Annotated in this window: 50 protein-coding genes and 2 riboswitches (2 of these 52 only partly in view); of the genes, 21 read left to right on the top strand and 29 right to left on the bottom strand. The window is 69.9% G+C overall.

Going from position 1 to position 56,646, the window contains the following annotated elements; genetic code table 11:
* Window positions 1-348, bottom strand: the 5' portion of a protein-coding gene (locus AC3RXY_RS10275) for a twin-arginine translocase TatA/TatE family subunit (RefSeq protein ID WP_491510822.1). The gene continues 54 nt to the left of window position 1, outside the view; the window shows 348 of its 402 coding nt (coding positions 1-348); its start codon is at window positions 346-348; its stop codon lies beyond the left edge, outside the window.
* Between the two features lie 93 nt (window positions 349-441).
* On the opposite strand from AC3RXY_RS10275, the gene AC3RXY_RS10270 reads away from it, so the two are divergent.
* Window positions 442-1,080: an O-methyltransferase gene (locus AC3RXY_RS10270; RefSeq protein WP_491510821.1), complete on the top strand. Its 639-nt coding sequence runs from the start codon at window positions 442-444 to the stop codon at window positions 1,078-1,080.
* Between the two features lie 122 nt (window positions 1,081-1,202).
* Here AC3RXY_RS10270 and AC3RXY_RS10265 read toward each other — a convergent pair whose 3' ends face one another.
* The 3 genes from AC3RXY_RS10265 to dapE form a co-directional block, all read right to left on the bottom strand.
* The gene (locus AC3RXY_RS10265) at window positions 1,203-1,376 is read right to left on the bottom strand and encodes a DUF3117 domain-containing protein (RefSeq protein WP_179430231.1); all 174 of its coding nucleotides are present in this window, start codon (window positions 1,374-1,376) and stop codon (window positions 1,203-1,205) included.
* 162 nt (window positions 1,377-1,538) lie between these two features.
* Window positions 1,539-2,714, bottom strand: coding sequence for a putative hexosyltransferase (locus tag AC3RXY_RS10260; RefSeq protein ID WP_491510820.1), 1,176 nt, complete (start codon window positions 2,712-2,714; stop codon window positions 1,539-1,541).
* A gap of 53 nt (window positions 2,715-2,767) precedes the next feature.
* Window positions 2,768-3,841, bottom strand: coding sequence for a succinyl-diaminopimelate desuccinylase (gene dapE / locus AC3RXY_RS10255; RefSeq protein ID WP_491510819.1), 1,074 nt, complete (start codon window positions 3,839-3,841; stop codon window positions 2,768-2,770).
* Window positions 3,842-3,893: 52 nt separating this feature from the next.
* Here dapE and dapD point away from each other — a divergent pair, with 52 nt between their 5' ends.
* Window positions 3,894-4,841 (top strand): 2,3,4,5-tetrahydropyridine-2,6-dicarboxylate N-succinyltransferase, encoded by a 948-nt coding sequence (dapD, locus tag AC3RXY_RS10250; RefSeq protein ID WP_491510818.1) that lies wholly within the window; start codon window positions 3,894-3,896, stop codon window positions 4,839-4,841.
* A gap of 324 nt (window positions 4,842-5,165) precedes the next feature.
* Window positions 5,166-6,596 carry a DEAD/DEAH box helicase gene (locus AC3RXY_RS10245; RefSeq protein WP_491510817.1) on the top strand — a complete coding sequence of 477 codons (1,431 nt, stop codon included), beginning with the start codon at window positions 5,166-5,168 and terminating at the stop codon, window positions 6,594-6,596.
* Between the two features lie 135 nt (window positions 6,597-6,731).
* On the opposite strand, the gene AC3RXY_RS10240 is transcribed toward AC3RXY_RS10245, so the two are convergent.
* The 4 genes from AC3RXY_RS10240 to AC3RXY_RS10225 are packed head-to-tail and all read right to left on the bottom strand — an operon-like array spanning window position 6,732 to window position 9,934.
* The gene (locus AC3RXY_RS10240; protein WP_491510816.1) at window positions 6,732-8,060 is read right to left on the bottom strand and encodes a citrate synthase; all 1,329 of its coding nucleotides are present in this window, start codon (window positions 8,058-8,060) and stop codon (window positions 6,732-6,734) included.
* A 45-nt stretch (window positions 8,061-8,105) separates the two neighbouring features.
* Complete coding sequence (gene dapC, locus AC3RXY_RS10235; protein ID WP_491510815.1) at window positions 8,106-9,209, bottom strand: succinyldiaminopimelate transaminase; 1,104 nt, start codon at window positions 9,207-9,209, stop codon at window positions 8,106-8,108.
* A gap of 2 nt (window positions 9,210-9,211) precedes the next feature.
* Window positions 9,212-9,532: a ferredoxin gene (fdxA, locus tag AC3RXY_RS10230; RefSeq protein WP_491510814.1), complete on the bottom strand. Its 321-nt coding sequence runs from the start codon at window positions 9,530-9,532 to the stop codon at window positions 9,212-9,214.
* A gap of 9 nt (window positions 9,533-9,541) precedes the next feature.
* Entirely contained in the window at window positions 9,542-9,934 is a 393-nt protein-coding gene (locus AC3RXY_RS10225) for a DUF6113 family protein (RefSeq protein ID WP_491510973.1), read from the bottom strand.
* A gap of 173 nt (window positions 9,935-10,107) precedes the next feature.
* Between AC3RXY_RS10225 and AC3RXY_RS10220 the strand changes: the two genes are divergently transcribed.
* From AC3RXY_RS10220 to AC3RXY_RS10195, 6 genes are read left to right on the top strand one after another with little or no spacing between them, the layout of a single operon-like run.
* Window positions 10,108-10,893: an ABC transporter ATP-binding protein gene (locus tag AC3RXY_RS10220; protein WP_491510813.1), complete on the top strand. Its 786-nt coding sequence runs from the start codon at window positions 10,108-10,110 to the stop codon at window positions 10,891-10,893.
* The gene (locus AC3RXY_RS10215) at window positions 10,881-11,768 is read left to right on the top strand and encodes an ABC transporter ATP-binding protein (RefSeq protein ID WP_491510812.1); all 888 of its coding nucleotides are present in this window, start codon (window positions 10,881-10,883) and stop codon (window positions 11,766-11,768) included. The genes AC3RXY_RS10220 and AC3RXY_RS10215 overlap by 13 nt, the downstream gene beginning before the upstream one ends.
* Window positions 11,765-13,633: an AMP-dependent synthetase/ligase gene (locus AC3RXY_RS10210; protein WP_491510811.1), complete on the top strand. Its 1,869-nt coding sequence runs from the start codon at window positions 11,765-11,767 to the stop codon at window positions 13,631-13,633. The genes AC3RXY_RS10215 and AC3RXY_RS10210 overlap by 4 nt, the downstream gene beginning before the upstream one ends.
* Entirely contained in the window at window positions 13,630-14,568 is a 939-nt protein-coding gene (locus tag AC3RXY_RS10205; protein ID WP_491510810.1) for a branched-chain amino acid ABC transporter permease, read from the top strand. Before AC3RXY_RS10210 ends, AC3RXY_RS10205 begins: the two co-directional genes overlap by 4 nt.
* Window positions 14,565-15,773, top strand: coding sequence for a branched-chain amino acid ABC transporter permease (locus AC3RXY_RS10200; RefSeq protein ID WP_491510809.1), 1,209 nt, complete (start codon window positions 14,565-14,567; stop codon window positions 15,771-15,773). The genes AC3RXY_RS10205 and AC3RXY_RS10200 overlap by 4 nt, the downstream gene beginning before the upstream one ends.
* Window positions 15,774-15,814: 41 nt before the next feature.
* On the top strand, window positions 15,815-17,161 hold the full coding sequence (locus AC3RXY_RS10195; RefSeq protein WP_491510808.1) for an ABC transporter substrate-binding protein: 1,347 nt from the start codon (window positions 15,815-15,817) through the stop codon (window positions 17,159-17,161).
* A 65-nt stretch (window positions 17,162-17,226) separates the two neighbouring features.
* On the opposite strand, the gene AC3RXY_RS10190 is transcribed toward AC3RXY_RS10195, so the two are convergent.
* Both AC3RXY_RS10190 and AC3RXY_RS10185 read right to left on the bottom strand, forming a co-directional pair.
* Window positions 17,227-17,541, bottom strand: coding sequence for an AzlD domain-containing protein (locus AC3RXY_RS10190; protein WP_491510807.1), 315 nt, complete (start codon window positions 17,539-17,541; stop codon window positions 17,227-17,229).
* Window positions 17,538-18,284, bottom strand: coding sequence for an AzlC family ABC transporter permease (locus AC3RXY_RS10185; RefSeq protein WP_491510806.1), 747 nt, complete (start codon window positions 18,282-18,284; stop codon window positions 17,538-17,540). The genes AC3RXY_RS10190 and AC3RXY_RS10185 overlap by 4 nt, the downstream gene beginning before the upstream one ends.
* Before the next feature lie 64 nt (window positions 18,285-18,348).
* On the opposite strand from AC3RXY_RS10185, the gene AC3RXY_RS10180 reads away from it, so the two are divergent.
* A complete protein-coding gene (locus AC3RXY_RS10180) occupies window positions 18,349-18,897 on the top strand; it encodes a helix-turn-helix domain-containing protein (protein ID WP_491510805.1) in 549 nt (182 codons plus the stop codon).
* A gap of 140 nt (window positions 18,898-19,037) precedes the next feature.
* On the opposite strand, the gene typA is transcribed toward AC3RXY_RS10180, so the two are convergent.
* The 5 genes from typA to AC3RXY_RS10155 all read right to left on the bottom strand — a co-directional run bounded on the left by typA (window position 19,038) and on the right by AC3RXY_RS10155 (window position 26,893).
* Window positions 19,038-20,951, bottom strand: a complete 1,914-nt coding sequence (gene typA / locus AC3RXY_RS10175; protein ID WP_491510804.1) for a translational GTPase TypA — start codon at window positions 20,949-20,951, stop codon at window positions 19,038-19,040.
* Between the two features lie 164 nt (window positions 20,952-21,115).
* Window positions 21,116-22,819, bottom strand: a complete 1,704-nt coding sequence (locus tag AC3RXY_RS10170; protein WP_491510803.1) for an ABC transporter family substrate-binding protein — start codon at window positions 22,817-22,819, stop codon at window positions 21,116-21,118.
* A gap of 61 nt (window positions 22,820-22,880) precedes the next feature.
* A complete protein-coding gene (locus tag AC3RXY_RS10165) occupies window positions 22,881-24,998 on the bottom strand; it encodes an ABC transporter ATP-binding protein (protein ID WP_491510802.1) in 2,118 nt (705 codons plus the stop codon).
* Window positions 24,991-25,908, bottom strand: coding sequence for an ABC transporter permease (locus AC3RXY_RS10160; protein ID WP_491510801.1), 918 nt, complete (start codon window positions 25,906-25,908; stop codon window positions 24,991-24,993). The genes AC3RXY_RS10165 and AC3RXY_RS10160 overlap by 8 nt, the downstream gene beginning before the upstream one ends.
* Window position 25,909: 1 nt before the next feature.
* Window positions 25,910-26,893: an ABC transporter permease gene (locus tag AC3RXY_RS10155; protein WP_491510800.1), complete on the bottom strand. Its 984-nt coding sequence runs from the start codon at window positions 26,891-26,893 to the stop codon at window positions 25,910-25,912.
* 293 nt (window positions 26,894-27,186) lie between these two features.
* Between AC3RXY_RS10155 and AC3RXY_RS10150 the strand changes: the two genes are divergently transcribed.
* Complete coding sequence (locus AC3RXY_RS10150) at window positions 27,187-27,960, top strand: CPBP family intramembrane glutamic endopeptidase (protein WP_491510799.1); 774 nt, start codon at window positions 27,187-27,189, stop codon at window positions 27,958-27,960.
* Between the two features lie 154 nt (window positions 27,961-28,114).
* On the opposite strand, the gene AC3RXY_RS10145 is transcribed toward AC3RXY_RS10150, so the two are convergent.
* The 10 genes from AC3RXY_RS10145 to AC3RXY_RS10100 all read right to left on the bottom strand — a co-directional run bounded on the left by AC3RXY_RS10145 (window position 28,115) and on the right by AC3RXY_RS10100 (window position 40,909).
* Window positions 28,115-29,842, bottom strand: a complete 1,728-nt coding sequence (locus AC3RXY_RS10145; protein WP_491510798.1) for a dipeptide ABC transporter ATP-binding protein — start codon at window positions 29,840-29,842, stop codon at window positions 28,115-28,117.
* Window positions 29,839-30,789, bottom strand: a complete 951-nt coding sequence (locus tag AC3RXY_RS10140) for an ABC transporter permease (RefSeq protein ID WP_491510797.1) — start codon at window positions 30,787-30,789, stop codon at window positions 29,839-29,841. Before AC3RXY_RS10140 ends, AC3RXY_RS10145 begins: the two co-directional genes overlap by 4 nt.
* Entirely contained in the window at window positions 30,779-31,708 is a 930-nt protein-coding gene (locus tag AC3RXY_RS10135; protein ID WP_491510796.1) for an ABC transporter permease, read from the bottom strand. Before AC3RXY_RS10135 ends, AC3RXY_RS10140 begins: the two co-directional genes overlap by 11 nt.
* A 108-nt stretch (window positions 31,709-31,816) precedes the next feature.
* Entirely contained in the window at window positions 31,817-33,442 is a 1,626-nt protein-coding gene (locus AC3RXY_RS10130; protein WP_491510795.1) for a peptide ABC transporter substrate-binding protein, read from the bottom strand.
* A gap of 224 nt (window positions 33,443-33,666) precedes the next feature.
* The gene (locus tag AC3RXY_RS10125; protein ID WP_491510794.1) at window positions 33,667-34,215 is read right to left on the bottom strand and encodes a PH domain-containing protein; all 549 of its coding nucleotides are present in this window, start codon (window positions 34,213-34,215) and stop codon (window positions 33,667-33,669) included.
* A gap of 126 nt (window positions 34,216-34,341) precedes the next feature.
* Window positions 34,342-37,185 (bottom strand): aminomethyl-transferring glycine dehydrogenase, encoded by a 2,844-nt coding sequence (gene gcvP / locus AC3RXY_RS10120; RefSeq protein ID WP_491510972.1) that lies wholly within the window; start codon window positions 37,183-37,185, stop codon window positions 34,342-34,344.
* 81 nt (window positions 37,186-37,266) lie between these two features.
* The gene (gene gcvH / locus AC3RXY_RS10115) at window positions 37,267-37,644 is read right to left on the bottom strand and encodes a glycine cleavage system protein GcvH (protein WP_491510793.1); all 378 of its coding nucleotides are present in this window, start codon (window positions 37,642-37,644) and stop codon (window positions 37,267-37,269) included.
* On the bottom strand, window positions 37,641-38,741 hold the full coding sequence (gene gcvT / locus AC3RXY_RS10110; protein WP_491510792.1) for a glycine cleavage system aminomethyltransferase GcvT: 1,101 nt from the start codon (window positions 38,739-38,741) through the stop codon (window positions 37,641-37,643). Before gcvT ends, gcvH begins: the two co-directional genes overlap by 4 nt.
* Before the next feature lie 52 nt (window positions 38,742-38,793).
* Window positions 38,794-38,893: riboswitch (glycine riboswitch) on the bottom strand.
* Window positions 38,894-38,988, bottom strand: a riboswitch (glycine riboswitch).
* A 226-nt stretch (window positions 38,989-39,214) separates the two neighbouring features.
* Window positions 39,215-40,003 (bottom strand): PASTA domain-containing protein, encoded by a 789-nt coding sequence (locus AC3RXY_RS10105; RefSeq protein ID WP_491510791.1) that lies wholly within the window; start codon window positions 40,001-40,003, stop codon window positions 39,215-39,217.
* Window positions 40,004-40,210: 207 nt separating this feature from the next.
* Complete coding sequence (locus AC3RXY_RS10100; protein WP_491510789.1) at window positions 40,211-40,909, bottom strand: hypothetical protein; 699 nt, start codon at window positions 40,907-40,909, stop codon at window positions 40,211-40,213.
* Between the two features lie 207 nt (window positions 40,910-41,116).
* Between AC3RXY_RS10100 and AC3RXY_RS10095 the strand changes: the two genes are divergently transcribed.
* Genes AC3RXY_RS10095 through AC3RXY_RS10070 form a run of 6 tightly spaced genes read left to right on the top strand, consistent with a single transcriptional unit; the run spans window position 41,117 to window position 47,761 of the window.
* Window positions 41,117-41,851 (top strand): NUDIX hydrolase, encoded by a 735-nt coding sequence (locus AC3RXY_RS10095; RefSeq protein ID WP_491510788.1) that lies wholly within the window; start codon window positions 41,117-41,119, stop codon window positions 41,849-41,851.
* A complete protein-coding gene (gene nadA, locus AC3RXY_RS10090) occupies window positions 41,848-43,200 on the top strand; it encodes a quinolinate synthase NadA (RefSeq protein WP_491510787.1) in 1,353 nt (450 codons plus the stop codon). Before AC3RXY_RS10095 ends, nadA begins: the two co-directional genes overlap by 4 nt.
* The gene (gene nadB / locus AC3RXY_RS10085) at window positions 43,197-44,771 is read left to right on the top strand and encodes an L-aspartate oxidase (protein ID WP_491510786.1); all 1,575 of its coding nucleotides are present in this window, start codon (window positions 43,197-43,199) and stop codon (window positions 44,769-44,771) included. Before nadA ends, nadB begins: the two co-directional genes overlap by 4 nt.
* Window positions 44,771-45,622, top strand: coding sequence for a carboxylating nicotinate-nucleotide diphosphorylase (gene nadC / locus AC3RXY_RS10080; protein ID WP_491510785.1), 852 nt, complete (start codon window positions 44,771-44,773; stop codon window positions 45,620-45,622). The genes nadB and nadC overlap by 1 nt, the downstream gene beginning before the upstream one ends.
* A 4-nt stretch (window positions 45,623-45,626) precedes the next feature.
* Complete coding sequence (locus tag AC3RXY_RS10075) at window positions 45,627-46,769, top strand: cysteine desulfurase family protein (RefSeq protein WP_491510784.1); 1,143 nt, start codon at window positions 45,627-45,629, stop codon at window positions 46,767-46,769.
* Between the two features lie 41 nt (window positions 46,770-46,810).
* On the top strand, window positions 46,811-47,761 hold the full coding sequence (locus tag AC3RXY_RS10070; protein ID WP_491510783.1) for a glycosyltransferase family 2 protein: 951 nt from the start codon (window positions 46,811-46,813) through the stop codon (window positions 47,759-47,761).
* 53 nt (window positions 47,762-47,814) lie between these two features.
* Here the strand turns inward: AC3RXY_RS10070 and AC3RXY_RS10065 are convergent, their stop codons facing one another.
* Window positions 47,815-48,831 carry a zinc-dependent alcohol dehydrogenase family protein gene (locus AC3RXY_RS10065; protein WP_491510782.1) on the bottom strand — a complete coding sequence of 339 codons (1,017 nt, stop codon included), beginning with the start codon at window positions 48,829-48,831 and terminating at the stop codon, window positions 47,815-47,817.
* Between the two features lie 120 nt (window positions 48,832-48,951).
* Window positions 48,952-50,823: an ABC transporter ATP-binding protein gene (locus AC3RXY_RS10060; protein ID WP_491510781.1), complete on the bottom strand. Its 1,872-nt coding sequence runs from the start codon at window positions 50,821-50,823 to the stop codon at window positions 48,952-48,954.
* 186 nt (window positions 50,824-51,009) lie between these two features.
* On the opposite strand from AC3RXY_RS10060, the gene AC3RXY_RS10055 reads away from it, so the two are divergent.
* Window positions 51,010-52,494: a DHA2 family efflux MFS transporter permease subunit gene (locus tag AC3RXY_RS10055; RefSeq protein ID WP_491510780.1), complete on the top strand. Its 1,485-nt coding sequence runs from the start codon at window positions 51,010-51,012 to the stop codon at window positions 52,492-52,494.
* 33 nt (window positions 52,495-52,527) lie between these two features.
* Here AC3RXY_RS10055 and AC3RXY_RS10050 read toward each other — a convergent pair whose 3' ends face one another.
* On the bottom strand, window positions 52,528-52,653 hold the full coding sequence (locus tag AC3RXY_RS10050; protein ID WP_491510779.1) for a hypothetical protein: 126 nt from the start codon (window positions 52,651-52,653) through the stop codon (window positions 52,528-52,530).
* 122 nt (window positions 52,654-52,775) lie between these two features.
* Window positions 52,776-53,507: a DUF1684 domain-containing protein gene (locus tag AC3RXY_RS10045; protein WP_491510778.1), complete on the bottom strand. Its 732-nt coding sequence runs from the start codon at window positions 53,505-53,507 to the stop codon at window positions 52,776-52,778.
* 289 nt (window positions 53,508-53,796) lie between these two features.
* On the opposite strand from AC3RXY_RS10045, the gene AC3RXY_RS10040 reads away from it, so the two are divergent.
* From AC3RXY_RS10040 to AC3RXY_RS10030, 3 genes are all read left to right on the top strand, one after another.
* Window positions 53,797-54,873, top strand: coding sequence for an alpha/beta fold hydrolase (locus tag AC3RXY_RS10040; RefSeq protein WP_491510777.1), 1,077 nt, complete (start codon window positions 53,797-53,799; stop codon window positions 54,871-54,873).
* A 223-nt stretch (window positions 54,874-55,096) separates the two neighbouring features.
* Window positions 55,097-55,717, top strand: coding sequence for a hypothetical protein (locus tag AC3RXY_RS10035; RefSeq protein ID WP_491510776.1), 621 nt, complete (start codon window positions 55,097-55,099; stop codon window positions 55,715-55,717).
* Window positions 55,718-55,761: 44 nt separating this feature from the next.
* A protein-coding gene (locus AC3RXY_RS10030) for a Pls/PosA family non-ribosomal peptide synthetase (RefSeq protein ID WP_491510775.1) crosses the window boundary here: on the top strand, window positions 55,762-56,646 show its 5' end (the start). It continues 3,045 nt past the right edge of the window; 885 of the gene's 3,930 nt are visible here — the first part of the coding sequence; its start codon is at window positions 55,762-55,764; its stop codon lies off the right edge, out of view.

Here is a 56,646-nt window from a genome sequence, read left to right as displayed (position 1 = left end):
CGGCGCCACGATCGCAGAGCCCGCCGCGGCAGATGCCGCCACCGCGGCGCCCGCTGCGACAGCGGCGGGCGCGGGTGCAGACGGCGCAGGGGTGTCCTCGAGCAGAGCATCGCGGATGATGCGCCGCGGATCGTACTGCCGGGGATCGAGCTTGCGCCAGTCGAGATCGTCCATCTCCGGACCCATCTCTTCCTTGACCCTGGTCTTCGCGTTGCGCACGTACTGGCCCGCGGTGCGCACCCACCGCGCGAAGCCCTCGGCGACAGATGGAAGACGCTCCGGACCGATGATCATGGCCGCGATCACCGCGATCACGATCAGCTTCTCGAAGGTGAGCCCGAAGTTCATGTCACCAGGCTACCGCCGCGCCTCGGCCATCCCGGCATCCGCGCCCCCTACGCTGTTCACGTCCCTGCCCGATCCGACGCTGGAGGAGAGCCCATGAGCGAGCATGATGCCAACGCACGCTACATCCGTGAGGCGATCGTCGAGCCGTCGGCGATCGCACGGGCCCGCACCAACGCCCTCGAACTCGGCGCAGCGCCGCTGAGCCCCGCCGTCGGCGCGCAGTGTGCGGTGATCGCGGCGGCGACCGCCGCCAGGTCGATCGTGGAGATCGGCACCGGCGCTGGCGTCTCCGGACTGTGGCTGCTGCGCGGCGCGCCGCGCGCCGTCCTCACATCGATCGACAACGAGCCGGAGCATCTCGCCGCGGCGCGCCGGGCGTTCCTCGATGCACGTATCCCCGCCACCCGCGCGCGTTTCATCTCCGGCCGCGCCGCGGACGTGCTGCCGCGGATGAATGAAGCGGCGTACGACATCGTGCTCATCGACGCGGATCCCGAGAACGTCATCGCCTATGTCGAACACGGTCTGCGCCTCGTCCGCCCGGGCGGCACCGTGCTGATCCCCCGTATTCTCGCCGGCGGGCGTGTCGCCGACCCCGTGCAGCGCGATGCCGTGACCGCGGCCTATCGATCGCTCATCCAGGAGACGCAGGAGAGCGATGCGGTCCTCGCGGCGATCTCGGCGAGCGGCGAGGGCCTGCTGCAGCTGACCAGCATCGCCGATCCCGCCTGATCTGGCACCGCTGCGGCCGGCCGTTCCGTCACGGCTCCGGTCTGCGGTGACATCGCGCACACCGTCCGCAGACGCCAGAGGGGGCGGGGGATCACTCCCCCGCCCCCTCTTCATCGGAGTGCTCAGGCCGCGTCGACCACGGCTCCCAGGACGTCGTGAAGCTCCTTCGCCTCAGCGTCGTTGACCGACACGACCAGACGACCGCCGCCCTCGAGGGGCACGCGGACGATGATGAGTCGCCCTTCCTTCACAGCCTCCATGGGGCCGTCTCCGGTCCTCGGCTTCATCGCTGCCATCGCGGCGCATCCTTTCCTCGGTGGTCTTCGGAGTCAAGTTTACCGGCACCGGCCGACACCCGGATCCGAGCGACCCGGTATCAGACGGAGACCGGGAGGTGTTCAGCGTCCGCTCCCCCGCCGTTCATGCGAAAGTCAGCCCCGCGGGGCGCTCGGGCAGCGCTATGGAACCCGCCAGAACGCGTCGGCGAACCCGTAGACATTGATGATCCAGATCAGCTGCAGTCCCAGGCAGCCCAGCAGCACCAGTGCCCGGAAGATCCACGAGCGACCGACCGCGACAGCCCCCCACAGCGGCGACAGCGGGAACAGCAGCCGCAGGGTGCTCGACTGCGGGAAGAACACCGCCAGCAGATAGATCAGATAGCTCGCGCTCCACAGCCGGATCTCGGGGCCGAGCGCCCGCACGGAGCGCGGGACGAGCAGCACCCATACCGCCCCTGCCACGAGCAGGACGAGAGTGAGCACACCGACCCACCCCGGCATACCCCACAGCTCGAACCAGAACTGCGCGGCGCGCACCCACCCCTCGACCGGCAGGAAGCCGTGCTCACCTCCCCCGCCCCAGTTGCGGCGCCACGAGAGCTCCGTCGAGAGATAGCCGCCGCGATCCCCGGTGACCACGGCGACCACGATCGGCCAGGAGAAGCCCGCCACGACGGCGAGCGCGCCGAGCGACACGATGTGCACGACCTCGCGCGCGGGCAGACCGTCTGTCTTCCTGCGGAACCAGCGATAGACCCCGATGAGCCCGAGGAACAGTGCGAAGGCGAGCACGCCGGGGCGGGTATATGCCATCAGCGGAATGAGCAGATAGAGCCAGCCGTAGCGGCGCCGGGTGACCGCACCGATACCGAGCAGAAGGAACAGGATGAACAGCGACTCCGCGTACCCGACCTGGAACAGCGCCCCCAGCGGCCCCGCGGCGAAGAAGCCGACCGAGACGAGGGCGGCGGTGTCACCGACCCGCGGCTCGAGCAGGCGGTACAGGACAACACACGCGAGGTACCCGGCGACGATCGACACGACGAAGGCCCCGGCACCCCAGCTGCCCAGCGGGATGCCGACGACTTTCGCCAGCAGAGGGTACAGCGGCATGAACGCCCAGGCATTCTCCGTGACGCGACCGTGGTCGTCCGTCGGCAGCTCGGTCGGATAGCCGTCGACCGCGATCAGCCAGTACCACTGGGCGTCCCACCCCACGACGAGGTCGGGGACGGTCGCGTCGGCGCCGAACCGGGAGGCCGGCCCGGACAGCGATGCCGCGATGGCGAGGAATCCCCAGGTGATCATGCGCGCGACGCCGTAGATCGCGCCGATGATCAGCGCGATACGCATCGGGCGCCGTGCACGATCCGATGCGTGCGACGCGGAGCGGACGGGGCGGCTGCTCACGGGCCCGTCAGCCAGGCGCGCAGCGCACGCTCGACCGATTCGATCTGGGCGACCGGAACGCGCTCCTCATCATGGTGCGCGAGCGATGGGTCTCCTGGACCGTAGTTGACCGCCGGAATCCCCAGCGCAGAGAAGCGGGCGACGTCGGTCCAGCCGTACTTCGGCTTCGGCACCGCACCGACCGCCGCGACGAACGCCTGTGCGACGGCCGCATCGAGGCCTGGCCGCGCCCCGTCGGCGGAGTCGACGATCTCGACGTCGAATCCGGAGAACACGCTGCGCACGTGCGCGGCGGCCTGAACAGCACTCGTGCTCGGCGCGAACCGGTAGTTCACCTCGACCTCGCAGGCGTCCGGGATCACATTGCCGGCGACGCCGCCGCTGATACGCACGGCGTTCAGGCCTTCGCGGTAGACGAGACCCTCGACCTCGACCTCCCGCGGGCGGTACTCGGCGAGCCGGGCCAGCACGGGCGCTGCCGCATGGATCGCGTTCTCGCCGATCCACGCTCGTGCGCTGTGCGCACGGATGCCGCGGGTGCGCACCACCGCGCGCAGCGTGCCGTTGCAGCCGCCCTCGACCTGGCCGTCGCTGGGCTCGCCCAGGATCGCGAAGTCCCCCGCGAACAGGTCGGGCCGCGCCTCGGCCAGCAGCCGCAGACCGTTGAGGTCCGCGGAGACCTCTTCGTTGTCGTACCACATCCAGGTCACGTCGACCGCCGGTTCTGCGATCTCCGCTGCGAGCTTCAGCTGCACAGCGACTCCGGCCTTCATATCGACCGTCCCCCGCCCCCAGAGGTAGCGGACGCCGTCCTCCTCGACGAAGCGGGTGGGCACGTTGCCGTTGATCGGCACGGTGTCCAGGTGCCCCGCGATCACCACGCGCTGCGCCCGGCCCAGCGAGGTCCGGGCGACGACGGTGTTGCCCATCCGGGTCACCTCGAGGTGCGGATGGGCGCGCATGGCGTCCTCCACCGCGTCGGCGAGGGCCCTCTCCTCCCCCGACACACTCCGGATGTCGCAGATCGCTCGTGTGATGTCGACGGACGATTGGCGGAGGTCGATGGCCATGGCCACAGCCTATCCGCCGCATGAGGGGCCCCGATCGCGGTACCTTTGTCGCATGAGCGAAGCGCGCCGCATCCGAGGACTGGGCCTCACCACGATCGCCGACGATGGCACCGTCCTGGACGCGTGGTACTCGTGGCTCACCGCGGGCGATGACGGACCGGATGCGTCGGAGGTCGCGCGCCTGCACCGCCTCGCCGCGCGCGATGCGCGTCGCGCCGTGGAACAGCGCTCGATCGAGCTCACCATCGATCTCGATGAGGCACCGTCCTCGACCGCGGACGCCTACCTGCGCCTGCACGCGCTGTCGCACCTCCTGGTCCGCCCCGGGGAGCTGAACCTGGACGGCATCTTCGCCCTGCTGCCGACGGTCGCCTGGACCGACGCCGGTCCGATGCTGCCCGCGGATGCCCAGCGCCTGCGCCCGGAGCTGCAGCGCGACGGCATCCAGGTGACCGGTATCGACAAGTTCCCTCGGCTGACCGACTACGTCTTCCCGGCCGGGGTGCGGATCGCCGATGCGTCACGTGTGCGCCTCGGTGCCTACCTGTCGCCCGGGACCACCGTGATGCACGAGGGCTTCGTCAACTTCAACGCCGGAACACTCGGCGCGTCGATGGTCGAGGGGCGGATCTCGCAGGGGGTCGTCGTCGGAGACGGCAGCGACATCGGCGGCGGGGCGTCGATCATGGGTACCCTCTCGGGTGGTGGCACCCATCGCATCAGCATCGGGGCGCGCACGCTGCTGGGTGCGAACGCCGGGATCGGAATCTCGCTCGGTGACGACTGCATCGTCGAGGCCGGCCTCTACGTGACGGCGGGCACCAAGGTCGTGCTCGCCGATCAGCCCCGCACCGCCGACGGCGCCTTCCCGACCGTCAAGGGTGCCGAGCTGTCCGGGCAGGACGGCCTGCTGTTCCGTCGCAACTCCCTCACCGGTGCCGTGGAGGCGATCCGCCGCGCCGGCGCCGGGGTCGAGCTCAATCAGGCCCTCCACGCCTGACCGCACCACCCGCCCGGCGGTGGCGGCTCGTCCGTCCACGGTCAGGGCGGCAGAGCAGACACCCCGCTGATGGCCGGCCGCGCGTGAAGACGAGCACCAGCCGGCCCGTGATAGTGTCACGATGACGCTCCGTCACGATGACGAGCTGTCTGCGTCGTCGATACGCATCCGCGCTCCGCTCGCACTCTGTACGGCGGGGTCGGCCCCTTCGAACGGCGAACCGATGCGCGATCCCGCGCCGTCGCCCACCTGCACGCCCCGCGCTGCCCGACTATCCCGTCTTCCGGCAGCACGCCAGCGCGTGCATCAGCAGAGAGAAAACTCATGCCCTCCTTCCTTGACCTCGGTGTTCCGGCACCGCTGGCCGCCGTGCTCACGGCGACCGGCAAGTCCGAGCCCTTCCCCATCCAGCGCGACACCCTTCCCGACTCATTGGCCGGCCGTGACCTCCTCGGTCGCGGTCGCACCGGCAGCGGCAAGACCATCGCCTTCTCGGTCCCCCTGGTCGCGCGGCTGTCCGCCTCGCGCGTCAAGACCGGCCCGGGCCGCCCGCGTGGCCTGGTGCTCGCCCCCACGCGCGAGCTCGCGACACAGATCGCCGCGACCATCGCTCCGCTCGCGGATGCGGCTGGTCTGCGCGTCACGACCATCTTCGGTGGCGTGAGCCAGCGCCCGCAGGAGCAGGCGCTGCGCGCTGGCGTCGACATCGTGGTCGCGTGCCCCGGCCGTCTCGAAGACCTCATGAAGCAGGGGCTCGTGCGTCTCGACGCGGTCGAGATCGCCGTGCTCGACGAGGCCGACCACATGGCGGACCTCGGTTTCCTTCCCGGCGTCACCCGTATCCTCGCCGCCACCCCGGCGGATGGCCAGCGCCTGCTGTTCAGCGCGACCCTCGACCGCGGCGTCGACGTTCTCGCGCGCCGGTTCCTCACGCATCCGGTCAGCCACGAGGTCGACGAGGCGAGCGTCCCCGTGGGCGAGATGACTCACCGTGTGCTCGTGGCCGCAGACCCGGACGCCAAGAAGCGCCTCGTGCAGGATCTCGCGTCCGGCCTCGGCCGCCGGATCCTGTTCACTCGCACCAAGCATCAGGCGAAGAAGCTCGCCAAGCAGCTCACCTCGGCCGGAATCCCGGCGGTCGACCTGCACGGAAACCTCGGGCAGAACGCTCGCGAGCGGAACCTCGCCGCGTTCAGCGCAGACCCCGCAGCCGGCGGTGTGCGCGTCCTCGTGGCGACCGACGTCGCCGCCCGCGGCGTGCACGTCGACGATGTCGAGCTCGTGGTGCACGTCGATCCGCCCGTCGAGCACAAGGCGTACCTGCACCGCTCCGGACGCACGGCGCGCGCCGGTGCCGCGGGCACCGTGGTGACCCTGGTGCTGCCAGACCAGCGTCGTGACGTCAAGGACCTGCTCCGCAAGGCCCAGATCGCGGTGCCGCTGGAGGATGCCACCGCCGACGCCGTCGCGGAGCTCGTGGGAGAGCGGGCACCGCACGTCAAGCCCGCGCCGCCGCAGGCGCCGCAGCAGCGCAAGGCCCCGGCGAAAGCTGGTTCGGCCGGCCGCGGCGCACGCGGAACAGCACGAAACGGTCAGCCGGCCGATGGCGAGCGCGCGCAGCGCACGCACGCTCCGCAGCACGGTGCCGGGGGCCGCGGAGCAGCGCAGGACCGCCCGCAGGGCGGCGAGCAACCCGCCCGCCGCCGGCGCCGTCGCCGGCCCGCATCGGCCCAGGGGCAGCGCCCGACCCGCTGACACGACGACCGGACGGGCGGCCATACCTCTGACCGCCCGTCCTCCGGTCGCGTCCCATTCGACACCCTCGACACCACAGGCCCCTGTCCTCTCGGAGGACAGGGGCCTGTGGTGTGAGACGGGTACGGGCGCGGCTCAACGATCCGGGTAGGAGCGCTCCGCTGAGCCGGTGTAGAGCTGCTGCGGACGCCCGATCTTCGTCTGGGGGTCGTCCTGCATCTCGCGCCACTGGGCGAGCCAGCCGGGCAGGCGTCCCATCGCGAACAGCACGGTGAACATGCGGGTCGGGAAGCCCATGGCCTTGTAGATGACGCCGGTGTAGAAGTCGACGTTCGGATACAGACGACGGTCCTGGAAGTAGGGGTCGCCCAGCGCGATCTCTTCCAGCTGCTTGGCGAGATCGAGCAGCGGATCGTGCACGCCCAGCTCGTCCAGAACCTCATCGGCGACCTGCTTGACGAGGCGCGCGCGCGGGTCGTAGTTCTTGTAGACACGGTGCCCGAAGCCCATCAGCTTCACACCGTCTTCCTTGTTCTTCACGCGCTCGACGAAGCGCTGCATGCTCTCGCCGGAGTCGCGGATGTCGGCGAGCATGCGCAGCACGGCCTCGTTGGCGCCACCGTGCAGCGGGCCGGAAAGGGCCTGGATCCCGGCCGAGATCGACGCGAACATGTCGGCACCGGTGGATCCCACCAGCCGGACCGTGGAGGTCGAGGCGTTCTGCTCATGATCGGCGTGGAGGACGAGCAGGAGCTCGAGCGCGCGCGACATCACCGGGTTGGCCTCGTACGGCTCGCTCATGACGCCGAAGTTCAGGCGCAGGAAGTTGTCGACGAAGCTCAGCGAGTTGTCGGGGTAGAGGAAGGCCTGGCCGATGCTCTTCTTGTGCGCGTACGCGGCGATCACCGGAAGCTTCGCGAGCAGGCGGATGGTGTTGATCTCGACATGCTCGGGGTTGTGCGGGTCGGACTCGTCCTCGTAGTAGGTCGAGAGCGCCGCGGTGGCCGCGGACAGCACAGACATGGGATGCGCGGTGTGCGGAAGCGCGGAGAAGAAGCGCTTCAGGTCCTCGTGCAGCAGGGTGTGGCGGCGGATGCGCTCGTCAAAGCCTGCGAGCTCGTCCGCGGTGGGCAGGTCGCCGTAGATCAGCAGCCAGGCCACCTCGAGGAAGGTGCTGCCGCTGGCGAGCTGTTCGATCGGATAGCCGCGATAGCGGAGGATCCCCTGATCGCCATCGATGAAGGTGATGTCAGACTTCGTGGCCGCCGTGTTCACGAAGCCGTAGTCGAGGCCCGTCAGTCCCGTCTGCTTCGTCAGCGTCGACAGATCGATGCTGTCGTTGCCGGCCGTGCCGTACAGCAGGGGGAACTCTGCGGTGGTCTCGCCCACCGACAGGGTGGCCTTCGTCGGACGGTCTCCTGCTGCGCTCACGCGGACCTCCTGGAGTGTTCGAGGCAGATGCATGCCGCCCGTCGGTCGCAGGCGGATCGGTCCCAGCCTACCGGGCGCTCAGGGTGCCAGACGACGCGCCGCCTCTTCGACGCGTTCCGTGGGAGCGGTGAGCGAGAAACGCACGTGCTGGGCGGACGCGTCGCCGTAGAACGGCCCGGGTCCTGCGATGATGCCGAGCTCCGCGAGACGGCCCATCGTCGCCCACGCGTCGCGCCCCTCGGTGACCCAGAGGTACAGCCCGGCTTCGGAGCCGTCGACCTGGAACCCGGCCTTCTCCAGCGCCGGCCGCAGAATGCCGCGGCGCTCACGATAGCGCGCGAGCTGCTCCACCACATGTTCGTCGTCATCGAGGGCGGCGCGCATCGCGTCCTGCACCGGCGACGGCGGCATCAGGCCGAGGTGTCGCCGGGCCACGAGGACCCGAGAGATCAGCGCGGCGTCTCCGGCCAGGAACGCGGCCCGGTACCCGGCGAGGTTGGACTGCTTGCTCAGCGAGTATGCCGCCAGCACGCCCGTGACGTCTCCCCCGGTGACCCGCGGGTCCAGGATCGACGGCACGGCCTCGGCGTCCCAGGGCGCGTCCCAGCCGAATTCGGCATAGCACTCGTCATTGGCGATCACCGCGCCCAGCTCCCGAGCGCGAGCGACGGCGACGGTCAGGGCGGCGACGTCGGCCACACGGCCGTCCGGGTTGCCGGGCGAGTTCAGCCAGACCAGGCGCGTGTTCTCCGGCCAGGCGGACGGGTCGTCGCAGGGCACCGGCTCGGCGCCGACGATGCGCGCGCCCACCGCGTAGGTCGGGTAGGCCACGGTCGGGAAGACCACGGCGTCGCCGGGCCCGACCGAGAGCAGCAACGGCAGCAGCGCGACCAGTTCCTTGGATCCGATGGTCGGCACGACCTGGTCCGTGCCGAGACCGGGGACCCCGCGCCGCCGGGCGAACCATCGCACGATCGCCTCGCGGAGCGCGGGCGTGCCGACCGTCGCCGGATACCCGTGGGCGTCCGTGGCAGCGGCGAGGGCGCGCGCGACGGCGTCGGGGGTAGGGTCGACGGGCGAGCCGACCGAGAGGTCGATGGCGCCGCCCGGATGGGATCTGGCCTGCTCGGCGTAGGGGATGACCGCGTCCCAGGGGTAGTCGTCGAGGTCGGCGACGCCCATGCTCACTCTCCCTGCGGGGGAAGCGCCGTGATGATGGCGTGGTCGTGGTCGATCACGCCGACCTTCGCCGCGCCTCCCGGAGACCCGATCTCCTCGAAGAACTCGACGTTGGCCTTGTAGTAGTCGGTCCACTCCTCGGGCAGGTCGTCTTCGTAGTAGATCGCCTCCACCGGGCAGGCCGGCTCGCACGCACCACAGTCGACGCATTCGTCGGGGTGGATATAGAGCATCCGGTCACCCTCATAGATGCAGTCCACAGGGCACTCGTCGACGCAGGCGCGATCCTTGACATCGACGCACGGAAGGGCGATCACATACGTCACACCCCCAGTCTACGGCCGCTCAGCGGCCTCCGGCTGATTGCCGGCCGTGCCGGGTCGGCGAGACAGGTCAGGCCACGCCACGACGATCAGCACGACAGCGCCCACCAGCAGCGTCCAGAACTGCCCGACCGGGGTGTTCTCCACGATCACCGAGCCGCCGGGCCCCGGACCGGACACGAGGACGACCGCCACGAGCATGCCGACCCCCGCGGCGAGCGCCAGCCAGCGGTCTGCGGTGAGCGCACGGATCCCGACGAGCATCGCAGCGCATGAGACCCCGGCGACGACCATGCCGACGGGGAACCACCCCCATCGCAGGGCATGCCCGACGGTGCCGGCCATCCCGAAGACCGCGCCGATCAGCAGAGCGGCGACCCAGGTCGCCAGACGGGTGAGGAACATCACCCGTCGATTCTAGGTTCGCGTCCCCTGAGCGGGCTGATCGTTACCTTCGTGAGACCGAATATCAGGATTGGTGGTTCCCAGTTCCGCCTTGTTCCGCTAGCGTGAGGAGCCATCCGGCAACGACGCCGGTGAATCAACTTCAGGCACAGCGCCGTGACCGAAGGGATGCCATGACGCTGGCAGTGCACAACGTCGAGGTCGTGTACGAGGACGTGATGCTCGTCGTCAAAGGGGCGAGTATCCGCGTGCCCCGGGATGGGATCGTCGCCCTCCTGGGCGCGAACGGAGCAGGAAAGACCTCCCTGCTCCGCGCGATGACCGGCCTTCTCGACGTCCATCGCGGCCGCATCTCGCGCGGCCATGTCTCCATAGACGATGCCCCGCTCGACACCCGCCGGGCCGCCGATGTGGTCCGGGCCGGCGTGAGCCAGGTGATGGAGGGGCGCCGGGTCTTCGTCGAGTTCACCGTGGAGGAGAACCTGCGGGTGGGCGCCTACACGCGGCCGACGACGGCGAACGCGGAGAAGCTCGAGCGGATCTACGGGATGTTCCCGATCCTCAAGGAACGCCGCGCCCAGCGCGCCGGCTACCTCTCCGGCGGTGAGCAGCAGATGCTCGCGATCGGCCGCGCCCTCATGGCGGAGCCGAAGTACATCCTGCTGGACGAGCCGAGCCTCGGCCTCGCTCCGCAGGTCGTCGAGCGCATCCGCGACCTGGTGGTGGAGATCCGCCGCAGCGGCACGGGCGTCCTGCTCGTGGAGCAGAACGCGGCGATGGCTCTGTCGATCGCCGACCACGGTTATGTCATGGAGAACGGGAAGATCGTGATGGACGCCCCCGCCAGAGCCCTGCGCGACGACGACGACATCCGGGAGTTCTACCTGGGCACCGGCGCGAGCGCTTCGAGCCTCAGAGACGTGAAACATTACAAGCGGCGGAAGCGGTGGCTGTCGTGACCGCGGCGGCCCAGGCACCGGCGATGAGCCGGCGGGCAGCACGGTCGCAGCCGCTCCTCGAAGCGCGTGACCTGACGCTGCGCTTCGGCGGGGCGACGACGCTCAATGCGATCTCCTTCGACGTGCGCCAGGGAGAGCTCTTCGCCATCATCGGACCCAACGGCGCGGGCAAGACGTCCACGTTCAACTGCATCTCGGGGGTGTACCGGCCGCAAGAGGGAACGCTGGAGCTGGAGGGCGAGTCGCTTCTCGGGCAGGCGCCGGACGAGATCGCCCGCCGCGGCGTGGCGCGCACGTTCCAGAACGTCGAGCTGTTCGACAACCTGACCGTGCTCGACAACCTCCTGCTCGGCCGTCACCAGAAGACGTCCTATTCCTGGCCGGAGGGGATGTGGTGGTTCGGCCGTTCCCGCCGGGAGGAGCTGGCAAACCGCCGTCACGTGGAAGACCTCATCGATTTCCTCGGCCTCGCGCCGTACCGGCGCCTTCCGGTGGGCATCCTGCCGTACGGCATCAAGAAGCGCATCGAGCTGGGCCGGGCCCTGGCGATGGAGCCGAAGCTGCTGCTGCTGGACGAACCGGTCGCCGGGATGAACTCCGAGGAGACCGAGGACATGGCGCGGTTCATCCTCGACATCCGCAGCGAGCTGGGCACCTCGATGATCATGGTCGAGCACGACATGCGCCTGGTGATGGACCTCGCCGACCGCATCATGGTCATCGACTTCGGCCGGCGCATCGCGCTCGGCACCCCGGACGAGGTCCAGCGCGATCCCGCAGTGATCTCCGCGTATCTCGGCGGGGCGACCGACACGGTGGCCAACCAGGTGATCGAGGCCGAGACCGAGGACATCGAGAACGGAGGGACGGCATGAGCGACACCACCTATCTGATCCGCCTGCTCCAGGCCTCCGCCGCGGAGGTCGGCGATCGCACCGCTCTGCGCGTGAAGCAGTCCGGCATCTGGCAGGAGATCACCTGGGGCGCCTATCTCGACGCGGTCGAGCGCATCGCCTACGGCCTGGCCGCGCTGGGCGTCGGCCCCGGCGACCGGGTCGCGATCCAGTCGGAGAACCGGCCGGAGTGGCTGTTCTCCGATCTGGCGGCGAACGCCCTGCGCGCCGCGATCGTCGGCTTCTATCCGACCAACCCTGCTTCCGAGATCATCTATCTGCTGCGCGACAGCGGCGCCCGGGTCCTCATCGCGGAGGACCAGGAGCAGGTCGACAAGGCGATCGAGGCGGAGCCGCAGGCGCCGGACCTGGAGTGGATCGTCGTTCTGGACGGCCGCGGCATCGCCGGCTACGAGCACCCGAAGCTCATCACCATCGACGAGCTGATCGACCGCGGCGAGGCACACCGAACCGAACACCCCCGGCTGCTCGAGGAGATCGACGCCGAGCGCTCCCCCGACGACATCGTCACCCTCATCTACACCTCCGGCACCACCGGTCCGCCCAAGGGGGGAATGCTCAGCGCCGGCAACGTGTCCTTCTCGTCGTTCATCTTCTCCCTGGACGATGGGCTGCTGGGCTCACGACCGACCGAGGACGATGTCCTGCTGTCGTATCTGCCGCTCTCCCACGTGGTCGAGCGCGGCATCTCGGTGTGGGCCAACCTCACCACACGGACCGTTGTGCACTTCGCCGAGTCGATCGAGACCGTCACCGCCGACCTCGCAGACGTGCAGCCGACGATCCTGTTCGCCGTGCCGCGCATCTGGGAGAAGATCCAGGCGACCGTGGCGATCAAGATGGCCGGGGCCTCGCGGCTCAAGCGCGGCGTATACCGCGTCGGGACGAAGATGAGCGCGGTGATCGCCGCAGAGCGCATCGCCCACGACGGCCTGTTCACTCCGAAGGCTCGCCTGCTGTACGCCATCGGATATCTTCCGCTGTACCGCCCGCTGCGCAAGCGGCTGGGGCTGCTCAAGGTCACGCACGCCATCTCGGGCGCCGCGCCGATCTCGCCCGAAGTGCTGTCTTTCTTCGTGGGCATCGGCATCCCCCTCTACGAGGCGTACGGGATGACCGAGAACGCGGCGATCGCCACGACCAACCGCCGCGGCCGGATGAAGCTCGGCACCGTCGGAGAGCCCCAGCCGCACGCCGAGGTGATGCTCGCCGAGGGGACCAACGAAGTCCTCACCCGGCATCCGGGCAATTTCGTCGGGTACTGGAACAAGCCGGAGGCCACCGCGGAGACGATCGACGCCGACGGCTGGTTGCACACCGGCGACGTGGGCGAATGGGTCGACGGGACGCACCTGCGCATCATCGACCGCATCAAGGACATCATCATCACCGCGGGCGGCAAGAACATCTCGCCGAGCGAGATCGAGAACGCCCTCAAGGCCTCGCCCTACGTCAAGGAGGCTGTCGTCATCGGAGACAAACGCCCGTATCTCACCGCGCTGGTGGGCATCGAGTACGACACCGTGGCCGACTGGGCGTCGCGACAGCGCCTGGACTTCACCACCTACCGCGACCTGTCGACGAAACCGGAGGTGATCGAGCTGGTCTCCGGCGTCGTGCGCGAGGTGAACACCCGGTTCGCGCGGGTCGAAGCGGTCCGCAAGATCCGCATGCTCACCAAGGAGCTCGACCACGAGGACGGCGAGCTCACCGCGACCCAGAAGCTCAAGCGCCAGGCGTTCGCGAAGACCGTGCCGCACCTCATCGACGACATGTACTCCGGATCCGACGCGTATCCGGGCGCCGACCTCGGGAGGAACGGATGAACACGCTGCTCTCCTCGCTCGCCAACGGTCTCGGGCAGGGCGGTGTCTACGCCCTGATCGCCGTGAGCTTCGTGATCATCTATCGCGCGACGGGCGTGCTGAACTTCGCCCAGCCGGCCCTGATGATCCTCGGAGCCTTCGCCACGAGCGTCTTCGCCACCCAGGCCGGGCTGCCCTTCTGGGCCGCCGTGCTGCTGGCGATGCTCGTGCTCGCACTGCTCTCGGTCGGCATCGAGCGCGTCGCGATCCGGCCGATGGTCGGCCGGCCGTCGTTCTCGGCCGCGATCGTCACGGTCGGCCTGTTCATCGTGCTGCTGGTGCTGGCCTTCCGCCTGTTCGACTCCAACCCCCGCACCGTCGGCGACCCGTGGCAGCTGAAGACCCTGTGCCTGGGCGGCGAAGTCGGCGAGTCGTTCGGCGTCGTCAGCTGCACCGGCGGCGTGCAGATCTATCAGAGCGCGGTCGCCCGGATCGTGATCGCCCTGGTGGTGATCGGCCTGCTGGGCTGGTGGCTCGCCCGCTCCAAGATGGGTCTGGCGATGCGGGCCACCTCCCTCGACCAGGAGACGTCGCTGGCCCAGGGCATCAACGTCGGCCGGATGTTCTCGATCTCGTGGGCGATCGGCGGCGGCCTGGTGGCCCTGGCCGGCGCCCTGCTGGCGGCCAACGGCTCCGTCATCCAGGCGACGGATGCGTTCTTCGCCCTCGTGGCGCTGCCGGCGATCATCATCGGCGGCCTGGACTCGCTCAAGGGCGCTGTGCTCGGCGGCCTCACCGTCGGTCTCGCGATGGCGCTCACCAAGACCTACCAGCCGACGCTCGCGCCGTGGCTCGGCAACAACTTTGAGAACGTCGTCCCCTATCTGATCATGCTGGTGGTGCTCCTGATCCGGCCCTACGGCCTGTTCGGCACCCGGGAGGTGCAGCGCGTATGACCATCGCAGCCAAGACCGAGACGTCGCGCCGGCTCACCGGACGATCCGAGCGGATCGACTTCGAGGGAGCGCGCGGCCGCGTCTCCCGGCGCGTCTCCCGGGGACGAAGTGGTGTGTACACCAGCTACGCCGCCGACCAGGCGCTGTGGAACACCCCGGCGAAGCTGTGGTGGACCATCGGGCTGGTGGTCCTGGTCGCTGCGTCGCCCTTCCTGATCGCCGCCGACCTGACCTACCTGCTGACGATGGCGATGATCTATGCGATCGGCGGGATCGGGCTGAACCTGCTCACCGGCTACGCCGGCCAGGTCTCCCTCGGCCACGCGTTCTTCCTCGGCCTGGGGGCCTACACCGCCGCCGTGCTGGGCGGGCGACCGGGTGGGAACACCTGGGGCCTCGGCCTGGACCTCGCGATCGTGCTGCCGGCCGCCGCGATCGTCCCGGGCCTCGTCGGTCTCATCGTCGCCCCGCTGGCGACGCGGGTGCGCGGTCTGTACCTGGCCATCCTCACCCTGGGCCTGCTGATCCTCGGCGAGCACCTGTTCAAGATCCTCGTCCCGATCACAGGCGGCCAGGGCGTGGGGCGCGGCGTCGCGCAGCGCACGCTGTTCGGCATCGATCTGAACAAGACGTACGCGATCGGGCCCCTGCTGATCCCGCCGCATGTCTCGTTCATGCTGCTCACGCTCGTCCTGCTGATCGGCATGGCCATCGCCGCGCGCAACCTCGTCCGCGGCCGCTACGGCCGGGCCTTCGCCGCGGTGCGCGACCGCGACATCGCCGCCGAGGTGATGGGGGTGAACCTGCTGCGCACCAAGACTCTGGCCTTCACGCTCTCCTCCGCGTTCGCCGGCGTCGCCGGAGCGCTCTTCTCGATCCTGGTCGGGCGGATCTCGCCCGAGACGTGGAGCCTGTTCCTGTCGATCGATTTCCTGGCCGTGGTGGTCATCGGCGGGATCGCGACCATCTCGGGCACGATCATCGGCGCGTGCTTCGTGGTACTGCTGCCCCGCATCCTCGAAGAGCTGACGCACGTGATCCCCTGGATCAGCGTGTCCAGCGGCGGCATCATCAACGTCTTCCAGCTGCAGACCATCATCTTCGGCGTGCTGATCATCGTGTTCATCACGCTCGAGCCACGAGGGCTGTACGGGCTCTGGGTGCGCGTGCGCAACTACTTCAAAGCCTGGCCGTTCTCGTACTGACACAACTGAACACCCATCCGCACCTCACCAAGGAGCACAGCATGACATCGCGTCAACGTGGCCGCATGGCACTTGCCCTCTCGGCCGTGGGCCTTCTGGCCCTGACCGCCTGCACGGCGGTCGACGACAGCACATCCCCGCCGGCGGCATCCGAGTCGCCGAGCGATTCCGCGACGATCAAGACCGGGCAGGGCGTGACCGCAGAACCGTGCCCCGACGGCGTCAACCCCGACAACGGGTGCATCTACCTCGGCGTGCTCTCCGACCTCACAGAAGGCCCGTTCGCGGCGCTCGCCGTCCCGATCACCGACGGTCAGCGCGCGTTCTGGAAGAAGGTCAACGAGGACGGCGGCATCGGCGGGTACGACATCGACATCGACGCCTACACCCGCGACACCAAGTACCAGCCGGCCGAGCACGCCGCGCAGTACCAGCAGATCGCCAGCAACATCGCCGGCATCGCGCAGACGCTCGGCACCGTGAACACCGAGTCGGTGCTCGAGGACATGATCAACCGCAGCCTCGTCGCCGTCCCGACGACCTGGTGGTCGGGCTTCGCCTTCGACGAGAGCGACTCCGGCATCGTCATGGAGACCGGCTACTCCTACTGCACCGAGGCCATCGTCGGGCTCGACTGGTTCGCCGAGAACCAGTCCGCACCCGCCACGGTGCAGGCCGTCGGCTACCCGGGCGACTACGGCGGCGACTCCGCCGAGGGTGTGCGGCGCTGGGCAGAGGCCAACGGCGCGACGGCGCTGGAGGCGATCGGCACCGGCCCGAACCAGGTCGTCGGCAACCAGGACGGCGTCGTCTCGGCGGTCCTCGCGGGCAGCCCGGACGTGGTCGTGCTCGCCGTCGGCCCTGCCGAGACCGCCGAGATCGTGGGCAAGCTCGCCGCGAGCGGCTTCACCGGGCGCTTCCTCGGCGCGCTGCCGACGTGGAACGGCGCCCTGCTGCAGTCCGCGGCAGCTCCCGCGCTCACCGCGCTCTACAACCACATGAGCCCCTACGAGAACTGGGACGGCGACAGCACCGGGATGGCTGACATCAAGGAGTCGCTGGGCGGCAAGGCGCCGGCCAACGCCGGATACATCATCGGCTGGTCCATCGGATACCCGTTCAAGGCGGCGCTCGAGGCGGCCACCGCGGCCGGCGATGTGACTCCCGAGGGCATCCGCGCCGTGGTCGACGGCCTGGAGGTCGACTACGCCGGTCTGGCGCCGCAGCACGTCTACGGCGGAGACGTGCAGACCAACGCGCAGCAGACCGTGAACATCGGCCAGCCGGATGCCGAGGTCGAGCTGGGCCTGCGCACGATCGCGTCCGAGTACGCCGGTCCGACGTTCGACAAGACCGACTACTCCGCCGCCTGCGTGGCGTCGCACTAGTCAGCGCCCGGGAAACCGGGAGAGGGGGATGCCGCAGCCGCGGCATCCCCCTCGTCTTTTCCGCGTCAGCCGGCGAGCCCGATCGCGCGCAGCCCGGCGGCGGTCAGCGCGGCGGCGAACACCACGACCAGGAAAGACTGCCGCAGCCAGAGCAGGACCCCGGCGACCAGCACAGCGGGCACCCGCGCATCCACCACGATCTCCTGCCCGACGGCCAGGGACTGCACCGCCACGAGGGCGGCGAGCAGCGCGACGGTGAGCAGGTCTGCGATGCGCGCTGGGCGCGGCGCTTCGAGCACCCCGGGGGGCACGAGGTATCCGATGCCTTTGAGGGCGACGCACAGGCAGGCGGCCAGCAGCACCGCGTTCCACAGGGTCATGCCCGCTCCCCTCCGCTCGGCGCCGCGGGCGGCGCCTCTCCCCCGATCGGTTCGGGGGATGCCACCAGGTTGAACCAGCCGACCACCAGGGCGACGAGCGCGGCCACCATGACCGGAAGGCCGGGGATCAGGACCGGCGTGAGCACCGTCGCCACCACCGCGGCCGCGATCCCGACCGCGATCGCCTGCCGCTGGCGCAGCCGCGGCCACAGCAGCGCGAGGAAGGCCGCCGCCGCCGCGGCGTCCAGCCCGTAGGCGCGCGGGTCGCCGAGGACGTCGCCCAGGAGCGCGCCGGCGAGGGTCGTGGCGTTCCATCCCAGATAGATGCCGATGCCGGTGACCCAGAAGCCTATCTGCCGCGCGCGCGGCTCGCTCTGCGACAGCGACACGGCCACCGACTCATCGATCGTGAACGGCACCGCCGCCGCACGCCGCCAGCCCCCCGCGCCGATCACCGGCGACATGCGCATGCTGTAGGCGGCGTTGCGCACCCCCAGCAGCGCCGCGGACGCAACAGCCGCCGGCAGGGCGGTCAGGCCGCCGGAGCCGAAGACGCCGATGAAGGCGAACTGCGACCCCCCGGTGAACATCACCAGGCTCAGCACGCAGGTCTGCCAGATGTCCAGCCCGGCGGCCACGGCGAGCGCGCCGAACGAGACGCCGTAGGCACTCGTCGCGAGCGCGACGGCGATCCCCTGACGCCAGGCGGTGCGCTCGGCATCCGTTCGTTTCGATGAACGCATGACTGTCATTCTGAACGGACGATCGAGTCTCGTCAAGCGAACGATCGTTTGACATACTGAACAGATGGACGACCTCCGCAGCCGCATCGCCCACGCGCTCCGCCGCGAGCGCGAGGCCTCGGGACTCTCGGTGTCAGAACTGGCGCGGCGCGCGAACCTGTCGAAGGCGACCGTGTCCCAGCTCGAGACGGGAGCGGGCAACCCCAGCGTCGAAACGCTCTGGGCCCTGGGCGTCGCGCTCGGGGTGCCCTTCTCGGCGCTCGTCGAGCAGCCGGCGCAGCTGCCCACTCTGATCCGCGCTGACGAGCACGCCAGCGTGCCTGCCGCGGTCGCCGCCTACAGCGCCACCCTGCTCTCGGTGTGCCCGCCCGGCGCACGCCGCGACCTCTACGTCATCCGCGCCGAGCCCGAGGAGCCGCGCCGCTCGGACCCGCACAACCCCGGGACGATCGAGCACGTCGTGCTGATCTCCGGAGCCGCGCGGATCGGCCCGGTCGACGCCACCGAGCTGCTGAGCCCGGGCGACTACCTCTGCTACCCCGGCGACGTGCCCCACGTCTTCGAGGCGACAGCTCCCGGCACGAGCGCCGTGCTGATCTCCGAGCTGCGCTGACGCCGGGGGCGCATCGCGCCGACCGCCTGCGACCGGCGAGCCGGGACGGACCGGTATCAGCCCGCATGCGCTGATCGCGCGTGACAGAAGACACGAGCGCCCCGCCCGCGGATCGCGGACGGGGCGTTCGATGACGCAGGTCAGACGTTCGCGTCCTGGCGCTTCTGACGCGAGATCGCGCGGGCGCGCTCGGTCTGGTCCAGGATCACCTTGCGGATGCGCACCTTCTCTGGCGTCACCTCGACGCATTCGTCGTCGCGGGCGAACTCCAGGCACTCCTCCAGCGAGAGCTGGCGCGGCGGGGTGAGCTTCTCCAGCTCGTCCGCCGTGGAGGAGCGCATGTTGGTGAGCTTCTTCTCCTTGGTGATGTTGACGTCCATGTCGTCGGCGCGGGTGTTCTCGCCCACGACCATGCCCTCGTAGACCTCCTCGGTGGGCTGCACGAAGAAGCTCATGCGCTCCTGGAGGGCCATCATCGCGAACGGGGTCGCGACGCCGGCGCGGTCGGCGACGATCGACCCGGACGCGCGGGCCACGATCTGGCCGGCCCAGTCGTCATAGCCGTGCGAGATCGCGTTGGCGATGCCGGTGCCGCGGGTGATCGACATGAACTCGGTGCGGAAACCGATCAGGCCGCGCGACGGCACGACGAACTCCATACGCACCCAACCGGTGCCATGGTTGGTCATGCCCTCCATGCGGCCCTTGCGCGCGGCGAGGAGCTGCGTGATCGAGCCGAGGTACTCCTCGGGCACGTCGATCGTGAGGTGCTCGTAGGGTTCCTTGAGCTTGCCGTCCTCGCCACGGCGGGTGACCACCTGGGGCTTGCCGACGGTGAGCTCGAAGCCCTCGCGGCGCATGTTCTCGACGAGGATCGCGAGCGCGAGCTCACCGCGGCCCTGCACCTCCCACGCGTCCGGACGGCCGATGTCGACCACGTTGAGCGACACGTTGCCGATCAGCTCACGGTCCAGGCGGTCCTTCACCATGCGGGCGGTGAGCTTGTGCCCCTTGACCTTGCCGACCAGCGGCGAGGTGTTGGTGCCGACCGTCATCGAGATCGCCGGGTCATCGACCGTGATCGCGGGCAGCGGGCGGACATCCTCCGGGTCGGCGATGGTCTCGCCGATGGTGATCTCTTCGATACCGGCGATCGCGACGATGTCGCCGGGGCCGGCGTCGTCGGCGGGGTAGCGCTCGAGCGCGCGGGTCTTGAGCAGCTCGGTGATGCGAGCGTTCGAGCGGGAGCCGTCATGACGCACCCACGCGACGGTCTGCCCCTTGCGTAGCGTGCCGTTGAAGACGCGCAGCAGCGCGAGACGACCGAGGAAGGGCGAGGAGTCGAGGTTGGTGACCCATGCCTGCAGCGGGGCCTCATCGTCGTAGGACGGCGCGGGAACGTGCTCGAGGATCGCCTCGAACAGCGGCTCGAGGTCGTCGTTGTCCGGCAGTTCGCCGTTCTCCGGCCGGTTGCGCGACGCCGCACCGGCACGGCCGGAGGCATAGACGACCGGAACGTCGAGCAGGGCGTCGACGTCGAGGTCGGGCACGTCGTCGACGAGATCGCTGGCCAGGCCGAGCAGCAGGTCGTGGGCCTCCTCCTCGACCTCCGCGATCCGCGCGTCCGGACGATCGGTCTTGTTGACCAGGAGGATGACGGGGAGCTTCGCCTCGAGCGCCTTGCGCAGCACGAAACGGGTCTGCGGGAGCGGCCCCTCGCTCGCGTCGACGAGGAGCACGACGCCGTCGACCATCGACAGGCCACGCTCGACCTCGCCGCCGAAGTCGGCGTGGCCCGGGGTGTCGATGACGTTGATCGTCACCGGGGTCTCGCTGTGGGCACCGTTGTACGTGATCGCCGTGTTCTTGGCGAGGATCGTGATGCCCTTCTCACGCTCGAGGTCGTTCGAGTCCATCGCACGCTCTTCGACGTGGGCGTGCTCGCCGAAGGAGCCCGTCTGCCGGAGCATCGCGTCCACGAGCGTTGTCTTGCCGTGGTCGACGTGGGCGACGATCGCGACGTTTCGGAGGTCAGAGCGGAGGGCATGCGCCATAGGGGTGTCCTAGCAGGGTTGGGAAGCGCCGGGATGCCGACGTTCCAGGATATCGCACGCTCCTGTATGCTCCCCCAGCCACCTCCGAGGCCGCGCGCCCCGCACACAGAGGAGGGGCGGATGCCGCAGCATCCGCCCCTCCCGATCAACGATCAGCGATCAGGTCACTTGGCCCAGCCCACGATCGTCCAGTCGGCGACGCGGGAGACACCGAACATGGTCGCACCGTAGTTGACGAGACCGTCCTTGACCGCCCAGACGTTGGGCAGCGGGGCAACGGGGAACATCGGGACGTACTCCCAGATGGTCTCGTTGATCTCGTTCGCGATCTTGATCCGCTCTGCCGGGTCGAGCTCGCTGTTCGCCTTCTCCCACAGCGGTCCGAGGCTGTCATCGGTCGTGCCGGTGAAGTTGGACTCAGAGTCGAGCGGGTAGAACAGCGCCCGCGACGACGAGATCGGGAACTGCGTGCCCTGCCAGGAGAACGTGACCATCTCGAAGTCACCCGGGATGACGTAGCTCGAGAAGTAGTCGTTCGCCGGCACCGAGTCGAGCTTCACCGGGATGCCGAACTCGCTCAGGTCCGCCTGGATCTGCTCGGCGCGCTGCACGTTGGTCACGGTGTCGGCCGGGACGGTGACCGAGAGCGTCAGCTTCTCGCCGTCCTTGCTCCACGCGTCGCCCTCCTTGACGTAGCCGGCCTCTTCGAGGAACCCGGCTGCCGCGTCGAGGTCGTGCGGGTAGGACTTGTCCTGGTAGCCGTCCTGACCGTTCATGAAGATGTAATCGCCCTGGGTCACCGGCGGCACGCCGACGGGCGTGTTCGCGGCCGCGGCGATCTGCTCACGGTTCACGATCGAGGCGACGGCCTTGCGGACGTTCACGTCGGAGAGCGGACCCTCCTTGGCGTTCATCGTGACGTGGGTCCAGGTGACGCCGTTGGCGGCCTGGATGTCGGCGTCGGAGCGGCTCTTCGCGGTCTCGTAGAGGTCGGCGCTCGCCGAGATCTCCAGCGCATCGATCTCGCCGTTGGCGAAGGACGCACCCTGCTGATCCATGCTCACGTAGCGGAAGATGGCGGTGTCGAGCTTGGCCGGCTCGCCCCACCACGCCGGGTTGCGCTCCAGAGTGAGCACCTGGCCGGTGTTGTCGAGCTTGGCCACCTTGAAGGGGCCGCTGGACGGCATCATCTGCGTGCGGTAGCCGTCGTTGAACACGGCAGGGTCAGAGGCGATATCGGCCTTGAGGACCTGGCCGAACAGCGACTCCCAGTCGGCGTACACCGACGAGAAGGTGACCACGACATCGAACTCGTCATCGCCCTGCGCGACGCTGGAGACCTGCTGCCAGCCCTCGGTGGAGGCCGGCGCGAAGTCGGGGTTGGTGCCGTTCAGCGCCTTCCACGTGGCGATCCAGTCGGCTGCGGTGATCGGGGTGCCGTCTTCCCAGACCGCCTTCGGGTTGAGCTTGAGCTCGACGACCTGGGGGTCCTCGCCGGTCAGCTCGACCGACTCGGCGTAGTCCGGGTTGACCTCGAACGATCCGTCGTCGAGGGCCTTGAGCGGGCCACCGAGCGTCGGCATGATCATCTGGTTGGTGTTGACCTCGTTGCCATCGACGTGGAGGTTGTTCCAGTTCGCGGCCCACTGGCTCACGGCCAGGGTGACGGTGCCGCCGTCCTGGATGTCGTCCGGCGCGGCCACGACCCACGCACTGTTGGGCAGCGAAGCCGTCTCAGACGAGCCGCCGCCGTTGCCGTTGCCATCGCCCTCCGGGGCGGTGTTCCCGGGAGCGCAGCCGGTGACCACGAGGGCCGCCGCTGCGATCAGCGCGAGGGAGCCGAGCACATTGGTGCGTCGCGTTCTCATGCGATCTTTCCTCTCTTCTTCGGTGCACCGGCGATGCATCGCACCGCCGGCTGGGGTGCGGCTAGCCCACCCTGGCCTCGTCGAGCATCGACGAGACGTCGGTGTGGTGGCAGGCCACGTGCGCGGCGCCGTGGGGGCGCAGCGCGGGGTCCTCCTGAACGCACAGCGCACGGCGCGGCTCGTCCAGAAGCAGATAGAGGGGGCAGCGGGTGCGGAACCGGCATCCCTCCACCCGCTGGGTCGGGCTGGGCAGATCTCCGGAGAGGAGGATCCGCCGGCGACCGCGTTCGATATCGGGGTCGGGGATCGGCGCCGCCGAGATGAGCGCCTTGGTGTAGGGATGCTGCGGCCGGTCGAAGACCTCGTCGATGGGCCCCTGCTCCACCACGGCACCCAGGTACATCACCGCCACGTCGTCAGCGATCTGCCGGACGACAGCGAGATCGTGCGCAACGAAGATATACGACAGCCCGAGTCGCTCCTTGAGCTCGTCGAGCAGATTGATCACGCCCGCCTGGATCGATACGTCCAGAGCGGACACCGGCTCGTCGAGCACCACGACAGCAGGGTTGGTCGCCAGCGCTCGTGCGATGCCGATGCGCTGACGCTGGCCGCCCGAGAACTCGTGCGGATATCGGTCGCTCATCGCAGGGTCGAGCCCCACGATGTCGAGAAGCTCGAGGGCGCGGCGATCGCGCTCCTTCCGGCTGGCGCCCTGCACCTCGAGGGCCTCGGTGATGACCTCGCCGATCGGCAATCGCGGATCGATGGCGCCCATCGGATCCTGGAAGACGATCTGCAGGTCCTTCCGGAGCGCGCGGATCTGGGCGCGGCTGGCGCGAGAGATGTCGACGCCCGCGATGACGATCTTGCCCTCCTGCGGCGGGGTCATCTCGAGCAGCTCGAGGATCGTCGTCGTCTTGCCGCAACCGGACTCGCCTACCAGGCCCATCGTGCGGCCAGGACGGAGCGTGAAGGAGACCCCGTCCACGGCCCGGACGGTGCCGACCCGGCGGGCGAAGACGCCGCCCTTCGTCAGGGGGAAGTGCTTCTTCAACCCCTGCACCTCGATGAGAGGCGCCTCGCCCAGGTCCGCGCGCTCGTGCGGGGGCAGAGGCTCCGGACGCGGGAAGATCTCACCGCGGGTCAGCGCACCGGAGGCGATCTCCTCGCCGCGAATGCAGGCGGAGACATGGATCGGTTCCGCCGGGTTGCGGGCGATGAGATCAGGTTCGATCTCCCGGCAGGCGTCGATCGCGATCGGGCAGCGTGCGGCGAACGGGCACCCGGCCGGCAGGTCTGCCAGCGACGGCGGCCGCCCTTCGAGCGGCACGAGTCGTTCGGTGCCCGCAGTAAGCATGTTCGGGACGGAACGGAGCAGGCCGACGGAGTACGGCATCTGGGGGCGATGGAACACCTCGTGTGTCGTGCCGAGCTCCACCAGGCGGCCGGCGTACATCACGCCGACGCGATCGGCATGGCCGGCGACCACGCCGAGGTCATGCGTGATGAGCACGACAGCGGCGCCGGTGAGCTCCTTGGCCTTCTCGAGCACCTCGAGCACCTGCGCCTGGATCGTGACGTCGAGGGCCGTGGTCGGCTCGTCTGCGATGATGACCTGCGGGTCATTGGCGATCGCCATCGCGATCATGGCACGCTGCCGCATCCCGCCCGAGTACTCGTGCGGGAAGGCGCGCGCGCGCCGCTCAGGGTCAGGGATGCCGACCGTGCGCAGCAGTTCGACCGCTCGGGCGTGCGCCGCCTGCTCGGAGAGCCTGCGGTCGTGCAACCGCAGCGCTTCGACGATCTGCGCACCGACGGTGTAGACCGGCGTGAGAGCAGACAGCGGATCCTGGAAGATCATCGAAAGGTGCTTGCCGCGGATGCGGGAGAACTCCGCATCGCCCATCCCGATCAGGGAACGCCCCTCGAACTCGATCGCGCCGCTGATCTGCGCCGTCGAGGGCAGCAGGCCCATGACCGCGAGCGAGGAGACCGATTTGCCGGATCCCGACTCGCCGACGATCCCGAGGAACTCTCCCGGGTGCACGTCGTAGGAGATGCCACGGACCGCCTGCACGGTGGCGCCTCCCCGCTGCGGGAAGCTGACCGAGAGGTCACGCACCGACAGGATCGGGGCGGACGAACGGGTCGGGGGCGAGGAGAAAAGTTCAGGCACGGTTGACCCCCGACGTCGGATCGATGGCGTCGCGGAGGGCGTCGCCGACGAGGCTGATGGCGAGCAAGAGGGCGGTGAGCACCATCGCGGGGAACACGAACAGCCACGGACGCGTGGTGGCTGCTGCGGTTCCCGCGGCGAGCAGCGTTCCGAGCGACACCTCGGGCTTCTGCACCCCGAAGCCGAAGTAGCTCAGCGAGGTCTCCGACATGATCGCCATGACGATGCCCAGCGTGGCGTCGACGATCAGGATCGATGCGACGTTGGGGATGATGTGCCGGCGCAGGATCTTCCCCGTCGGCATCCCCATGTAGCGGGCCGCGCGGACGAAGTCGCGGTCCCGCAGCGAGCGCGTCTGGTTGCGCACGACCTGGGCCATGATCATCCAGCTGAAGATCGCCAGGAAGACCGTCATCGCCACCCAGGACATTCCGCGCACGAGCGGGCTCAGGAGCACGAACAGGAAGAACCCCGGGATCACCAGCAGCAGATGGATCACCCAACCGATGATCTTGTCCGGCCACCCGCCGAGGTAACCGGCTGTCGAGCCGACGAACGCCGCCAGCAGCGTCGCAAGGACCCCGGCGACGCTGCCGATGATGAGCGACTTCTGCAGGCCGGAGAGCGTCTGCGCATAGAGGTCCTGGCCGATCGCGTTGGTTCCGAACCAGTGGAGCATGGTCGGCCCCATGTTCATGTTCAGCGCGTCGCGGTCAGTGGGGCCATAGGGGTAGAGCAGCGGCCCCAGGACCGCCCACAGGACGATCGCGGCCAGCAGCGAGGCGCCCACCCAGAAGCGCGGCATCCGACGCAGGCGCATCCAGATCAGTCCAGCGCGCGAGATCGGCTTGCGCTGCGGAGCCTGCTGCCCCGGCTCGATGAGGATCTCCTCCTCGATCGGCGTCGTCATCTCAGCTCCTCACCCGCGGGTCGAGCGCGGCGTAGATGATCTCCGACAGCGTCGAGGAGATCAGCACGAGTACGGCGGTGAACAGCGTGAACCCCGCGATCGCGTTGACGTCGTTGTTGTTGACGGCCATGAGCATGTACTCCCCCATGCCCCGCCAGCTGAAGACGATCTCGAGCATCGCCGAGCCCGCCATGAGGGTTCCGAAGCTGTAGGCGAAGAACGTGGACATCGGGATGAGCGCGAGACGCACGCCGTGCATGAACAGCGCCTTGTTGCGGCGCAGACCCTTGCTGCGGGCGGTGCGGATGTAGTCGGCACCGAGAATGTCGAGCATCGCCGCGCGCTGATAGCGGGAGTAGGTCGCCGCGCCTATCAGGACGAGGGCGATCGTGGGCAGCAGGAGGTGGATCACGCGGTCGAGGAACATCTCGCCCGGGCTCCCGGAGAGCCCGGCGGTGTACTCGCCGGTGAAACGGATGACCTGGCTGCCGACGAGGTTGTTGAAGGCCGTCGCGCCGATCATCAGCAGCACGCCGATCACGAAGGTCGGCGTCGCGAAGACCAGGTACGAGCCGTAGCTGATGATCTGGTCGCTGAGCTTGTACTGGCGCACCGCGCCCCACACGCCGAGCACGACGCCCAGCACGGCACCGATGATCGAGCCGATCAGCAGCAGGCGCAGGCTCGTGCCCGCGCGCGCGCCGATCTCGGTCATGACCTCCTGCCCGTTCACGCTGATGCCGAGCGAGAAGCGCGTGAACAGGTGCACCAGCCAGGCCCACATGCGCGCGACGACGGGCACGTCGGGGTTGACGCCCATCTCGTCGAGCTTGGCATCGATCGACGCTTGGGGCGGCCGGGGGTTCATCCCGTAGTAGCGCTGCGCCGGGTCCAGCAGCGTGCTCGCCAGAATGTAGGCCAGACACGTTGCGATGAGGCTGAGGAACGCGTAGTGCGCGAACCTTCGCATGACGTATGCGAGCATGGCCCCCCTCGTGACGATCATTGTCAGGGTCGCCCCGGAAGCACCACGAATGGCGGTCGATTGGGGCAACCCGAAAAGCTTAGACACGCCGGCCGCACTGGCCGCGGTCCGACACGAACCCTTGGATGTTTACGACAAAGACGTTTCCCATTCACCCGAGCGGTCTTGTCCGGTCCACCCCAGGACCGGAAAAATTCCGCCGACCGCGGGAGCAGGGTCACCCCGCCGGTGCACCCTCGGAACACACACGATGACGCCAGCGCGCGCCGCCCCGTCCGGCGTTAGCATGGGGCGTGCCAGAGACCTGCCCCTCCCGTGCCCGCCTGTGGTGGGAGATCGGCATCGTGCTCGCATTCGGGCTCGGCAAGTCCGCCGTCTATGCGACGGTCGAGCTGGTGCGGATGCTCACCGCCGAGGTTCCGCTGGCGGCGCAGACCCAGACGCTGATCCCGTCCCTGAGCGATCGCGCGGCGTTCGACCTGGTCTATCAGCTTCTCGCGGTCGCGTTCTCACTGGTGCCCGTGCTGCTGGTCTGCTTCCTGCTCTGGCGGCCGCGCGCGCCCCGTCTCGGGCGCCTGGGACTCGACGGCACGCACCCGGTGCGCGACATCCGCGCCGGCGTCCTGCTGGTCGCGGTGATCGGCGTCCCCGGCCTGGCACTGTACGCCTTCGGGCGCGCGATGGGCTGGTTCGCAGCGGTCAACCCCGGCGGGCTCGACCCGCACTGGTGGACGATTCCCGTGCTGCTCCTGTGGGCCGCTCGCGCATCCCTCACCGAGGAGGTCGTGCTGCTCGGCTACCTGTTCGCCCGGCTCCGCGACCTGGGCTGGGGTCCGTGGCAGATCATCGTCGCGACCGCGGTGCTCCGCGCCAGCTATCACGTCTATCAGGGGCCGGGCGCCTTCGTGGGAAACCTCGCGATGGGGCTGCTCTTCGGCTGGCTCTACGCGCGCTCCGGACGGCTGATGCCGTTCCTGGTGGCGCACTTCCTCATCGACGCCGTGGCGTTCGTCGGACACCCGTGGGCCGCGGCCGCATGGCCGGACCTGTTCGGCCTCCCCGCCTGATCCGCATCGCGCCCCGGCCCACCACCGGTCGGTCCGCACGCGCCCGGGCCGGTCACGCACGAGGCGGCCGGGTGGGTGCGGGGTCCCGCGCCCACCCGGCCGCCTCATCCGTCTGACGCCCGGGGCGCCATGACGTGTGCTGTGGTGTTGGTGTTCAGCTGCCGAACGCGAAACCCGCGCCGGGGATGGCGGCGAGCAGCTCCCGCGTGTACTCCTCCTCGGAGTGCTCGAACACCTCGTCGACCGTGGCCGACTCGACGAGCCGGCCCTGCCGCATCACGCACACGTTGTCGGCGATCAGGCGCACCACCGCCAGGTCGTGCGTGATGAACAGGTAGGTCAGCCCCAGGTCGCTCTGCAACTGGGTGAGGAGGTTCAGGATCTGCCCCTGCACCAGCACGTCGAGCGCGGAGACCGCCTCGTCCAGGACGAGAACGTCGGGGCTCAGCGCCAGGGCACGCGCGACGGCGACACGCTGACGCTGCCCTCCGGAGAGCTCACTCGGGTAGCGGTCGCGCGTCGCGGCGGGCAGGGCCACCTGGTCCAGCAGCTCGCGCACGCGCGCCTGCCGCTCCTTCGCGTTCCCGATGCCGTGGATCATCAGCGGCTCTGCGATCGTGTTGCCCACGCTGTACTGAGGGTCCAGCGTTCCGTAGGGGTCCTGGAAGACCGGCTGCACGCGGCGCCGGAACGCCATCGTCGCCGACTTGTCGAGGTGGGTGATGTCCTCCCCGTCGAAGTGGATCCGTCCGCTCGTGAGCGGCTCGAGCTGCAGGAACAGCTTGGCGAGCGTGGACTTGCCAGAACCGGACTCCCCCACGATCGCGGTGGTCGTTCCCCGCTGCACGTTGAGGCTCACGCCGTCGACGGCGACGAGCTCCTTACGGGCAAGACCGCGCGTGCGCAGCTTGTAGACCTTGCGGGCATCGGTGATCTCGATCAGCGGACCGGCGGTGGCGCCGGCGGCCTCGCGCTCCTGCGCACGCTCGATCAGCGTCGCATCGAGTGTTCCCGTCGAGAACAGCGCCAGCTCGTCCTCGTCATTGCGTGCGGCCTGGATGCGGCGTGACGCCAGGCTCGGCGCCGCAGAGACCAGCCGCTGCGTGTACGGATGCCGCGGGTTCGCGAGGATCTCCTGAGACGGCCCGGACTCGACCACCTGGCCGCGGTACATCACGACCAGGTGCTCGGCGCGCTCGGCGGCAAGACCCAGATCGTGGGTGATGAAGAGCACCGATGTGCCGTACTCGGTGGTGAGGGAGGCGATGTGATCGAGGATCTGCCGCTGCACCGTCACGTCGAGGGCCGAGGTCGGCTCGTCGGCGATCAGGAGCTTCGGTCGCGCCGACATCCCGATGCCGATCAACGCCCGCTGGCGCATGCCGCCGGAGAACTCGTGCGGATACTGCCGCAGGCGGTCTTCGGGATTGGGCAGTCCGGCCTCGGCCAGCACCTCGATCGCCCGTTCGCGCACCGCACGACGACCGTGCGCGACGTTGTTCGCGCGGATGGTCTCCTCGACCTGGAAGCCGATGTTCCACACCGGGTTGAGGTTGGACATCGGGTCCTGCGGCACATAGCCGATCTCGGCGCCCCGGATGGCCGTGATCTCCTTGTTGCTCAGGCGCGACAGATCGCGCCCCTCGAACAGGATCTCACCGCCGGTGACGGTCCCCGTCCCCGGGAGCAGGTCGATGATCGCCTGCGCGGTGGTCGACTTCCCCGACCCCGACTCCCCCACGATCGCGACCGACTGGCCGGGGTAGATCGTCAGGTCGGCGTTGCGGACAGCGTTGACCACGCCGCCCTTGGTGGTGAAGCTCACCTGGAGCCCGCGGATCTCGAGCAGCGGCGCCCCGGCCGCGGCGTTCACATCGCTCATCGGCGTGCACGCTCCTTCGGGTCGAGGGCATCACGCACGACGTCGCCGAGCATGAGGAATGCCAGCACGGTCAGCGACAGGGCCGCCGCCGGATAGACCATCACCATGGGGTTGGTCAGCAGCGACGTCCGCGCCTGCGAGATGTCATTGCCCCACGACATCACACTCGGCGGGAGCCCGATGCCCAGGAACGACAGCGTCGACTCGGCCACGATGTAGGTGCCCAGAGACACCGTCGCCACGGCGATCACCGGGGCGATCGCGTTGGGGAGCACGTGGCGCACCAGGATGCGGAACCGGCTGAGGCCCAGCGCGGTCGACGCGGTGACATAGTCGGACTGCCGAGCCGTCATGACCGCACCGCGCATGATGCGATGGATCTGCGGCCACGCGAAGCCGGCGATCACGAGGGCCACCAGCAGCGGAGTGCGCTCCGGGATGATCGACATCAGCACGATCGCGCCGAGGATGGTCGGGATCGCGAAGAAGATGTCGGCCACACGAGAGAGCACGGCGTCCAGCCAGCCGCCGTAATAGCCGGCGAGAGCACCCAGGATCGACCCGACGATCGAGACGATGAGCGTCGCGACCACGCCCACCAGGAGCGAGGCCTGGGCGCCGTAGAGCACGCGGGCGTACACGTCGCAGCCCTGACGGGTGAACCCGAAGGGGTGCCCGGGAGCGGGCGGGCCGTCGCTGTTGGCGAGCAGACAGCCGGTCGACGGGGACTCGTGGGTGAACAGCCCCGGGAAGATCGCCACGAAGACGATCACGACGATCAGGACCGCAGAGATCCAGAACATCGGGCGCTGGCGCATCGACGCCCAGGCGTCGCCCCACGTGGTGCGGGGCTTGGACTCGGTGTCGACGGCGTCGATGACCTGGAGCGGGGTCTCCTCGATCGGAGCGATGAAGTGCTCCTGCCCCGGACGCGGGTTACTTGGCATAGCGGATCCTCGGGTCGAGCCAGGCGTAGAGAAGGTCGACGAGCAGGTTGGCGAGCATGAAGATGATCACCATCACGGCGACGAAGGAGACCACCGTTGGTCCCTCGCCGATCGTCACGGCGCGGTAGATCGTTCCGCCGACGCCGTTGATGTTGAAGATGCCCTCTGTCACGATCGCGCCCACCATGAGGGAGCCGAGATCGATGCCGAGGAACGTCACCACGGGCACGAGGGAGTTGCGCAGCACGTGCACGGGGATCACCCGACGCCGGGGAAGGCCCTTGGCCGTCGCGGTCCGCACGAAGTCGGCGTTGAGGTTCTCCGCGACACTCGCCCGGGTGAGCCGGACGATGTAGGCGAAGGACACCGACGCGAGCACGATCGCCGGCAGGATCAGCTCACTCCAGGGAGCTTCGCCGCTCACGGTCGGTCTCGCCCAGCCGAGCCGGACGCCCACCACCAGCTGCAGCACGAAACCGATGACGAAGGTGGGGACCGAGATCAGCAGCAGGCTCACCACGAGCGCGGTGGCGTCGAACAGCTTGCCCTTCCGCAGCCCGGCGATCAGGCCGACGACGATGCCGGCGATGGCCTCCATCGCCAGGGCCAGCAGCGCGAGGCGCAGGGTGATCGGGAACGCCCTGGCCATCACGTCGATGACCGGCTGCCCGGAGAAGGTGGTGCCCCAGTCGCCGCGCAGCAGCCCGCCGATGTACAGGGCGTACTGCACCAGCAAGGGCTTGTCGAGGTTGTACTGGGCGCGGATCGCATCGATCGCCGCCTGCGACGGCTGGCGGTCGCCGAACAGGGCAGCGATCGGGTCGCCCGGAAGGGCGAACACCATGAAGTAGATGAGGAAGGTCGCCCCGAAGAAGACGGGGATCAGCTGCAGGAGCCGCCGACCGAGATACCAGAGCATTGATGCTCCTCAGAAGTCACACGTAGAGGGAACACGGCCCTGGCGGACCGGTGCCCGGGGCGCTCACGCGCCTCGGGCACCGGTCCGCCAGACCATCAGGTCAGGCTACTAGCCCTTGGTGATCTGGGAGTAGAGCGGGACGGAATCCCAGCCGAACACCACGTTGTCGACATCCGCCGACCACACGCCGACCGCGTTGGCGTACCACAGCGGAATAGCCGGGAGGTCCTTGAGCAGGATCTCCTGCGCCTCGCGGTAGAGCGCGGTGGCGTCGCCGGTGGACTCGGCCGCAGCGGCATCGGTGAGCTTGCCGTCGAACTCGGCGCTGGTGTAGTTCTCGTAGTTCGAGCTGCCGTTGGTGGAGTACAGCGGCGAGAGGAAGTTCTCCATCGACGGGAAGTCGCCCTGCCAGCCGGCGCGGGTGCCACCGGTCAGACGGTCGTTGACGCGGTCATCGAGCGCCGCGGCGAAGGTCGGGTAGGGCTTGCCCTCCGCCTTGATCCCGAGGGTGTTCGCGATCTGGTTGGCCACGGCGTCGACCCAGGCCTGGTGTCCGCCATCGGAGTTGTACGCGATGGTGAAGGTGTCGGTGTAGGGCTGGATGGCGTCGGCCTTGGCCCACAGCTCCTTCGCCTTCTCCGGGTTGTACTCCAGCACGTCCGCGCCCGCGAGCGAGTCGGTCCAGCCGGCGACCACCGGGGAGGTGAAGTCGGTGGCAGGGGTGCGGGTGCCGTCGAAGATCGCGCTCGTGATCTCCTCGCGGTTGATCGACATCGAGATCGCAGCGCGGCGCAGCTCGCCCTCTTCACCCGCGGCGAAGGCCGGCAGGTAGTAGGGGATGTTGAAGCCCTGGAAGATGGCTGCCGGCTGGTTCACCGCGCGGCCGTCGAACTCGGTCTCGTAGGTCTTGAACGCCGTGTCTGGCACGGTGTCGAGAACGTCGAGGTTGTTGCTCTGCGCGTCGGCGTAGGCTGCGTTGAGGTCGCTGTAGAAGACGAACTTCACGCCGCCGTTGACCGGGGTGCGGTTGCCCTTGTAGTCCGGGTTGGTGACCAGCGAAGCGCTGATCTCGTGCTCCCAGGCGCCCTCGCCGTCGAGCATGTAGGGGCCGTTGCCGATCGGGTTCTCGCCGAACGCCTCGATGTCGTCGAACGCGACGGAGGGCAGCGGCATGTACGCGGTGTAGCCCAGGCGGATCGGGAAGCTCGCGTCGGCGTTCTTCAGCTTGACGGTGAAGGTCTTGTCGTCGACGACCGTGAGGCCGGTCGGAGCGGTGGAGCCGTCGTCGCTCGCACCCTCGACGATGTCGAACCAGTAGGCGCCGTTGGGGTCCTCTGCCGCGTGCGTCCAGGTGTCGACGAAGGTCTTCGCGGTGATCTCCTCACCGTTGGTGAACTTCCAGCCGTCCTTGAGCGTGATCGTCCAGGTGGTGGCGTCGTCGCTCTCGATGGACTCCGCGACCTCGTTCTCCACGTCGCCCTCGGCGGTGTAGCTCACCAGACCCGCGTACATCGCGGTCAGGATCTTGCCGCCACCGGTCTCGGTGGTCGCGTAGGTGATCAGCGGGTTCTGCGGCTCGGAGCCGTTCGTGGTGATGATGGCCGTGCTGGTCGCAGCCTCGCCGCCCTCTTCGGCGGGAGCCTTGTCATCGCTGTCGGCCGCGCAGCCGGCGAGCGTCAGCGACACGGCGGACGCCAGCGCGATAGCGCCCAGTCCCCAACGTCGTCTCGACATGTTCATTCCTCTCGATCAGTGGAAATGCACGGCGTGCGTACCGGTTCAGCACGTACGCCACCGAATGACGATACGCACGTTCCGGGTTCTCTTGCGCAGGGTCCGAGCAAAACGTTATCGGCGGGTGATAATTCGCCGATCAGACAAGTATGCGCCATCCTGAGCCGATCCCGGAGCGGGACGCGGTGCCGGGTGCTGCGGAAGCGGGTCCCCCGATTCGACGATCAGGCGAGGGCGACGTAGAGAAGCGCCGCCGCTGTCCACACCAGGATCGCTCCGAGCACGACCAGGGCGCGCACGTCCCAGCTGCGCACGACCGGGGCATCCGAGCTGGGAGCATGCTCCCAGCTCTCGACGATCTCCGCGTAAGCGCGTCCGCCCGGCGTCTTCAGCTGGGCGGGATCCTTCGCTGCGGCGGCTCGGCGGCCGCCGATCGGCGCTTCGAACGCCGTCAGCCGGGTGCCGTCGTCGAGCGTGAACTCCAGCTGCCACCGCAGGCGGATATCCGTGATCCGCGCCCACGGGATGACGGTGCGTCGCAGGAGGTTCTGCACGGTGAGGGTGTCGCGGGAACTGGCGACGAAGGACACGAAGCTCAGCTCGTAGGCGCACCACAGCACCAGCAGCACCCAGGGCGCGAGGAGGAGCGCCTGCACCCATCCGGCGCGCACCACGGCGTCGATGAGGAAGAACGCCGCGACGACGGCCGTTCCGACGAAGATCACCGTGCTCTGCACGGAGCGGTAGACACGGGTCTCATCGGCAGCGGGCATGGGGCTCCTCACGGGGGTCGGGGGTCCCTCGACCGTACCGCGCGGGGACGCGTGCCGCCGACCTCGGCGGCACGACACGTCACGGCGGTCTGGTACGCGCGACCACCGTGACGTGTCGTGATCCGCTCAGCGCTCCGCGGCGACGACCTCCTGCGCGAACGCCTCGATCGGCGGACAGGCGCACACCAGGTTCCGATCGCCGTAGGCCTGATCGATGCGACGCACCGGCGGCCAGTACTTCGCGGAGACGAGCGAGGCGACCGGGAACGCGGCCTCCTCGCGCGTGTAGGCGTGGTCCCACTCCCCGCGGATGACAGCGGCCGCCGTATGCGGTGCGCCCACCAGCGGGTTGTCATCGGCCGGCCAGCGGCCGGCCGCGACGGCATCGGCCTCCGCCTTGATCTGGATCATGGCCTCGATGAAGCGCTCGATCTCGGCGAGGTTCTCCGACTCGGTCGGCTCGACCATGAGCGTCCCCGCCACCGGGAACGACATCGTCGGGGAGTGGAATCCGTAGTCGATGAGACGCTTGGCGACGTCGTCGACCGAGATGCCGGTGGCCTCCTTGAGCGGCCGCACATCGAGGATGCACTCGTGGGCGACGAGGCCGCCCTCGCCCGTGTAGAGCACCGGGTAGTGCTCCCCCAGGCGTCGAGCGACGTAGTTCGCCGAGAGCACCGCGGAGGCCGTCGCCCGGCTGAGACCGGCCGTGCCCATCATCCGCATGTACGCCCAGGAGATGGCCAGCACCCCGGCCGACCCGTAGGGCGCCGCCGAGACCGGACCGCCCGCGAAGACGAACCCGCCGGCGTGCTCGGCCCGCTGCGCCTGCGCGTGGCCGGGCAGGAAGGGCGCCAGGTGCGCCTTCGCCGCCACCGGCCCGATGCCGGGGCCGCCGCCGCCATGCGGGATCGCGAACGTCTTGTGGAGGTTGAGGTGCGAGACGTCGCCGCCCAGCTCGCCCAGTCGCGCGTAGCCGATCAGCGCGTTGAAGTTGGCACCGTCGACATAGACCTGACCACCGGCGTCATGCACTGCCCGGGTGATGTCGAGCACGTCCTGCTCGTACACGCCGTGGGTCGAGGGGTAGGTGATCATCAGCGCCGCAAGATCGTCGGCATGCTCGGACACCTTCGCGCGCAGGTCGTCGAGATCGACGTTGCCCCCGTCATCGCACGCCACGACGACCACGCGCATACCCGCGAGGACCGCAGACGCGGCGTTCGTGCCGTGCGCAGACGACGGGATCAGACACACGTCACGCTCGGCCTGCCCGTTCGCACGGTGATAGCCGCGGATGGCCAGCAGTCCGGCGAGCTCGCCCTGCGAGCCCGCGTTGGGCTGCAGCGAGACGGCGTCGTAGCCGGTGACCTCGGCGAGCCACGACTCGAGCTGATCGATGAGCGTGAGGTAGCCCTGCACGTCCTCGGCCGGCGCGAACGGGTGGATCCGAGAGAACTCCGGCCAGGTGATCGCCGCCATCTCGGTCGCCGCGTTGAGCTTCATCGTGCACGAGCCCAGCGGGATCATGCCACGATCGAGCGCATAGTCGCGGTCGGCGAGACGCTTGAGGTAGCGCATCATCGCGGTCTCGGAGCGATGGCTGCTGAACACCGGGTGGGTGAGGTACGCGTCCGTGCGATGCAGCGCAGCGGGGACCGCCGCGATCGGCGCGACGTCGCGGAACGCGATGCCGGAGCCGAACGACTCCCCCGCCACCTCCACCCCGAAGGCCGCGGCGACCGCGGCGAGGTCGGCGGCGGTCGTGGTCTCGTCGGCGGAGACGCCCACCGTGCCCTCGTCCACCAGACGCAGCAGGTAGCCGGCGTCCTTCGCCCGCGCCACCACGGCAGCGGCATCGACGCCGGTGACCTGCACCGTGTCGAAGAACGCGTCTGTCACCAGTTCCCGGCCGGCGCCGCGGAGCACGGCGGCGAGCGCCTCAGCCTTCTGCGCGGTCTCGGTCGCGATCCGGCGAATGCCGTCCGGGCCGTGGTACACCGCGTACATCGATGCCATGACGGCCAGGAGCACCTGCGCCGTGCAGATGTTCGATGTGGCCTTCTCCCGCCGGATGTGCTGCTCCCTCGTCTGCAGGGCCAGCCGGTAACCGGGGTAGCCCGCAGCATCCTGGGAGACGCCGACGAGACGGCCGGGAAGCTGGCGCTCGAGCCCGGCGCGCACCGCCATATAGCCCGCATGCGGGCCGCCGAAGCCGAGCGGCACGCCGAATCGCTGCGTCGTGCCCACCGCGATGTCCGCGCCGAGCGAGCCGGGCGAGGCCAGCAGCGCGAGCGAGAGCAGGTCGGCGGCGACCACGGCCTGACCACCGGCGACGTGCACCGCGTCGATCACGCCGGACGGGTCCCACACCCGGCCGGAGGCACCCGGATACTGGATGACCGCTCCGAAGATCCCGTCGGGGAGCACGCCGCCCCCGGCGAAGTCGACCTCGACGACCTCGATCCCGAGCACCTCGGCCCGGGAAGCCAGCAGGGCCTTGGTCTGGGGCAGGGCGTCTGCGTCGACCGCGAAGACGTCGCCGCCGCCGCGGACCGCGCGCCGCGCGACCAGCATCGCCTCGACCACGGCGGTGGCCTCGTCGAGCATGGACGCGTTCGCGGTGGCGAGGCCGGTGAGGTCGGTCACCATCGTCTGGAAGTTGATGAGCGCCTCCAGGCGCCCCTGCGAGATCTCCGGCTGATACGGCGTGTACGCGGTGTACCACGAGGGGTTCTCGAGCACGTTGCGGCTGATCACCGACGGGGTCAGGGTGTCGTAATAGCCCAGACCGATCATCGCGCGGCGCACCGTGTTCTGCGCGGCGAGGCCGCGCAGCTCCGCGAGCGCCTCCGCCTCCGTCGCCGCGGCGGGGATCGCACTGTCGGCAACGGCGGCGGCATGGATCGACGCGGGAACGGCCGCCTGCACGAGCGCATCGAGCGTCTCGTAGCCGAGCGCGTCGAGCATCGTGCGCTCGGCAGCCGCATCCACGCCGATATGGCGGTCGGCGAACAGATCGCCTCGGGTGTTGTCCTCGGCCACCGCCGATCAGCCCTCGGTGTGGGCGACGTACGCGTCGCGGCTGAGGAGACCGTCCAGAGCGCCCGCTGCGACGCGGACCTTCAGGAGCCAGCCGCCGTCGAACGATGCCGAGTTGACCAGCGACGGATCGGCGACGACATCGTCGTTGATCTCGACGACCTCGCCGGATACCGGCGCGTAGAGCTCGGCGACCGACTTGGTCGACTCGATCTCTCCGACGACGGTGTTCGCCGCGATCGCGGTACCCACCGCCGGCAGCTCGACGAAGACGACGTCGCCCAGCTGCTCAGCGGCGTAGTCGGTGACGCCGATGGTCGCCACATCGCCCTCGAGGGCGACCCACTCGTGCTCTTCGCTGTAACGGAGCGTGTTCAGATCGGTCATTTCGTCCTCCGGTAGAAAGGCAGGTCGGTGACGGTCGCGGGGATCTTGGTGCCGCGCACGTCGAGGAACAGGTCGGCGTCGGCCGCCTGCGGGTCGATGAAGGCCATCGCGATCGGGTGGCCGAGGGTGGGGCTGAGCGCACCACTGGTGATCTCGCCGACGACAGCGCCGTCGGCGTCGGTGACCGCGTAGCCCGCGCGGCCGGCGCGACGTCCCTCGGCGGTGAGACCGACGAGCACGCGCGCGCCCTCGGCGGGCTCGATGCCGTCCTTGCCGACGAAACGCTCCTTGGCGGCCACCACCACGCGCCCGAGACCGGCCTGCGCCGGCACGATGTCGAGGGAGAGCTCATGGCCGTACAGGGGCATCCCCGCCTCGAGGCGCAGCGTGTCGCGAGCAGCCAGCCCGCACGGCACGAGACCGTGCGCGGCACCGGCCGCGACGACGGCATCCCACAGCGCCGGCGCCTGCGCAGCGGGCACCAGCAGCTCGAATCCGTCCTCGCCGGTGTACCCGGTGCGCGCGATCAGCAGCGGCTCTCCCGAGAACAGGCCGTCGGCCCAGGCGTAGTACTTCTGCTCGGACCACGGCACCGAGACCGCGGAGATGCCCGCGGTCTCGGCGACGATCTGCTCGGCCGCGGGGCCCTGCACGGCCAGGAGCGCGTAGTCGTCGCTGACGTCGACGACCTCGACGGCGAAATCGGCGGCGCGCTCGTGCAGTGCCTCGGCGACCGCGGCGCGGTTGCCGGCGTTGGAGATGATGAGGAAGCGCTCGTCGGCGAGCCGGTAGACGATGACGTCGTCGATGATGCCGCGGGGCTCGGCGAGCAGCAGCGAGTACTTCGCCTTGCCCACGGACATCGCGGACAGCCGCCCGGCCAGGGCGTTGTCGAGGTAGGCGGCAGCGTCGGCTCCCTCGACCGTGAACTCGGCCATATGCGAGATGTCGAACAGGCCGGCGCTCTCGCGCACCGCATGGTGCTCGGCGAGATCGGAGGTGTAGCGCACCGGCATCTGCCAGCCCCCGAAATCGGTGAAGGATGCCCCGAGCGCCTCGTGGCGCTCCCTCAGGGGCGTATAGCGGGGTTGGGTCATGAGCTCTCCCTCGTCGGATATCGGCATCCGACCGGATGACCGGATGCCGGAGAACTCCCCCTCTGTCATGGGCCTGAGAGCTTCGCACGGGCGCGGGGCCCGGCTTTCACCGTCGGCACGACGCCGGAGACGACGTCGTTTTTCAGAGCGGCCGGGTGCGAGCGGTACGCGTACCTGAGAGATTGGCGGGGAGGCTTGCTCCTTCGGTGCCCGGCCTGTTTCACCGGGGCTCTCCCGCACACACCATGCGGCCTGTCTTCACTTGTTCCCCTAGGGTACCGCGCCACGGGTCCGGCCCGATACGCCTGATCGGGCGGTGCGCGGACCGGCCGAGTGGGCCCGCTCCGGGGGGGGGGGCACACTCCCCCACTCAGGCAGATCCCGCCAGCCCAGCCGCGCACCGCCGCAACGGCGGGTCCGCGGGATTTGCGCGCACGATTCTGCCGGAGTTCGGCACGGCGCCGGATCCCGGCTCAACCGCGCGGGTTCGAGAGCCGCGGGTCACCGAGAACGAAGACCGCGTCGGAACCGGTGAGCGTGACGTCGATCGTGAGGCGGAGCACGCCGTCGACGTTGAGCGCGTCGATGGTCACCGGCTGCCCCAGCGCGAGGTCGGACGCCGAGAACAACGACCGGCCGTCCTCGGCCCGGATGTCGATCGCCGCTCGCGCGTCGCTCGAGGCGAGATCGGACACGCCGGCGACCGCGTCGAACTGCGCATACCCGCGCCCGAGGTTGTACGACACCGAGACCGGCCCGGCGCTCCAGGTCGGTTCGATGACGATCGCCTGGGTGTACTGCCGACCGTCGACCTCAGCAGGTTCCACCCGGACGCGGGTCTGGTCACCGCGCTCGACGGGATCCATGTCGGCGAGATACGTCGCCGCATCCCGACGGGCCACGTCGAGCGTCACCACCGCCTCATTGAGCGCCCCCGGCTCCGGGCGCTGCGCCACGACCGTCCCGTCCGCGGCGCCCTGCTCGGCGACTTCACGCTCCGCCACCTCGAACCCGGCCTCACGCAGGGCCTTCTTGGCCGCACTGACCGGCTGTCCGACGACATCCGGCACCTCGATGCTCCCCGTCGAGATCGTCAACACCACGAGCTCGCCGACCGCCGACCCGGCGGCAGGGTCCTGCGCGAGCACGACGCCGGCGACTCCCGCGTCGCGCCGCTGCTGGAGCGAGATCGCCGCGTTCGGAGCCGCGCCGAGGATCATCGCCCGCGCCTCTTCCTCGGTGACGCCGACGACGGAGGGCATCAGCGCCCGCTCGGCGTCGCTCCCCGCCGCTCCGCCGGGAGCATCCGCCGGCGGCGGTCCCGGCGGAGCGCAGCCCGCCAAGAGCGCCGTGGCAACCAGGACGGCTGCGATTGCGGAGCGCGAGGTGCTTTTCATGGTTCCCCCCGATGCGGTCGCCGTCTCCCTGTCGACGACGACCTCTGTGTGATGGCTCGTGTTTCTCGTCCGCTATGTCTTCCTGACGGTGACCGCGATGGCCGGCGAGTCGCAGTCCGCCCCGGCTGCAGGCAGCGCGCGCAGCGTGAAAGCTCCCGATCCGTCCGCCATCTCGACGACGACACGCACCGGGGTGATCCCCTCCACGGTGCGCTGCGAGCCTCCGCTTTCCACGAGGACCGCACGGCCGGCACCGGCGTGATCATCCAGGCCGAACCAGAGCTCGACGGCGGGCGGAGCGTCCGGCAGCACCACATCGACCCCGATGGCGTCGCCGGGGCATCCCTCCGCAGCGATCCGATAGCTGGGCCGGGCAGCCGGCGCCCCGCCGACCAGGAGCGTCTCGATCTGCGGCTCCGGGTCCAGCCGCAGCTCGCCGCGGGATGTCGCGGCAACCGATGGTCCGCCCTGCTTTCCGGAGGGCTCCGGGCTCCCGGTGCCGCCGGGCCAGAGCACGAGAACCAGAAGCAGGACCGCCCCCGCGACCACTGCTGTGGCCACCGCACGGACCCAGCGGACCGCGCCATCCCGGCCGGATTTGCGGGCCGTCCTGTCCGGACCGCGGCGGCGCAGCACGGAGAAGGCCCACTGGAGCAGGAACGTCAGCGCGGCGACGAGCAGCGCCAGCCGCACGCTTCCCACCACACCGCTGAAATAGTCGACGATTCTTCCCGGCATCTTTCCCCCCGGCGCGGCGAGCCCGGTACGCACGCGCAGCCATAGCGTACTCGCCGCGCCGCGGTCCTTTCCGAAGTCAGGCAGAAACGGCGCCGCGCGGCTGCTCCGGCCCGCCGCGCCGCCGACGGCGCGGTTCTGCCTGAGTTCGGCAAGGCCGAACCCCGAGCAGTCTGCACGAGCGGAGGGCGGCTTGCACTTCGAGTCATGCTGACACTAAGATCGCCGCAGGAGGTTAGGGTCATGACGACACGAAGTGGGGCCGAACACCGCGATGCCATCCGCGTCGCCGTATCGACCGTGATCATCACCCTGCGTCGCGACAGCGACGGGCGCGCCCGCCTGTGCCTTCCTCTGGTGCGCCGCACCCGCGACCCGCACCGCGACCAGTGGGCGCTGCCCGGCGGATGGCTCGCCACCGCCGAGAGCCTGGAGGACGCCGCCTCCCGCACGCTCGCCGAGACGACCGGCCTCGCCCCCAGCTATCTCGAACAGCTGTATGCGTTCGGTGCCGTCGATCGCTCCCCCACCCGCGTCGTGTCGATCGTGTACTGGGCGCTCCTGCGCGCCGACGAGGTCGACGCCCAGAGCGCCGCCTACCGTGCCACCGGTCTCGCCCCCGAGAACGTGCACTGGTTCGACGCCGACGACCTCCCCGCCCTCGCCTTCGACCACAACCAGATCGTCGAATATGCGCTGTGGCGGCTGCGCAACAAAGTCGGCTACAGCCGCATCGCGCACGGCTTCCTCCCCGAGGAGTTCACCCTGTCCGACCTCCGCGAGGCCTACGAGACGATCCTCGGACGCCCCCTGGATCCCGCGAACTTCCGCCGTCAGGTGGAGGCCGCTGGCCACCTTCTGCCCACGGAGAGGTTCCGCACCGGATCGCACAGACCGGCGCGCCTCTACCGCTACAACACCGCCGTGGAGCTCGCCGAGCGCGGCCCGCTGGCCCCCGAGGAGACGAGAACGCCATGACTCCTGCATCCCTGCCCACCCCTGCCCTGCGCGACCCGTCGGTCGACCATCTCATCCACCGGATCGTCGACGGCGACCCCGGCCCCGCCGACGACGGCGTCTGCAGCACCGACCTCGCCGTCGGCCCCTGGGACTTCGACACCCGCCCCGGATACGGCCCCGGCTCGTCGATGGGCGATGTCATCCCCACCGGCGCTCCCCGCCAGGGCGAGCTGCCCGCCTCCTACCGCGACGCTGCGGAAGAGGAGCTCGACGCCCGGATACGCGCCGCGAAGGAGATCCTCGGCGACCGCGTCGTCGTGCTCGGCCACTTCTATCAGCGCGAGGAGGTCGTCCGTCACGCCGACGCCGTCGGCGACTCGTTCCAGCTCGCCAATGCCGCCCTCGAATACCCCGATGCGGAGGCGATCGTCTTCTGCGGCGTGCACTTCATGGCCGAGACCGCTGATCTTCTCTCCCGCCCGGAGCAGGCGGTGATCCTGCCGAACCTCGCCGCCGGATGCTCGATGGCCGACATGGCCTCGATCGACGAGGTCGAGGAGTGCTGGGAGCAGCTCGAGGACGTGCTCGGGCCGCTCGACGAACCGGACTCCGAAGGTCTCGTTCCGGTGGTGCCGGTGACCTACATGAACTCCTCCGCGGCGATCAAGGGGTTCGTCGGCCGTCACGGCGGGATCGTCTGCACCTCGTCCAACGCACAGACCGTGCTCGACTGGGCGTTCGCGCGCGGCCGCCGTGTGCTGTTCTTCCCCGACCAGCACCTGGGCCGCAACACCGCCAAGGCGATGGGCGTGCCGCTGGAGCAGATGCCGATGTGGAATCCCCGTCGTCCCCTGGGCGGCTCAACGGCGGCGGACCTGCAGGACTCCCGGGTCATCCTGTGGCACGGGTTCTGCTCGGTGCACCGCCGTTTCACGGTCGCCCAGATCGATCGCGCCAGGGTCGAGCATCCGGGTGTCCGCGTGATCGTGCACCCCGAGTGCCCGATGGAGGTCGTCGACGCGGCCGACGAGGCGGGTTCGACCGACTACATCCGCCGGGCGATCGACGGGGCGACCGAGCCCGCCGTCTTCGCGGTGGGCACGGAGATCAACCTCGTCCGGCGCCTGGCTGCGCAGTACCCGCAGCACGAGGTGTTCTGTCTCGATCCGGTGGTCTGCCCCTGCTCGACGATGTACCGCATTCACCCCGGCTACCTCGCGTGGGTGCTCGAAGAGCTCGTCGCGGGGCGGGTCCAGAACCGCATCCGCGTGTCGGACGATGTGGCTGTCCCCGCCCGGCGTGCGCTCGAGCGGATGCTCGTGGCCAAGCCGCCCGTGCCCGCACCCGCCGAGCAGGAAGCCCGATGAGCGCGCACGTGCTCGTGGTGGGCAGCGGCATCGCCGGGCTCACCGCTGCCCTGCACGCTCTCGGTCACGGCTGCCGGGTCACGGTCGTCACCAAAGACGTCCTCGACCACGCCAACACGCGCTTCGCGCAGGGCGGTATCGCGGTGGTGTCCTTCGACGACGACCGGCTCGACGACCATGTGCACGACACGCTGGTCGCGGGGGCCTGGCTCAACGATGCGGAGGCGGTGCGGACCCTTGTCGCCGATGGTCCTGGCCGGGTGCGCGAGCTCATCGAGCTCGGCGTCGACTTCGACCGCGATGAGAACGGCGTCTTTCACCGCGGCCTCGAGGCCGCGCACTCCTACCCGCGGATCCTGCACGCCGGCGGCGACGCCACCGGGAGCGAGATCGAGCATGCCCTCGTGCAGCGGCTGCGCGCCAGCGAGGCGCGCGTGGTCGAACATGCCTTCCTCCTCGATCTCGTGGTCGAGGCCGGTCGTGTCACCGGTGCCGAGCTGCTGATCGGCGACGCGCCGGGTGTGACCGGGCATCGTGAGACGGTCCGCGCCGACGCCGTCGTGATCGCCACGGGCGGTGCCGGCGAGCTGTACGCCCACACCACCAATCCCCCCGTCGCGACCGGCGACGGCATCGCCGCCGCGATCCGCGCAGGCGCTGCGGTGAGCGATCTGGAGTTCTTCCAGTTCCACCCCACGATCGTCGCCGCCGGAGAAGCCTTCCTGGTCTCCGAGGCCGTCCGCGGCGAGCGCGCCGTGCTCATCGACGAGACCGGCCGGCGCTTCGCGTTCGATGCCCACCCCGACGGTGAGCTCGCTCCGCGCGACATCGTGGCCAGGGCGATCGCCGATCGGATGGCGGCCCAGGACGGGCGCCCGGTGTTCCTCGACGCGCGCGGACTGCGCGCCACGGCCGCGGAGCGCAGAGCATTCCTGGCGGAACGCTTCCCGACGATCGACGCCGCCCTGCGCGAGCGCGGGATCGACTGGGCCTCCGAGCCGGTGCCGGTCACCCCCGCAGCGCACTATCTGATGGGGGGTGTGGTGACGGACCTCGACGGCCGCACGACGCTTCCCGGGCTCTACGCGGTCGGCGAGGTCGCGCGCACCGGGGTGCACGGCGCCAATCGTCTGGCGAGCAACTCGCTCCTCGAGGGGGCGGTGTTCGGTGCGCGTGCCGGCGCGGCGGTCCTCGCCGACCTCACTGGTCCGGACGAGTGGAACCCGCCAGGAGCCGTACCCGGACCACTGCCGTCTGTCGCCCCCGATGCCGCCGCTGAGCCGTTCACCCGCGGGGCCCTGCAAGAGCTCATGTGGTCGGATGCCGGCCTCGTCCGCGACGAAGCCGGACTCGCCAGGGCGGCCCGCACGATCGCGGCATGGCGCGCCCGCGCGCGCACGCCGGTGACCGAACGAGACCACGAGGACGAGAACCTGCTCCTCGTCGCCGCGCACGCGGTCTCCGCCGCCCGCGCCCGCCGAGAGTCGGTGGGCGCGCACTACCGCAGCGACTATCCCCCGCTGGCCGCTGTCGACCACCCCGCCGCAGACGCCGTGATCGGAGCCGCCTGATGCTCACCCCTGCCACCATCGACCGCGTCGTCGCCGCCGCTCTTGAGGAGGACGCCCCCTGGGGCGATGCCACCAGTGCCGCCCTGATTCCGGCGGATGCCCGCGCGCAGGCCGACCTCGTCGCGCGGGAGGAGGGGGTGTTCTCGGGGGGCGCGGTCTTCGCCGCAGCGTTCCGGCTGACCGATCCGGCCGTGGAGGTCATCCTCCCCGTGGCCGACGGCACCCGGTTCCTCCCCGGGGACGTGCTCGCCACGGTCTCCGGCTCGGCGCGCAGCGTGCTGACCGCCGAGCGCGTGGGGCTGAACTTCTGCCAGCGCATGTGCGGGATCGCCACGCTCACCGCGGCCTACGTCGCCGCGGTGACCGGCACGGGAGCGCGCATCGTCGACACCCGCAAGACGACCCCGGGCCTGCGCGCCTTCGAGCGGCATGCGGTGGCCAGCGGCGGGGGCGGCAACCACCGGTTCTCGCTGTCCGACGCCGTGATGGCCAAGGACAACCACCTGGGCGTGCTCACCCGGCGCGGGGCCGATCTCGCCACGGCGCTGCGGGCGGCCGTCGACACCCTGCCGCACACGATGCACGTGGTCGTGGAGGTCGACCGGCTGGATCAGATCGAGGCCGTCATCGCCGGGGGCGCCGACACCGTGCTGCTGGACAACTTCTCCCTCGACGACCTCCGCATCGCGGTGGCCCAGATCGGCGACCGCGCCGTGTGCGAGGCCTCCGGCGGCGTCACGATGGAAACGGTGCGCGCGATCGCCGAGACCGGCGTCGGCGTGATCTCGGTCGGCGCGCTCACCCACTCCGCCCGTGCCCTGGATCTGGGGCTCGACCTGCACGTCGGCTGAGTCCATGCTCTATCTCGACAACGCCGCGACCACGCCGGTCCGGCCCGAAGCGCTCGAGGCGATGATGCCGTTCCTCCGCGGCGTCTTCGGCAACCCGTCGAGTCATCACACCATCGGCGAGGCTGCGGCGGCGGCCCTCGACGACGCCCGCGCACGCGTCGCGGCGATGCTCGGAATGCGGCGGGGCGACGTGGTCTTCACCGCCGGCGGCACCGAGGCCAACAACCTCGCGCTCAAGGGCATCCTGCTCGGCGCCATCGGCTCGGGGTCGCCGCGGCGCGGGCTCGTGACGAGCGCCATCGAACACGAGTCCGTGATCGCTTCTGCGGCGCACCTCGCCCGGTGGCACGGTGTCGCGACCACCTTCGCGCCCGTCGACGGCCTCGGCATCGTCGCCCCGGAGGCGCTCGCCGCGCAGGTCGGCCAGGACACCGCGCTGGTCTCGATCGCTTACGCGAACAACGAGGTCGGCACCGTGCAGGACATCCCGGCCCTGACTGCGGTCGCCCATGACGCCGGGGCCCTGCTCCACACCGACGCCGTGCAGGCGGCCGGATGGCTCCCGCTCACGGGGCTCGGAGCGGATGCCGTCTCGGTGTCGGGGCACAAGGTCGGCGCCCCCAAGGGCATCGGCGCGCTCGGCGTGCGCGGACGCATCCCGCTCGAGCCGCTGCTGCACGGGGGTGGCCAGGAGCGAGCGCGGCGCAGCGGCACCGAGAATGTCGCGGGTGCCGTGGCGCTCGCGGTCGCACTCGAATGCGCGGAGGCGGAGCGGGCCGCGTCGTCGTCGCAGGTGTCCGCCTACCGAGACGCGCTGGTGGGCGAGGTGCTGTCGCGGGTGCCGCGAGCGCGCCTGACGGGGCACCCGTCTGCGCGGCTCGCGTCTGTCGCGAGCTTCACGTTCGCGGGCGTCAACGGCGAGGCCGTCCTGCTCGAGCTCGAACGCCGGGGCGTGGTCTCGTCGAGCGGATCGGCGTGCGCGGCCGGCAGCGATGAGCCGTCCCCTGTGCTGCTCGCACTCGGTATCGCGCCGGATGTCGCCCGCACCTCGGTGCGCATCACCCTCCCCCACACGCTGATCGGCCTCCCTCCCGCCGCGCACCTCGCTGCCCTGGTCGCCGACGCCGTGCGCACCCTCACCTCCTGAGCACTGCCCCTGGGCAGGAGTGGTCGGCCTAGGATTTGGGGGTGTCAGACCCCCTCCTGACGATGATCGTGCCCGGACGCGACATCGCCGCCTTCGCGCCCGCCGCGATCGCCTCCCTCCGCGCACAGACCGAACCACGCTGGCGCGCCGTGCTCATCGACGACGGCTCCCGCGACATCACCGGGGAGATCTTCGCCGCCGCCGCCGCGGCCGATCCGCGCTTCGTGGTCGTTCATCACGAGGCATCGCGCGGGCTCGGAGCCGCACGCAACGTCGGCCTCGACCTCGTCGACACCCCCTTTCTCGGCTTCCTCGACGCCGACGACGCCCTGACCGCGCACGCCATCGAGCGCATGCTGACGACGCTGTGCTCGACGGGCAGCGACTTCGCCGCCGGCGCATACGTGCGTCTCCGCGCCGACGCCGACGGCGTCTACCGGCCCGGCCGGGTGCAGCCCTGGACGGCCGCGGCGACCTCTCCGGCCCGCGAACGCACCAACATCCACCTCCACCCGGCCGCATCGGCGAACATCGTTGCCTGGTCGAAGATCAGCCGAACCGATTTCTGGGCAGCTGAAGCCCTGCGTTTCCCCGAGGACGTCGCCTACGAGGATCAGATCGTCGCCCAGCGGATGTACACCCGCGCCCGCGCCTTCGACGTGATTCCCGATGTCATCGCCCACTGGCGGTTGCGCACGGACGGCAGCTCGATCACGCAGTCCAAGCATCGCCGCACGGTGATGCACGACTACTTCCGAGCACTGCTGGGCGGCATCGACGTACTGCGAGAGGCCGGCGCGACCGCGGCCGTGCGCGATCGCGTCCGCCTGATCCTGTCGATGGACATCCCCTCGCTCACGGCGCACGCCGATGGTCACCCCGATCCGCTCTACCGCGCCGATCTCGACGCCTTCGCGGCCGGCATCCGCGCGCTCCCCGAGGCTGCCGGCATCGAACCAGACGCCGCGCTGCCGGCAGCGCTGGCCTGGTAGCACCGACGCCCGGCGTCAGCGTCACCATCTCCCGGCGAGGACACCGGGGCCGCTCACGGCCGCAGGAGCACCTTGATCGCGCGACGCTCATCCATCGCGGCGTACGCCTCGGCGACCTCGGACAGCGGCAGGGTCAGATCGAACACCGGGCTCGGGTCGAGTCGCCCATCGAGCACCCGCGCCAGGAGGTCGGGCAGGTAGGCCCGCACCGGAGCGACTCCACCGCGCAGTCCGACGTTGCGCCAGAACATGTGCTCCTGAGGGATGTCGGCCACATGCGGCACCCCGACCCACCCCACCGTGCCACCGGGTCGGGCGCTGCGCAGCGCCTGCACGACGGATTCCTGGGTGCCGACGCACTCCAGGACCGCATCAGCCCCGATACCGTCGGTCAGCTCCTGCACCTGAGCGATGCCGTCGTCGCCCCGATCAGCCACGATGTGCGTCGCGCCGAACCGGCGCGCGACATCCTGCCGATCGGCGTGCCTGCTCATCGCGATGATGCGCTCAGCCCCGAGGGCAGACGCCGCGAGGACGCCGGAGAGCCCCACCGCGCCATCGCCGACGACCACCGCCGTCGACCCCGGTCGCACGCCGGCGCTCACCGCCGCATGCCAGCCGGTGCACATCACGTCGGACAGCGCCAGCAGGCCGGGGATGAGCGCGTCGTCCGGGCGTGACGGCGTGACCACCAGAGTGCCATCGGCCAGCGGCACGCGGATCGCCTCGGCCTGACACCCGTCGTAGGGGCGCTTGTGCAGGCAGTTGGAGGTCATGCCTGCCCGGCACACGGCGCACGCATTGCACGAGGTCGAGAACCCGCCGATCACGAAGTCGCCGGGCTGCACCGTGACGACGTCCGCACCGACCTCCGCCACGACACCGACGTACTCGTGACCGATCGGAACCGGCCGCGGAACGTCACCGATGCCGCGATATCGCCAGAGATCCGATCCGCACACGCACGCCGCGACGGTGCGCACGATGGCGTCACCCGGCTCGAGGATGGCCGGGTCGGCTCGCTCCTCGTATCGCACGTCTCCTGGCCCATGAATCACCGCGCCGCGCATCTCTGCTCCTCTCCGCGCCGTCGGGCATGCGCCCGACGCGCACCTGTGCACCTGCTTCGTCCATGATCGCCGCGATCTCGCGAGCGGGGCGCACCTGTGCGAGCAGGCTGCCCACGGGTGTCACTCCGCGCGCTTGGCCGCGGCCAACTGCTCGGCGGCCAGGGTGGCATACAGTCCCCCCGCGGCCAACAGCTCCTGGTGCGTGCCCGACTCGACGATGCGCCCGCCCTCGACCACGTGGATGCGATCGGCGGAGACGACGGTCGACAGCCGGTGCGCGATCGACAGCGTCGTGCGCCCGCGCGACGCGGCCTCCAGCGCCTCCTGCACGATGCGTTCCGACACGGTGTCCAGCGCGCTCGTCGCCTCGTCCAGGAGCAGCACCGGCGGATCCTTCAGGAGCACGCGCGCGATGGCGATGCGCTGCTTCTCCCCGCCGGAGAGACGGTAGCCCCGCTCGCCCACGATCGTGTCGTAGCCGTCCTCGAAGCCGGCGATCACGTGGTGCACGTTGGCGGCGCGGCATGCGGCCTCGATCTCCTCGTCGGTGGCGCCGGGCTTGGCGTAGCGCAGGTTGTCGCGGATCGTCGCATGGAACAGATAGGTCTCCTGCGAGACGATGCCGATCCGATCGATCACCGACTCCCGGGTGAGCGTGCGAACGTCCGCCCCCTCGAACAGCACCCGACCCGCCGCAGCCTCGTAGAGCCGGGCAGCGAGATACAGGACGGTGGTCTTGCCCGCACCGGACGGACCGACGAAGGCGACGTGGGAACCCGGCTCCGCCACGAAAGAGACGCCGTCGAGGGTCGGTCGCGACTCCGGCGCGGCATCGGGATAGCGGAAGACGACGTCCTGGAACTCGACCTGGCCGCGCGGCCCCGGGGCCAGGGCCGCGGAGACGGCGTCGGGGGCGTCGCGGATGGCCGGCACCATGTCGAGATAGTCGAAGATGCGCGCGAAAAGAGCCCGTGAGGTCTGCAGGTCGAGCGCGACGCGCATCAGCCCGACCAGCGGCATGAGCAGGCGTGCCTGCACGGTCGTGAACGCGACGATCGTGCCGGCGGTCATGCCCCCGGTGCCCCCGGCGATCAGCAGGCCGGCGACGAGGTAGATCACCGCGGGCACGCTGGCCATCAGCACCTGCACGAGCGCCAGGAACCCCTGCCCGCTCATCGCCTGCCGCACCTGCAGCCGCACCTGATTGCGGTTCTCGCCCCGATACCGGTCGGACTCGGTCCGCTGCCGGTTGAACGACTTCGCCAGGAGGATGCCGGACACGCTCAGCGTCTCCTGCGTGATCGCGCTCAGCTCGGACAGCGACTCCTGCGTCTGCGCCGCGATGCGCGCGCGCACCTGGCCCACCCGCCGCTGCACGATCACGAGGACCGGCATCATGATCACCGCGATGACGGTGAGCCGCACATCGATCAGGATCATCGCCACGAGAGACGCCACGACCGTCACGGTGTTGCCCAGGATGCTGGTGACGGTGTTGGTGAGCACGCCGGCGACGCCGCCGACGTCGTTCTGCAGTCTGGATTGGATCTCGCCGGTGCGCGTGCGGGTGAAGAACGCCAGTTCCATCGCCTGGAGGTGGTCGAAGAGCCGCACCCGCAGATCTCCTGTGACGCTGTTGCCGACGGTGGCGGTGAGCCACGTCTGCACGAGACCCACGACGGCCGATACGAGGAACAGCGCGATCATCGTTCCGACCAGCCAGGCCAGGAGATCGAGGTGCGGCGGCCCGCCGGGGAAGAGCGCGTCGTCGAAGATGCGCTGCACGAGAAGCGGCGGGATGACGGCGACGGTCGCCCCGATCACCACGAGCAGGACGGTGACCAGGATGCGGCCGCGGTACGGCCGGAACAGCTCCACGATGCGCGGCCAGAGATTGACGATGCGGGGCGCCGCCGCGTTGCGCTTGCGCTGCGCCTGCTCGTCGACCCCGCGGAATCCTCCGCCGCGTCCTCCCCCGCCGCCCATGCTCATCCCCTCAGCGTACGACGGACGCCGGACAACGAATCGGGAATGCAGCCGCCGTCGATGCACGTTAGAGTTGAAGGCTCTGCGTTCGCGGCGTCTCTGCCTTCCGCGCCGCGTCGTCCCTCTCTTCTCGCCAGCGGTCTTTCGGTGGCGCGCTCCCGATCTTCTTCTTCCCTTGCACCGGAGGTGCCCATGTCCGCCGTCGACACCGGATCGACCCCGCCCACCGGCCCGATCGCGGCAGCCGCGTCCCCGGCCATCTCCCCCGAGCACACTCGCGTGATCTGGGTGCTCCTGGTCGCGGCATTCGTGGCGATCCTGAACGAGACCACGATGAGCATGGCGATCCCGCACCTCATCACCGACCTCGGGGTGTCGGCGCTCGGCGCGCAGTGGGTCACCTCGGCGTTCATGCTGACGATGGCGGTCGTGATCCCGATCACCGGGTTCCTGCTGCGCCGGTTCACGACCCGGCAGGTGTTCCTCGCCGCTCTGACGCTGTTCTCGGTGGGCACGGCGATCGCCGCCCTCGCGCCGAACTTCGTCTTCCTGATCATCGCCCGGGTCGTTCAGGCCTCCGGCACGGCGATCATGATGCCGCTGCTGATGACCACCCTGATGAACCTCGTCCCGCCCGCCTCGCGCGGCCGGATGATGGGGCGCGTGAGCGTGGTGATAGCTCTCGCGCCCGCGATCGGTCCCACCATGTCCGGCTTCCTGCTGGACCACTTCGGCTGGCGCGCGATCTTCGTCGTCGTCCTCCCGATCGCGCTGATCGCGCTGTTCGTCGGCTGGAAGTGGCTGACCAACGTCGGCGAGACCACCCGCGCCCCCATCGACGTGCTCTCGATCATCCTCTCGGCGATCGGGTTCGGCGGCATCGTGTTCGGGCTGAGCCACATCGGCGAAGGCGCGGAGAGCACCGCGACGACGCTCGTGGTGTCGCTCGTGGCCGGCGTCATCGGCCTCGCGCTGTTCCTCTGGCGACAGGTGGTCCTCCAGCGCGAGGACGACGCCCTGCTGGACCTGCGCGTGTTCTCCTCGCGCGGCTTCTCGCTGGCGATGGCGTACCTGTTCATGCTGTCGCTGGCGTTCTTCGGCGCGATCACGATCATCCCGCTCTATCTGCAGAACGCCCTGCTGCTCCCGGCCGCCGAGGCCGGCCTGACGATGCTGCCCGGTGCTCTGGCGATGGGTGTGCTCGGACCGATCATCGGACGGGTCTACGACAAGCACGGTCCGCGGGTGCTCTTGGTTCCCGGGTCGATCCTCGCCTCGGCGGTGCTGTGGTTCTATACGACCATCGGCGTCGGCACGTCGATCTGGACCATCCTGGTGGCCCAGACGCTGCTGTCGATCGGACTCGCGATGTCGTTCACCCCGCTGTTCACCGCGGGGATGGGAGCGCTCCCGCCGAAGTTCTACTCCTACGGCAGCGCGGTGCTCAACACTGTTCAGCAGGTGGCGGGCGCGGCGGGCATCGCCGCGCTCATCGCCACGATGTCGGCCGTCATGGCGCAGCAGCCGGACCCGGAGTCGGCCGAGGCGATCGCCGCGGGCGCGCGGGTGTCCTTCCTGATCGCCGCGATCATCGCCACCACCACGATCGTGGGGGCCTTCCTGATCCGCAAGCCGGAGGACGAGCAGTCCGGAGCGGCGGCTCCCGCAGCGCACTGACCCGGGGGTCCGCCGCGGTGCCGCCGCGGCGGACTACTCGGCGGATCCGCCGCAGCAGCCGTCCGCGCCGCAGCACGAACCAGACTGGTCGGCGATCGGGATCAGCTCGGTCGGGGCGAGGAGGTTGCTCGACGGCGTGGGGACCTGTGCGTTGCTCATCGCGCCATCGTACGCCTTTTCCGAGCGTTCGCGACCGTGACGAGCGACCGGGCGGACGGTTGCTTCCGGGGTGGAGAAACCGTGGTTTCTTCACCCCGGAAAGCCGTCCCCCGACGGCCGCTTCAACCGCGGACGGGGTTCCGCTCGCCCGCGCGAACCGCGATCGACCAGCGGTTGCCGGGCAGGGGCAGCGGGCACACGTACTGGTCTGAGAACGCGCACGGCGGCAGGTAGGCGCGGTTGAGGTCGACGGTGACGGCCTGGCCGTCCTCGAAGACGGCACCGTCTCCCACCGGGAGGAAGCGGAATCGGTAGGTCTCCGTGCCATTGGTGGCGTCGGCGAAGACCGCCGAGTATCCACCGTCGCCCCCGGTGATGGTGAGCTCGACGGGCCCCTCCGGTGTCTCCAGCGCCAAGGCGCCGGCCAGACGTGCCTGCGAGACCACCCCGTCGACGGCGGCGACGTCCACCTGCTCCCCCGCCGGCGCGGCACGGAAGACGCCGGTCACGACCCACGCCGGATCGTAGGGGTACGCCTGGATTCCGCGCAGGCTCGTGCGATGGTGCGACGCGGGGTCGAGGATGCGCAGCGCCGCGGCACCGTCTCTCTGGAAGGCCCGCAGCAGTCGGCCGTCGAACTCACGTTCCGCCCCGGCGCGGATCCGCACCTGCCCGTCGGGAGTCTCCCCCACGACGTCGGTACCGTCCGACCGCCAGCGTCCCGGCAGGCCGGCGACCGTCTGCCCGGCATCGGTGAGCCAGGCGGTCAGGTCGAGCGCTGCCGTGCCAAAGGGCGCGGAGACCGCTGCCCACCGAGCATCCTGCCAGTCGGCCCACTCCTGCTGTTCGCGCATCGCGCCACCGTCTTCCGTTTCTCGCCGATCGGCTGTCCACCGGACACCCGGTAGCCGGCGAGCGCACCCGCCGGCCGGGACGGACAGCCTTCTCGATGAGGATACGGGGCGGGACGTGCGAGGGGCCGACGCTGCCGGAGATCGTCTGCGGCAGAGCGCTGCTCTGGGCCCGCACCGTGGCCGCGCGGCGGAACCCCATTGCCGTGGCCACGCCGCCCTCCTAGGCTCGGGCTACCGGACGCCCCCGCGTCTCGGCTCCCCCGACAACCCCCCGCACACGGAGGTCGGCATGCCCATCGACAACCCCTTCTACAGCGCCGCGACCCAGGGTCCTTACGAGATGCACGCGCTGGGCCGGTTCGAGCTCGAGGACGGCGGGGTGATCCCGAACCTGGAGCTGGCGGTCTCGACCCTCGGCACCCTCAACGACGACCGCAGCAACGCCATCCTCATCCCCACGTGGTTCTCCGGCACCCACCAGACCTGGGAGCAGGTCTACATCGGCCCCGGCCGTGCCCTCGACCCGGAGAAGTACTTCATCGTCATCGTCAACCAGATCGGCAACGGCCTGTCTACCTCCCCCCACAACACCGACGATCCGTCGATCGCGATGTCACGCTTCCCGGATGTGCGCATCGGAGACGACGTGCGCGCGCAGGAGCAGCTGCTGCGCGAGGTGTTCGGCATCGAGCGGCTCGCCCTCGTCGTGGGCGGGTCGATGGGCGCCCAGCAGACCTGGGAGTGGGCGGTGCGGTTCCCGGAGAAGGTGCTGCGTGCCGCCCCGATCGCCGGCACGGCCCAGAACACACCGCACGACTTCCTGTTCACGCAGACCCTGCTGGACGCCCTCACGAGCGACCCGGGATTCGCCGACGGCGAATACTCCTCGCACACCGAAGTGGCGGACGGCCTGGCCCGGCACGCCGATATCTGGGCGGTGATGGGGCTGTCGACGGACTTCTGGAAGAGCGGCTTCTGGAAGGACGTGCCGATGCTCGACGGGGAGACGACCGACGACTTCCAGACGTTCCAGGCGGGGTTCAACCGGGCACTGTTCCAGCTCATGGACCCCAACGCGCTGCTGACGATGGGCTGGAAGTGGCAGCGCGGCGACGTCGCCCGCAATGCCGGCGGAGATCTGGCGGCGGCACTCGGCCGGGTGACGGCGAAGACCTTCGTGATGCCGATCGACCACGACATGTTCTTCCCCGTGCAGGACGCCCGGGATGAGCAGGAGCTGACGCCGGGGGCCGAGCTGCGCGTGCTCCCCTCGATCGCCGGCCACTTCGGGCTCTTCGGATTCAACCCGGAGTTCCTGGCCGCTGTCGACGCGAACCTCGCAGAGCTCCTCGCCACGGAGGTCTGAGCCGCGCCGCCGCGCCCGATCCGCGTCTCCTGTCCCGATCCGCGTCCGTTCCCCCGGCATCCGCCCGCGGATCGGGACAGGCTCCGCAGATCGGGCGCTCGCACCGGCCCCCTTGAAGGGCCGGGCGCACCTGTTCTCCTCCCGTTCTCCTTGCCCCTGTATTCTGTGCGGCACATCGGCGGCCCCTCCGGGCGCCGTCCAGGACAGCAGCGGAGGTGCGCCCATGGCGAAGACGACCAAGGCGGAGAAGGCGGCCGAAGCCGCGATCGAGGCCGCACGGGAAGCGGCGAAGGACGCCAAGAAGATCAGCAAGTCCCTGCCCCAGAAGGACGCCAAGAAGCTCCGCGCCCTTGCCGAGGAGGCGAAGGACGCCGCGAAGGTCTCGGACAAGAAGCTCGCCAAGAAGCCGAAGAAGGTCGCCCGTACCGCCGAGGAGGCTGTCGAGCGCATCGAGGACGCGATCGGCCGCGCCGGAGCGCGGGCAGCCAAGAAGAAGTCCGCACCGAAGAAGGCCGCGGACGCCGTCGCAGCCATCGCGGATGCCGAGAAGAAGGCCGCGCAGAAGAGGACCGAGAAGAAGGCCCCCGCGAAGACCCCAGAGCAGAAGAGCCCAGAGCAGAAGACTCCGGCGAAGAAGGCTCCCGCGCAGACGCCCGCTCCCGCGCAGAAGGCGTCCGCTGCGCCGTTCCCGTCGAAGAAGCGGCCGGTCTCGGCTGCTCCGGCGGGAGCGACCGATCTCGCCGCACTGACGGTCGCCCAGCTGCGCGCCCGCGCGCGCGATGAGGGCCGCAGCGGATACTCGCGCCTCAGCAAGGCGCAGCTCATCTCCCTGCTCTCGGCCTGACGCTCGCGCGCATCCGCCCCTGACCCACCCGACGCTGGAGCGACGTGCAAGAGTACCTCGACCGTTCCGACGCGGCGCCTGCGCCGCGCACGCTGATCGACATCCTGAACGACACCGCCACCCGGCACCCCGAGGCATCCGCCATCGAGGACGCCGACGGGGCCCTCAGCTACGGCGAGCTCCTCGTGCGCGTGCGACGCACCGCCGCACGCCTGCACGAGCACGGCGTGCGGCGGGGCGATCGCGTCGGCGTGCGGATGCCATCGGGCGACCGGGAACTGTACATCGCGATCCTGGGCGTGCTCGCCGCCGGCGCGGCCTACGTTCCCGTCGACGCCGACGACCCGCAGGAGCGCGCGGATCTCGTCTTCGGCGAGGCGGCGGTCGCTGGTGTCATCGGGGCGGGCGGGGCCTACGTCCCGCGCGGAGATCAGCCCGCGGGCGGGGCGGCGGGCGGCCTGTTCGCGGGGGACGACCCGCATCCGGCGTCCGCGGCGATCTTCACCGTCGATGAGCCGGCGCTCGACGACGACGCCTGGATCATCTTCACCTCCGGCTCGACCGGTGTTCCCAAGGGCGTCGCGGTGCAGCACCGTTCGGCCGCCGCCTTCGTCGATGCAGAGGCGCGGATGTTCCTGCAGCGCGATCCGCTCGGGCCCGGCGACCGCGTGCTGGCCGGGCTGTCGGTCGCGTTCGACGCGTCGTGCGAGGAGATGTGGCTGGCCTGGCGTCACGGCGCGTGCCTCGTGCCCGCACCACGGGCGCTCGTCCGCAGCGGCGAGGACCTCGGGCCGTGGCTGGTGGGCCACGGCATCACGGTCGTCTCGACGGTGCCGACGCTTGCGGCGCTCTGGCCGCAGGACGCGATCGAGAATGTGCGGCTGCTGATCTTCGGTGGGGAGGCCTGCCCGCCCGAGCTGGTGAGCCGG

Source organism: Microbacterium longlingense, assembly GCF_058349825.2.
This window is presented reverse-complemented; position numbering and strand designations above follow the sequence as displayed.

Bases quoted from the DNA above. Each gene is read 5' to 3' on its own strand.
- AC3RXY_RS10060 (WP_491510781.1), bottom strand. From the start codon at position 50,823: ATGAGCATGGGCGGCGGGGGAGGACGCGGCGGAGGATTCCGCGGGGTC.
- dapD (WP_491510818.1), top strand. From the start codon at position 3,894: ATGAGCGAAGCGCGCCGCATCCGAGGACTGGGCCTCACCACGATCGCC.
- AC3RXY_RS10265 (WP_179430231.1), bottom strand. From the start codon at position 1,376: ATGGCAGCGATGAAGCCGAGGACCGGAGACGGCCCCATGGAGGCTGTG.
- AC3RXY_RS10155 (WP_491510800.1), bottom strand. From the start codon at position 26,893: ATGCTCGCATACGTCATGCGAAGGTTCGCGCACTACGCGTTCCTCAGC.
- dapC (WP_491510815.1), bottom strand. From the start codon at position 9,209: ATGGGCGTCGCCGACCTCGACGACTACCCCTGGGACGCGGTCATCCCC.
- AC3RXY_RS10240 (WP_491510816.1), bottom strand. From the start codon at position 8,060: ATGCATCTGCCTCGAACACTCCAGGAGGTCCGCGTGAGCGCAGCAGGA.
- AC3RXY_RS10195 (WP_491510808.1), top strand. From the start codon at position 15,815: ATGACATCGCGTCAACGTGGCCGCATGGCACTTGCCCTCTCGGCCGTG.
- nadA (WP_491510787.1), top strand. From the start codon at position 41,848: ATGACTCCTGCATCCCTGCCCACCCCTGCCCTGCGCGACCCGTCGGTC.
- AC3RXY_RS10220 (WP_491510813.1), top strand. From the start codon at position 10,108: ATGACGCTGGCAGTGCACAACGTCGAGGTCGTGTACGAGGACGTGATG.
- gcvP (WP_491510972.1), bottom strand. From the start codon at position 37,185: ATGCTCGACGCGCTCGGCTACGAGACGCTCGATGCGCTCGTGCAGGCG.
- AC3RXY_RS10105 (WP_491510791.1), bottom strand. From the start codon at position 40,003: ATGCCCTCCGTCGTCGGCGTCACCGAGGAAGAGGCGCGGGCGATGATC.
- nadC (WP_491510785.1), top strand. From the start codon at position 44,771: ATGCTCACCCCTGCCACCATCGACCGCGTCGTCGCCGCCGCTCTTGAG.
- AC3RXY_RS10270 (WP_491510821.1), top strand. From the start codon at position 442: ATGAGCGAGCATGATGCCAACGCACGCTACATCCGTGAGGCGATCGTC.
- AC3RXY_RS10145 (WP_491510798.1), bottom strand. From the start codon at position 29,842: ATGAGCGATGTGAACGCCGCGGCCGGGGCGCCGCTGCTCGAGATCCGC.
- AC3RXY_RS10205 (WP_491510810.1), top strand. From the start codon at position 13,630: ATGAACACGCTGCTCTCCTCGCTCGCCAACGGTCTCGGGCAGGGCGGT.
- AC3RXY_RS10135 (WP_491510796.1), bottom strand. From the start codon at position 31,708: ATGCTCTGGTATCTCGGTCGGCGGCTCCTGCAGCTGATCCCCGTCTTC.
- gcvH (WP_491510793.1), bottom strand. From the start codon at position 37,644: ATGACCGATCTGAACACGCTCCGTTACAGCGAAGAGCACGAGTGGGTC.
- AC3RXY_RS10190 (WP_491510807.1), bottom strand. From the start codon at position 17,541: ATGACCCTGTGGAACGCGGTGCTGCTGGCCGCCTGCCTGTGCGTCGCC.
- AC3RXY_RS10050 (WP_491510779.1), bottom strand. From the start codon at position 52,653: ATGAGCAACGCACAGGTCCCCACGCCGTCGAGCAACCTCCTCGCCCCG.
- AC3RXY_RS10180 (WP_491510805.1), top strand. From the start codon at position 18,349: ATGGACGACCTCCGCAGCCGCATCGCCCACGCGCTCCGCCGCGAGCGC.
- AC3RXY_RS10055 (WP_491510780.1), top strand. From the start codon at position 51,010: ATGTCCGCCGTCGACACCGGATCGACCCCGCCCACCGGCCCGATCGCG.
- AC3RXY_RS10065 (WP_491510782.1), bottom strand. From the start codon at position 48,831: ATGCGCGGCGCGGTGATTCATGGGCCAGGAGACGTGCGATACGAGGAG.
- AC3RXY_RS10140 (WP_491510797.1), bottom strand. From the start codon at position 30,789: ATGCCAAGTAACCCGCGTCCGGGGCAGGAGCACTTCATCGCTCCGATC.
- AC3RXY_RS10160 (WP_491510801.1), bottom strand. From the start codon at position 25,908: ATGACGACGCCGATCGAGGAGGAGATCCTCATCGAGCCGGGGCAGCAG.
- AC3RXY_RS10040 (WP_491510777.1), top strand. From the start codon at position 53,797: ATGCCCATCGACAACCCCTTCTACAGCGCCGCGACCCAGGGTCCTTAC.
- nadB (WP_491510786.1), top strand. From the start codon at position 43,197: ATGAGCGCGCACGTGCTCGTGGTGGGCAGCGGCATCGCCGGGCTCACC.
- AC3RXY_RS10035 (WP_491510776.1), top strand. From the start codon at position 55,097: ATGGCGAAGACGACCAAGGCGGAGAAGGCGGCCGAAGCCGCGATCGAG.
- AC3RXY_RS10170 (WP_491510803.1), bottom strand. From the start codon at position 22,819: ATGAGAACGCGACGCACCAATGTGCTCGGCTCCCTCGCGCTGATCGCA.
- gcvT (WP_491510792.1), bottom strand. From the start codon at position 38,741: ATGACCCAACCCCGCTATACGCCCCTGAGGGAGCGCCACGAGGCGCTC.
- AC3RXY_RS10130 (WP_491510795.1), bottom strand. From the start codon at position 33,442: ATGTCGAGACGACGTTGGGGACTGGGCGCTATCGCGCTGGCGTCCGCC.
- AC3RXY_RS10045 (WP_491510778.1), bottom strand. From the start codon at position 53,507: ATGCGCGAACAGCAGGAGTGGGCCGACTGGCAGGATGCTCGGTGGGCA.
- AC3RXY_RS10200 (WP_491510809.1), top strand. From the start codon at position 14,565: ATGACCATCGCAGCCAAGACCGAGACGTCGCGCCGGCTCACCGGACGA.
- AC3RXY_RS10075 (WP_491510784.1), top strand. From the start codon at position 45,627: ATGCTCTATCTCGACAACGCCGCGACCACGCCGGTCCGGCCCGAAGCG.
- typA (WP_491510804.1), bottom strand. From the start codon at position 20,951: ATGGCGCATGCCCTCCGCTCTGACCTCCGAAACGTCGCGATCGTCGCC.
- AC3RXY_RS10185 (WP_491510806.1), bottom strand. From the start codon at position 18,284: ATGCGTTCATCGAAACGAACGGATGCCGAGCGCACCGCCTGGCGTCAG.
- AC3RXY_RS10210 (WP_491510811.1), top strand. From the start codon at position 11,765: ATGAGCGACACCACCTATCTGATCCGCCTGCTCCAGGCCTCCGCCGCG.
- AC3RXY_RS10125 (WP_491510794.1), bottom strand. From the start codon at position 34,215: ATGCCCGCTGCCGATGAGACCCGTGTCTACCGCTCCGTGCAGAGCACG.
- AC3RXY_RS10095 (WP_491510788.1), top strand. From the start codon at position 41,117: ATGACGACACGAAGTGGGGCCGAACACCGCGATGCCATCCGCGTCGCC.
- dapE (WP_491510819.1), bottom strand. From the start codon at position 3,841: ATGGCCATCGACCTCCGCCAATCGTCCGTCGACATCACACGAGCGATC.
- AC3RXY_RS10225 (WP_491510973.1), bottom strand. From the start codon at position 9,934: ATGTTCCTCACCCGTCTGGCGACCTGGGTCGCCGCTCTGCTGATCGGC.
- AC3RXY_RS10260 (WP_491510820.1), bottom strand. From the start codon at position 2,714: ATGCGTATCGCGCTGATCATCGGCGCGATCTACGGCGTCGCGCGCATG.
- AC3RXY_RS10245 (WP_491510817.1), top strand. From the start codon at position 5,166: ATGCCCTCCTTCCTTGACCTCGGTGTTCCGGCACCGCTGGCCGCCGTG.